Below are 57,671 nucleotides of genomic sequence, written 5' to 3'. Positions count from 1 at the left end.
GGGCACGACGATGGTGATGGCGACCCACGATCTCCGGCTCGCCTCGAAGATCGCCAATGACGTCGTCTTCTTGGAAGCGGGCAGCGTCGTCGAGACGGGCAGCGCCAGGGCGATCTTTACTGCGCCGGAACGCGAACGCACCAAGCGCTTCATCTCGACGATCAACGCCGCCGCCCATACCTACGATATCTGAGGCAATGCCGGGATGCTGCCATCCCGGCATTGCCGGAATACCGGTCAGGAGGCCGTGACGACGGCGCGCGCGGCCTTCAGCGCATTGCCCCACCAGGTGATCTGGTCAAGCAGGTTCTTGGCGGCTTCGTTGAGATGCGGGTAGTCGCCAAGGCCCTTGCCCTCCTTGAGAACGGCAAGGTATTCGCTGAATGCGATGTGGACCCCGGTCTTGACGGAAGCAGCGCTCATTTCCACGAAGATCAGCCGCAGCTGCTCGACCGCCCGTGCGCCACCGACGCCGCCGTAACCAACGAAACCGACCGGCTTCTGGATGAATTCGCCGAGATCGATCGCGTTTTTCAGAACCGCCGTCGGAGCATGGTTGTACTCGGCGACGGTGAAGATGAAGCCGTCGAATTCGCGCAGCTTCTTTTTCCAGCGCTCGGCGGATTCGCTTTCCGCCGTGGTGGCGCGCTCTTCGCCGAAGAAATGCATCGGATAGTCGAAAAGATCAAGAACCTCGACGTCCAGATCGGAACGCTGGCCGGTGAGGTCAGCGATCCACTTGGCCGGGTGCTGGGCGAAACGGCCGATACGCGTGCTGCCGACAATGACGGCAATCTTCAGCTTGCTCATGGGGATCTTTCCTGTTGAATGACGGGTTTGCTGGAACGTTACGGCCGATAGGACGCGCTACGAACGCTCCTCGCTTTCAATGGCGTATAATCCTTTAGGGTTATGCGCCCGCCATTTCTAGGAAATAAGCCCCATGCCCGGCAAGCCGGGGGCTGCAGGAAACGGTCAAAAGTTCCGCATTCCCGTCGGCCGAACGCACACAATCGGGTGATTGATCACGAATGATGCGCTGCCGGAGCGACGTCGAGCGCTCCGGCAGGCCGAATTGCTTAGCCGCCGTAGACGACGAGCAGGTCCTTGGCGTCGATCTGATCGCCCGCCTTGACCAGCACCTCGGCGATCGTGCCGTCCTTCTCGGCATGCAGCGCCGTTTCCATCTTCATCGCCTCGATCGAGACGAGCACGTCACCGGCGCTGACGGCCTGGCCTGAGGAGACGAAGACGCGCGAGATGACGCCCGGCATCGGCGCACCGACATGGACGGCATTGCCGGGTTCGGCCTTGCGGCGGACCGCTGCTCCCGTCGCCCCATGGGCGCGGTCCGGCACCTTGATGCGGCGCGGCTGGCCGTTGAGCTCGAAGAAGATGGTGACCATGCCCTGGCTGTCGGTGGCGCTCATCGCCTGGTTGACGATGACAAGAGTTTTGCCGCGTTCGATATCGGCAAACAGCTCCTCGCCATCACCGAGGCCGTAGAAGTAGGCAGGCGTCGGCAGCACCGAGACCGGGCCGTAGGTATCGGAAGCGAGCGCGAAATCGGTGAAGACCTTCGGATACATCAGATAGGAAGCGAATTCGAAGTCGCTGACCTCCCGCTCCAGCTTCGTCTCGATGACCTTACGCTCGGCATCGAGATCGGCCTCCTTCAGCAACGAGCCGGGACGCACTGTATAGGGTTTGTCGCCCTTCAGCGCCTTCTTCTGCAGCGCCTCCGGCCATCCCGACGGCGGCTGGCCGAGATCGCCTTTCAGCATCGAGACGACCAATTCCGGGAAGGAGACCTCGCGTTCGGGGCTGACGACGTCGGCAACCGTCAGGTCCTGGGACACCATCATCAGCGCCATGTCGCCGACCACCTTGGAAGACGGCGTCACCTTGACGATATCGCCGAACATCTGGTTGGCGTCGGCATAGGCCTGCGCCACCCGGTGCCAGCGGGTCTCCAGACCGAGCGAGCGGGCCTGCTCCTTGAGGTTGGTGAACTGGCCGCCCGGCATTTCATGCAGATAGACTTCCGAGGCCGGCCCCTTCAGATCGCTTTCGAAGGCGGCATACTGGTTGCGAACGGCCTCCCAATAGAAGGAGATGCGGCGGATCCATTCCGGATCGAGGCCCGGATCGCGCTCCGACCCGCGCAGCGCCTCGACGATCGAACCGAGACAGGGCTGCGAGGTATTGCCGGAGAGCGCATCCATCGCCGCATCGACGGCATCGACGCCGGCTTCGACCGCGGCAAGCACGGTTGCCGCCGCAATCCCCGACGTATCATGCGTATGGAAATGGATCGGCAAGCCGGTCGCCTCGCGCAGCGCCTTGAACAGCACCTTCGCCGCCGCGGGCTTGAGCAGGCCGGCCATGTCCTTGAGCGCGATGATATGGGCGCCGGCCTTTTCCAGCTCGACGGCAAGGTCGGTATAATATTTCAGATCGTATTTCGGGCGCGCGGAATTGAGAATATCGCCGGTATAGCAGATCGCCGCCTCGCAGAGCTTGTTCTCCTCGGCGATGGCATCCATCGACACCCGCATGTTCTCGACCCAGTTCAGGCAGTCGAAGACGCGGAAGAGATCGATGCCGCCGCGGGCCGCCTGGCGGACGAAGTATTTGACGACATTGTCGGGGTAATTGGTGTAGCCGACGCCGTTGGCGCCGCGCAGCAGCATCTGCAAGAGCAGGTTCGGCGCGCCCTCGCGGATCAGCGCCAGCCGTTCCCACGGATCTTCGGTCAGGAAGCGCATCGAGACGTCGAAGGTGGCGCCGCCCCAGCATTCAAGCGAGAGCAGGTTCGGCAGCGCATGCGCATAGGTGCCGGCGATGCGGGCGATGTCATAGGTGCGCATGCGGGTGGCGAGCAGCGATTGGTGGCCGTCGCGCATCGTCGTGTCGGTCAGGAGCACGCGCTTCTCATTGCGCATCCATTCGCCGAACTTCTTCGGGCCGAGCGTGTCGAGCAGCTGCTTGGTGCCGTCCTTGACGCCATTGCCGTTGGCATAGGGAACGACCGGCTGGGCAGCATTTTCCAGCGGCCGCGGTCGGTCCTTGGCTTCGGGATGGCCGTTGACGGTGACGTCGGCGAGATAGGTGAGCAGCTTCGTTGCGCGGTCCTGGCGCTTGACCTGCTGGAAGAGCTCCGGCGTCGTGTCGATGAAACGGGTGGTGTAGCTGTTGTCGCGGAATTTCGGGTGGCCGATGATCGCTTCGAGGAAGGTCAGATTGGTGGCGACGCCGCGAATACGGAATTCGCGCAGCGCCCGGTCCATGCGGGAAATCGCTTCGGAGGGGTTCGGCGCCCAGGCCGTGACCTTGACGAGCAGCGGATCGTAATAGCGGGTGATGATGGCGCCCGAATAGGAGGTGCCGCCATCAAGGCGGATACCGAAGCCGGAGGCCGAGCGATAGGCGGTGATGCGGCCATAATCCGGAATGAAGTTGTGCTCCGGATCTTCGGTGGTGATACGGCACTGCAGCGCATGGCCGTTGAGACGGATGTCGGCCTGAGCGGGAACGCCGGATTCCGGCGTACCGATCGCGGCGCCGTCAAGGATGTGGATCTGCGCCTTGACGATGTCGATGCCGGTGACGACTTCGGTCACCGTATGTTCGACCTGGATGCGCGGATTGACCTCGATGAAGTAGAATTTGCCGGTATCGGCATCCATCAGATATTCGACGGTACCGGCACCGACATAATTGGTCGCCGCGGCGATCTTCAGCGAATAGGCGGCAAGTTCCTGGCGCTGCGCCTCGGATAGATAAGGGGCCGGCGCCCGCTCGACAACCTTCTGGTTGCGGCGCTGGATGGAGCAGTCGCGCTCGAACAGATGCACGACATTGCCGTGCGTATCGCCGAGAACCTGGCTTTCGACATGGCGGGCGCGCTCGACGAGCTTTTCCAGATAGACCTCGTCCTTGCCGAAGGCGGCCATCGCCTCGCGCTTGGCCTCGGTCACCTCGCGGGCAAGATCCTTCGGGTCGCGGATGGCGCGCATGCCGCGCCCGCCGCCGCCCCAAGAGGCCTTCAGCATCACGGGATAACCGATCTCTTTCGCCATCTTCGCCACCACGGCCATATCGTCGGGCAACGGCTCGGTCGCCGGCACGACAGGCACACCGACCGAGATCGCCAGATTGCGGGCGGCAACCTTGTTGCCCAGCTGGCGCATCGTATCGGCCCTCGGGCCGATGAAGATGATACCGGCCTTGTTGCAGGCATCGACGAATTCGGGGCTTTCCGACAGCAGGCCGTAACCCGGGTGAATGGCGTCGGCGCCCGAGAGCTTGGCGACGCGGATCACCTCGTCGATCGACAGATAGCTCTCGATCGGTCCTAGATCACGCGCCAGATGCGGGCCGCGGCCGACCTGATAGCTTTCGTCCGCTTTGAAGCGATGAAGCGCCAGCTTGTCCTCCTCAGCCCAGATCGCCACGGTTTTTATTCCAAGCTCGTTGGCCGCGCGGAACACGCGAATGGCAATTTCGGAGCGATTGGCAACGAGAATCTTGGAAATGGGCAAAACGGTCTCCTCAGACGTTCAGACGCGGGCATGCTGCACCCGCGAAGGAAATTCTTAACTTCTTGTCACAGGAAGTTCAATTTCTCTTGCGACTGCGAAATGCAATTTCTCGCCATTCTGGATGCGGATGCAGCCTCGCCGGATCGGCCCAGATCCGAATCCTGATCGAAATCAAAGAGGTAGTATGAAAATCGCTTATATTGTCAGCAGGCTGCTTTAGCTTATCAGCCGGTGACGAAAGGCAAGCGCCACCGCCTGTTGCCGGTTTTTCGCCTTCAGCTTGTTCTGCAAGCCGTTCATATACCAGTCCACGGTGTGGTTTGAGATCTTCAGCACCTTGCCGATTTCCATCGAGGTCATGCCTTCGGCGAGATAATGCAGGATCTCCATTTCACGTCGCGTCAGCGGCGTGTCGGCCGGCAGCACGGATTCCAGCGCCTGCGCCTCGTCCTTCAGTTCGAGCAATCGCCAGAAGCTCTTGCGCGCCACCGCTTCAAACAAGGCGATCTCCACCGGCGACAGCTCGACAGGTTTGCCGGCGAGACTGAGGCTGCCGAGAATGCCGTTCCGTCCGTGGACCGGAAAGATATAACCGTCTTCCAGTCCGTGACCGAAAGCATCGACCATCATCTGCTCCATGCGGCGCCGCTGCGCATCCTTGCCGAAGGCTGCCAAACTTTCCCGCCAGCGGAAAGGCCGCTGGGCATGGGCGAGATAGCGCACCATCGGATCGATCATGACATATTTTTTCGCGGAATAGATTTGCGGCCATTGTTCCGGCCAGCGATCGGCAAGCGCCGCCGCCCGAGGTTCCGGATTCCGCTGCACAGGATTTTGCGGCAAATAGCGCAGCAGGCCGTAATATTCGAAGCCGCTATCGTCGATCACCCGTTCGAGCTCGGTCACCACAGCCCGAGAGTTCGGCGATTCTTCCAGAACTATAAGCAATTGAATTAACAAATTAATATTCACAAAATGCCCCTTGCCCGGACGTGACGCCCGCATCCGAGGCCGTCGGCGGCTTTCAAATGGGTCGCGAAACGGTCGTCTCAAAAAATGCAGTCTCTAATTTAATGCTGCGCTAAAAATTTATTAAAATGCAAGCGCAAATTGTTGCGGGGATATAGCCGAGTAACAATTTCAGCGCCATAGCCTATCTCGTCGCATCCTGCGATAGTACGATGGGGTGAATCGTCGCCTGGATTGAACCCTGAATACTCCGTTAATCGCCGGTTCAGGTAGCCTTTTGTAGCATGGCATCATCCCGTTTTCGCAGATGCACAAGAGGTTCGACGTGACGCTATTCAAGGTCTATGCAAGAGCTCTGCGCTATCTTGGCGCCTACAAGCTGCGCGTATCCCTGGTCGTGGTGGCAAACATCGTTCTGGCAACGATTACCATCGCGGAGCCGATCCTGTTCGGTCGCATTATCGATGCGATTTCCGGCAAGGGTGAGGTCAAGCCCATCCTTTTCATGTGGGCGACTTTCGCCGTCTTCAACACCGTCGCCTTTGTCCTGGTCGCCCGCGAGGCCGACCGGCTGGCCCATGGCCGGCGGGCGACGCTGCTGACGGAAGCCTTCGGCCGGATCATTTCCATGCCGCTCGGCTGGCACCATCAGCGCGGTACCTCCAACGCGCTGCATACATTGCTGCGCGCCTGCGAGACGTTGTTCGGCCTCTGGCTGGAATTCATGCGCAACCACCTGTCGACGGTCATCGCGCTTGCCCTTCTGATCCCGACCGCAATGTCGATGGACCTGCGCCTTTCCGCGGTGCTCATGGTGCTCGCCGTCGCCTACTGGCTGATCGGCCGCGTCGTCATGAGCCGCACCAAGGACGGTCAGGCTTCGGTCGAAAACCACTATCACACGGTCTTCTCGCATGTCAGCGACTCGATCAGCAACGTTTCGGTCCTGCACAGCTACAACCGCATCGAGGCTGAAACCCGGGCGCTGAAATCCTTTGCCGACCGCCTGCTCGAAGCCCAGTATCCGGTGCTCGACTGGTGGGCGATCGCCAGCGCGCTGAACCGCATGGCCTCGACAATTGCGATGATGGTGGTCCTGATCATCGGCACCATGCTCGTCCAGGCCGGCCAGCTGCGCGTCGGCGACGTCATCGCCTTCATCGGCTTTGCCAACCTGCTGATCGGCCGCCTCGACCTGATGCGCCAGTTCGCCACGCAGATTTTCGAAGCCCGTTCCAAGCTCGAGGAATTCTATGTGCTCGAAGAACTCGGTGCGTGAACGCGAAGAACCGGCCGGCAATGGCGAGATCAAGGACGTCAAGGGTGCGATCGAATTCCGCGACGTCTCCTTCGGCTTCGGCAATAGCTCGCAGGGCCTGCACAATGTCTCCTTCTCGGTGAAGGCAGGCCAGACGGTTGCGATCGTCGGCCCGACCGGCGCCGGCAAGACGACGCTCGTCAATCTGCTGCAGCGCGTCTACGACGCCCAGGGCGGCCAGATCCTCGTCGACGGCACCGACATCACCAAGGTGACTCGCAAGTCGCTGCGTCGCCACATCGCTACCGTTTTCCAGGACGCAGGCCTGCTGAACCGCTCGATCAGCGAGAATATCCGCCTCGGCCGCGAAGGTGCGAGCGAAGAGGAAATGCGCCGTGCGGCCGAAGCCGCCGCCGCCGCCGACTTTATCGAGACCCGTGAGGATCGCTACGATACGCATGTCGGTGAACGCGGCAACAAGCTCTCCGGCGGCGAGCGCCAACGCATCGCGATTGCCCGCGCCATCCTCAAGGACGCGCCGATCCTGGTGCTCGACGAGGCGACCTCGGCGCTCGACGTCGAGACCGAAAACCGCGTCAAGGTCGCGATCGACAATCTGCGTGAGAATCGCACCACCTTCATCATCGCCCACCGCCTGTCGACGGTCCGCGAAGCCGATATGGTGCTCTTCCTGGATGACGGCCGCGTCGTCGAACAGGGCAGCTTCGATGAACTAAGCCACAGCAACGGCCGCTTCGCCGCCCTGCTGCGCGCCAGCGGCATCCTGACGGACGAAGAAGTCCGCAAGGCCCACGCAACCGAAGCCGCCTGATCGGTTCGGTTTTCAAGACAAAGGCCGGAAGGGTAGCTCCCTTCCGGCCTTTTTTGTTGGGCTGGGTTAGGCGCGCCTTCATATGCCACGCTTTAGGACTTTGCTTTCTCCCACTGCTGATATGGACAATAATGCATTGGCAGTTTGCCGTGTGGCTATCCCTCTGCCCTGCCGGGCATCTCCCCACAAGGCGGGAGATTGGCCAGTGGTTGACCCTCAATCCCTCTCTACTGCGGTGCGGAACATCAGTTGGTCATTGCTTGGGGAAACCATCGCGCCCAGCCGATCTCCCTCCTTGTGGGGAGATGCCCGGCAGGGCAGAGGGGGCCTACACTCCGCCGCGTCGCCATTCTAAGCCAAACCCCGATTGACCACCCTGCCGATCTTCCTACCTTCCGCCTTGTCAGCAAGCATCGGAAGGAAAGCCCATGAAGGTCTTGCGCATCGTCGCTAATATCCAGACACCCGACATCACGCCGGCCCGGCGCTTCTATCAGGATATCCTCGGTCTTGACGTCGTCATGGATCACGGCTGGATCACGACCTTCGGCGCCGCGAGACCGATGAACGTTCAGCTGAGCATCGCTACCGAGGGCGGTTCCGGAACGCCGGTGCCCGATCTATCGATCGAAGTTGATGAGCTCGATGCCGTGTTCGAGGCGATGTCGGCTGCCGGTTTTGCGATCGAGTATGGGCCGGCCGACGAACCTTGGGGCGTCAGGCGCTTTTATGTACGCGATCCCTTGGGCAAGCTGGTGAACATTCTCGTCCATAAAAATTGAGCCGGCGGCCATCGGCCACCGGCTCCTTCATCTGGCAGCCGCATCCGAGACCTATTTCCGTTCGTTGCGGCGATAGGCGTTGGCCGTTCCGCCGATACGGACGGGCACCGGGATGCTGGCGGGCTCGGTGACGAGTTTCCCCTTGACCTTGCCCTGCTGGCGCTTGCGTTCGAGATAATAGGCATAGGCGAATTGCGTCGCGACGCCCGCGATCACGAACAGCGGGCCGACCAGCGGGTCCTTGTTGGTGATATAGAGCACCACCTGGCCGATCATGGCGAGGATCGTGCCGGCGACGAAAATGTTGAGCGAATGGCGGCCGAGGATGGTCAGCGGATGATCCGCAGGGCGGCGCAGAATGCGTGAGAGCGCCGGAATGTTGATGACGAGATAGGTCAGCGCCAGCACATGCAGCAGCCGCGGCAGCGACAGGAAGGTCTTGTCGAAACCGGTGATGACAGGCGGCAGGCCAAGGGCTGCCAGCGAATTGCCGAAGGCCCAGAGATGGCCGGTCACCCAGACGAAGGATAGGGCGACGTAGCCGGCAGCGGCCGCAAACAGCAGCGGATGCCGCGGGATCGTGCCGCCCCGCTTGATATGCAGCATCGAAACGATGCCGATCGTAAACAGGAACTGCCAGGAAAGCGGATTGAGGAACCAATAGCTCTCGATCAGCATGTTGTGCGGCGCCACCTGATAAATGCCCGCAAGCAGCCAGACCGTGCCGGAAACGCCGAGCGCCAGCAACGGGCTGCGCGCATTCAAGAGCAGGATGATCGGCACCATCAGCATCAAGGCGCCGTACATCGGCAGGATATTGTTGTAGCCGATCTGATGGCCGAGCAGCAGCAGCGCCGGAATACCCTCCTTCAGGTTCATCAGCACCGCCAGAATGTTGATTTCGACCAGCAGGCCCGGCCGGTGAAACAGCCATGCGCCGCAGATGAACAGCGCCAGTGTCATGAAGGTGGTAATCATATGCGCGAGATAGAGCGTAAAGGCACGTTTTGCCGCCTTGACCGCCATCTTCAGCCGGTTGCCCGGCCGGAACCCGGAACCATAGGCAAGGCCGACGGCTATGCCCGAGATCAGCACGAAGGCCTCGGCAGCATCCGAGAAGCCGAAATTCTTCGTCGTCACATATTCGAAGATCTGTCCGGGAACATGATTGATGAAGATCATGATCAGCGCCACGCCGCGCAAGACATCGAGCCTGGTGTCACGCATCGGCGCAGTTGCGGATAGGGAACTGCGCCCGGTGACAATGGCTTCGGTCGGCGTGCTAGCCATGGGTTTCTCCTTATTATCCGATTTGCAAACGCGACGACGGCCAAAAGGGTTCCGTTTTGGCCGTCGCGAATCGCCGTGTTTTTCAGCGTGGAGAACGCTGTTATCCGAGCGGATATCCCTCTTCGGGATCGGTGACTTCGCAGCCGTTGATAGACAGAGTGTAGCCGCTGTCATTGGACGCTTTTGAGACCGAAATGCGGTATTTGTCGCCGCCCTGTTCCACCTCTGCCGCAAAACCGTCCCATTCCGACGGGAGCGACGGCCGCACGTAGAGCCGGTCGCCCTTCAGCCGGATGCCGAGGATGCCCTCGACGGCGGCGCGGTAGAGCCAGCCGGCAGAGCCGGTATACCAGGTCCAGCCGCCGCGCGATGTATAGGGCTCATGACCATAAACGTCGGCCGCCACGACATAGGGTTCGACGCGGTATTGCTCCGCCGAAGCCTTGTCGAGCGCATGGGTGATCGGGTTGAGGATCTGGAAGCAGCGCAACGCGTCGTCGCCCCGCTTCAGTTCCGCCAGCGCCATCACCACCCAGGTAGCGGCATGGGTATATTGCCCGCCATTTTCGCGCACACCCGGCGGGTAGGCCTTGATATAGCCGGGATCCCTGGCGGAGTTGACGAAAGGCGGCGTGAACAGCCGGATGATGCGGGCATCCTCGTCGACCAGCTGGTCGAGCACGGCATCCATCGCCTTTACGGCGCGGGCCGGATCCCCCTCTCCCGACAGCACGCTCCATGACTGCGCAATCGAATCGATCCGGCATTCCGGGCTTTCCCTGGAGCCGAGCAGCGCGCCGTCGTCGAACGTGCCGCGGCGATAGTAGCCGCCGTCCCAGGCCGCGGTTTCGAGCGCCTTCTTCAGCTCGGTCAGATGCGCCGACCAGCGCTCTGTGCGGGCCGTGTCGCCGCGTTCTTCGGCATAGGGAATGAAGGAGCGCAAGGCGCCTGCCAGGAACCAGCCGAGCCAGACGCTGGTGCCGCGCCCGCCGATGCCGACGCGGTTCATGCCGTCGTTCCAGTCGCCGCCAAGGAACAGCGGCAGGCTGTTTGCTCCCTTGCGGGCGATGGCGAGATCGAGCGCCAGCGCCGCGTGCTCGTAGACGCTCGCCTTATCCTCGGAAATCTCCGGCCGGTAGAAGGAGTCGTGCTGGCCTTCGAGCAGAGCCGGTCCCTCCAGGAAGGCGATCTCCTCGTCGAGCACGCTCTTATCGCCGGTAACGGTGCAATAATGATGGATCGCGTAAGCGAGCCAGACGACATCGTCCGAAATCAATGTGCGCACGCCGGCACCCGTTCCCGGCAGCCACCAATGCTGCACGTCGCCTTCGCGGAATTGGCGCGAAGCGGCATTCAGGATCTGCCCGCGGGCAAGCGAGGGTTCGTGCAGCACGAAGGCCAGCGTGTCCTGCAGCTGATCGCGGAAGCCGAAGGCGCCGCTTGCCTGGTAGAAGGCGGTGCGGGCCATGATCCGGCAGCCGAGGCTCTGATAGGGCAGCCAGGTGTTGACGAGATTGTTCATCCCGCGATCCGGCGTCGATATCTGCAGCCTGCCGGTAAAATCCCGCCAGAAGGCCCGGTTCGTCTCGACGGCATCGTCGAACGAAACTTTGCGGATATCGGCGATGATGCTGCGCGCTTCGTCCTCCGTCGGGGTATCGCCAAGGAAGAAAGTAAAGTCGCGCTCCTCGCCGGCGGCAAGCTGGACGTCGATCGCAAGGGCTGCGGCCGGATCGCCGTCGAGGTCGGCCGTGCCGGAAAGCGAGGCGGCGGAGATCACGGCCTGCGGCGCTTGGATCGTTCCCGCCTTGCCGACGAATTCGCGACGGCTTGCCGAGAAGCTCGAAAGCGCCTCGCTCGCCGCGAAGAAGGCGGTGCGGTTGGAATAATCGATGCTGTAGGGATTGCTGGCAAACAGCGCCCCGTCTCCTCGTCGTGTTTCGACAGGATGAAGGGCGCGGTGCGTGCCGCATTGCTGCCGAGGATCCACTCGACGTAACCGTAGAGACGCAGCCTGCGGCTGGTCGAACCGGTGTTGCGCAGGCGCAGGCGCTGCAGTTTCACCGGCCTTTCGCGGTCGATCGTCTGCGTCAGCTCCAGCGCGATATCGTGCTGAACGCTGGAGAAAACGGAATAGCCGAGCCCGTGGCGGGCTTCGAAACGGATGTCCGGCCGGCGGGAAAGTGCTGCGAACGGTGTCATGACCGCACCGCTGTCGAGATCGGCGAGATAGAACGCCTCGCCCGACCGGTTGATCACCGCATCGTTCGACCAGGAGGTCAGCTGATAGTCGCGCGAATTGGCGCTCCAGGTGAAGCCCGCGCCCTCGGCCGAGACGTGGAAGCCGAACCTGTCATTGGAGATAACATTGATCCAGGGCTGCGGCGTCGCGTGGCCTCCGGGCAGGCGAACGATATATTCGCGTCCGTCACGGGCAAAGCCGCCGATGCCGTTCCAGAAGTCGAGATCGCCCTCTTCCTCGATGACGACGGCGGGCACGGCGGGTGGCGGCACCGGCGCGACGCGCTTGACCGGGACCTTGTTGCGCTCGGCCCGTTCCATCTCCTGCAGCTCCTCCTTGGAGGGGGCAAACAGGGCGACGGCGCGGTTGATCTGGTCGACCACCTTGCCGTTCTTCGTATGCAGCGTGACGCGGGAAGCCGCGATCAGCGCGTGATAGGTGCTCTCCTCCATCAGGTCCTTGCGAACCGCAAAGATATGTTGGCGCAAGCCGTCGGCTTGGCCCATTCGGCGCACGTTTTCGCACATGGCGTCGAGCGCATGCTGCATGTCCTGCGCATAGGAAGAGGCGCGTTCGTTCATGATGACGAGATCGGCGGTGACGCCGCGCGAGCGCAGATATTCCTGCGCCAGCAGCGCCTCGCGGGCGATTTCGAGATCCATGTCGTCGTTGATGCGCAGCGTGAAGATCGGGAAGTCGCCGGAGATCGCCAGCGGCCACAGCGCCGATTGCGACTGCAGGCCGGCCTCGACGGTCGCTTCATCCTTGCGCAGCTGCATGTCGGGATAGACGAGGTAGCGGCCGAGATGCTGGAAGGCCGCCGCCTGCTGCGAGGTGACGCCGACGTGACGCATCTGCACCTGCGTGCGCGTCCAGGCCTGGACCAGTTCGTGGGTGAAGGCGTCGGGATGACGGTAGCGATTGACCGCCTTGTCCACTTCGTCGCGGCTCGGCGCTGCGATCGTCCAGAAGATGACACTGACTTTCTTGCCGGCCGGCACGCGGACGGTGCGGCGCAGCGACATCACCGCATCGAGCATGAAGCCGTCGCTGCCGGAAAGCGTCGCCCCCGGATCGAAGGCCGCCGCATTGGCAAGACTGCGGCCGCGGCCGATAAACTTGCGGCGGTCGGTCTCGAATTCCGTATGGCGGGTGTCGCCGGCATTGTCGACGATCAGATGGGCGATGCTGATGTTCGGCTCGTTCGGATCGCGCTTGTTGCGTTCGGCGCGGATGACGTCGCCGCGCTTGCCGATCTCGGTCTTGACGAACATGCGGGCGAACGCCGGATGCGCATTGTCGGTATCGTCGGAGGTGATCACCGGTTCGAGATAGGAGGTGACTTCGATGAAACGGTCTTCCGTACCCATGTTGAGCAGGGTGACGCGGCGGGCCTCGGCATCATGCTCGGTCGCGATGATGCATTCCACCTCGCTCGTCAGGTCGCCGACCGTCTTGGTGAACTGCGCCTTCTCGTCGGCGAATTCGACCTTGATCGCTTCGCCTTCGACACCCTTCGGCTCCGATGTCGTCGACCACCATTCGTTCGTGGCGGTATCGCGCAGGAAGATGAAGCTGCCCCAGCGGTCTTCGGTCGGATCGGCTTTCCAACGGGAAACGGAAAGGCCGTTCCAGCGGGAATAACCGGCGCCTGTCGCCGTCAACATCAGCGAATAATGGCCGTTCGACAGGAATACGAGTTCGCGGTCGCGTGACGCCGGATCGCTGATCTTCCTGATCTCCGGCCGCAGCAGATCCTCCTGGATGCTGGCCGGTGTGTCGGATTCATGCTTGCCGCTCATCACCGGAATGTCGCGCGGCGCCTTTTCCTGCAGCAGAAGCTCCGCCGCCTCGATGACCGGATCGGCGTGGAAGAGTTCGCGCAGATGGCCGTTGAAGGCGACGTTGGCGACGGCTGCGATCGACATGCCGTGATGGTGGGCATAATAATTATAGACCACGGCGCATTTCTTGCCTTCCGGCACGCGCGTCGGCGTAAAGTCGACGGCATCGTGGAAGCCGAATTTGCCGAGCGCACCGACCTTGCGCAGCCTCTGCAGATTTTCGAGCGCGCCCGGCGGGTCGTACTGGCTGGCGAGCAGCGAGGCGTAGGGCGCTATGACGGCATTGTGGCCGAGGCCACGCTTCAGGCCGAGTGTCGGGACGCCGAAATTCGTGTACTGATAGTTGAGGTTATGGTCGCGGGCATTGAAGGCCGCTTCCGAAATGCCCCACGGAATGCCGAGCTTGCGGGCGTAATTCATCTGTTCGACGACGACCAGATTGTTGGTCTGGTTGAGAATGCCTCCGCCGCGCTCCTGCATGACGAGCGGCGGCATCAGATATTCGAACATCGAGCCGGACCAGGAGACCAGCGCGCCGCGCGACCCCACAGGCACGACCTGGCGGCCGAGACGGTACCAGTGCTCCGTCGGCAGATCGCCCTTGGCGATGCCGAACAGGCTGGTCAGGCGGCATTCCGAGGCGAGAAGGTCGTAGCAAGCCTGGTCGAGTTCACCGCTTTCGACGCGGTAGCCGATCGACAACAGGCGCCGCTCCGGCCGGAACAGGAAGCCGAAATCCATTGAGAAAGCCAGATCGCGGGCCTTGTCGCGCAACGCCACCAAGCGCGGCCTCAACGCATCGACCTTGGAAAGGTCGAAAGTGCTGTCTGAAATATGCGCCTCGCAGACCTTCACCAGGGATGCCGCCCATTGGGTGACCTCTTCGCTCTGTTTCGACTTGACCTCATGGTCGAGATTGGCGGCGAGCTTCTCGATATCGCGGGCGAGAACGGCGAGGTTGATGATGCGGATCGAGGCGAATTCATGCTCGCGCTTGACGGCGGCAAGCGCGTTCTGGAAACCGACGATGCGCTCTTCCAGGCGCCGGCGCAGCGGCCGCACGGTCTTGCGGTCATCCGGCAGGTCCGCCAGCACTTCGCCGAGAATGCCGGCCGTGTCGCCGACGCCGTCGAGATTGCCCTGCATATGGGCGGAGGGCGCCTCGGCCCAGTTGCGGCAGGCCGACGAAATGGCGATCAGATGACCGGCGAGATTGCCGCTGTCGACGGCCGAGACATAACGCGGCCCGAGCGTCTGCAGCGTATCGGTGTGATACCAGTTGAACAGATGGCCGCGGAATTTCTCCATTCTGTCGATCGTCGAAATCGTCTGCTCCAGCCGATCGAGCGTCTCCTCGAAGGAGAACCAACCGAATTGCCGGCCGGAGACGACGGAGAGCAAATAGACGCCGATATTGGTTGGCGAGGTGCGCGCCGCGACGATCACATGCGGCGTTTCCTGGATATTGTCAGGCGGCAGATAGTTCTGCTCGGCGGTGGTGAAGGTCTCGAAATAACGCCAGGTGCGCCGGGCGATCTTGCGCAGTTCGCTCGACACCGAATCGGCGACCTCGAGCCGGTCCTCGGTCTCCGCCGACTGGCTGACATACCAGGCGACAACAGGCGACAGGATCCACAACAGCGCGAAGGGTATGCCGACGACGAAGGCGTTGTCGCCGGGCAGGGCGGCAAAACCAAGGGCCAGCAGCGCCAGCACCGGCGCATGCCACATCGCCTTGTAGTAGGAAATCAGCGTCCCCTGGCCGCCGGCCTGAACGCTGGCGGCGGTCCGCCATTGCAGCATCAGCTTGCGGCTGACGAACAGACGGTAGAGCGACCGGCCGATCGCATCGGCCATCATGGCGGCGGAATCGGCGATGAAGACGATCCGCAGAGCAACCTGGGCATTGGCGGCCGTGATATCGGACCAGACGGTATAGAGATGGGCGCGGGCGACGATATCGCTGGTGCGCGGAATGATACCGTTGATCAGCGACAGCGTCGGCGCGACGAAGAGGCAGAAGATCAGCAGAATCTGCCAGATAAGCGCGCCGAGCGGGCCCATAAAATACCAGCCGAGCACGGAGGCGAAGAACCAGGCGATCGGCGTCAGCGAGCGGCGCAGATTGTCGAACATCTTCCAGCGGCCGAGTGCTGTGACGCCGTATTTCGGATTGAACATATAAGGCAGCAGCTGCCAGTCGCCGCGCGCCCAGCGATGCTGGCGCGAGGTTTCGACCTCGTATCGGATCGGGAAATCCTCCACCAGTTCGAGATCGGTGACCAGCGCGCAGCGCGCCATCGAGCCTTCGAGAAGATCGTGGCTGAGCACGGAGTTTTCGTCGATCCGGCCCTTCAGCGAGGCTTCGAAGGCATCGACATGATAGAGGCCCTTGCCGGTGAAGGTGCCTTCGCCGGCGAGATCCTGATAGACGTCGGACACGGTGAAGACGTAAGGGTCGAGGCCGCGATTGATCGAAAAGACGCGCTGGAAGACCGACGCGTCCTTGCCCGTCGTCAGCGACGGGGTCACGCGCGGCTGCAGCACGCCGTAGCCGCTTTCGACACGGCCGGTTTTCGGGTTGATGACCGGGCGGTTGATCGGATGATAGAGCTTGCCGACGAGCTTGGTGACGGCATCGCGCATCAGGCGCGTATCGGCATCGAGCGTCATGACATATTGCACATTGGCCGGCACGGTGTTGGCGCCCGGCAGATAGGTCGTGTCGCGGTCGCCGCGCAGCAGCATGTTCAGCTCGTGCAGCTTGCCGCGTTTACGTTCCCAGCCCATCCACACACCTTCGGACGGATTGTACAGGCGGCGGCGATGCAGCAGATAGAAACGCGTCTTGCCATCATAGGCATAACGGGCGGAAAGATTGGCGATCTCGCGCCTGGCATAATCGAGAACCTCGAGATCGGCGGGCGTTTCCTCAGCCTCGCTGTCCGGCCAATCGCTGAGCAGCGCGAAATAGAGTTCGCCGCGCGGATTGGCGAGATAATGCACTTCGAGATTGCGCACGTGATCGTCAACGCTGTCGCGGTTCGAGATCAGGCAGGGAACGACGAGCAGTGTGCGGGCATCCTCCGGAATGCCTTCCTTGAACTCGTAGCCGACAAGGCGCGCGGGCGTCACGAAGAAGGAAAGCACGGTGTTGAAGAGGCCCGTCGCCCCCTCCGACGCGGGCAGTGAGAACATGATCAGCAGCAGGGCGATTTCGATCGGCCCCATGCCGGCATTGGCCATGAATCGGCCGACGACCGCCATGGCGATGATCGTCAAAAGCATGACGGGCACGGCAATTGCCAGCCAGTTGAACCGGCGCACCGCGCGCACGAAATGTTGGGTGACTGTCGGGCGATAGTTCGCCCGCGCCTCGAGCTTCGGCCGCTGGGCGCCGGACAGGAATCCGCCGACATTCGGTTCATGCGGCTGCGGCTCGTCGGAGGCCTTGGCGGCATCCGTCATGTCGAGCGCCAGCTGGGCAATTTCCATTTCCGTCAGCGGCGAGCGTTTGGCCAGCTTTTCGATCTGCTTGCGGTATTTATTGCGCGAGCCGGAATCGAGAATGCCGTAATCAGAATGCTCCCAGAGCAACTTGTCGACATGGCTGACCTGCTCGACCCAGACCGACCATTCGGCATCGTCGATCTCGCGAAGGCTGCGGATGATGTTGCCCATCGTCACGTTGCCGGAAGAGAGACGGCTGTGTTCGGCCGTCGTCGCCTCTTCGGTGTTGCGGCCAAGCTCTTCCAGCCGCTCGTCGAGCCAGGTGATCGCAAGGCTCGACGTCTGCGAGCCGTCACGCATGCGATAGAGGAACTGCGTCGAGAAGGTATTGTCCTCGGCAAGCGGTTCCAGCGTCTTCAGATAGGCGGCCGCCGCGGCCGGATCGGTCAGGCGCACCAATTCGTCGGCCGCCTCGTTGGCGCGGCGGCGCAGGCGGCGGCTGGCTTCGACACGGCTGGAAATGCGGCGAAGATTTTCCACGAGCACGTAACGCACAAGCGAAGGCAACGCCCACAGTTCGCCGATCCTCAGCGTCTCGCTGGCCTGAAAACCGTCGACCAGCGCCGTCAGGCTTTCCTGCGAGATCGTGCTGTGGGTGTGAGCGACATAGAGCCAGGCCAGCACGAGGGTGCGCGGCACCTCGACACCGCCAACCACCATAGTCGGCAATTCGCGATAGAAGCGGCGGGGGAAGTCGCGCCGCACCTCCTGGATCGCCTCTTCGACGATATAATGATTGTCCAGCAGCCATTCCGCCGCAGGTGTGATCGTCTCTCCTGCCTCTACGTCGGTCGCCGTAGTCCGGTAGACGCGCAGAATTTCCTTCTCGTTTTCCTTGTGACGCGCGAAGAAGTCGAAGGGAGCGAAAGCCGGCAGCCGGTCGACGCCGCCGCGGGCGACCGTATTGCCGATCGCCTTGATGTCCTCGATGGCAAGATAGGTCGAGCGGATCGAATCATTGTGATCGATCTGCTTCGTCTCGGGTTCGCGCGGAAGGCTCGGAGAAAGATTTGAAATAGACATGGGTTCGGTTCTGGATCCAAACGAAGTTATGGCTGTTTTGCTCAGCCTTTTGCACTGCTTATCATGACTGCTACATGAACGGAGCCCGTTTCTTCGAAGATCGATGAAGCCGGGATAAATGACGCTTGGGCCAAGCGATGCGAACGGGTTAAGCCCCGGTCCAGGGCGCGGCCCGACGGGTGATCAAGACCATCGATACCCTCTCCGCGAAAGCCATGTCGAAAATTGGACACTATCGGGATAATTCAAGTCAAGAGGCATGAGCGGCGCGCCCGGCGCGCTTGGGACGTGCATGAACGACACAATGCCCGCCCCGGTTCCGGTAATGCAAAAGCTCTTCGATTTTGGGAGAAGACGCGCGATCTCGGATGGCATCATCGGTTCGAAAACGCCGACATGCAGACAAAAGATCGGAAATGCGTCGCACGAGTAAGTTCGATGCGGCCGCTCGTGATGAAATGAAGACGTACAGAAGAAAAAGGGGATCGGATACCGATCAACCAGGCGAAAACCGCCGCAACGCCGGCATTCGCCGGCGTCTAACATTCGCCGATCAGCCGACGACGCCGCAAACCATGGCCACGACGAACAGGAATGCCGCGGTGAAAATGGCTCCATGGAGCATCGTTTGAAGCCTATGGCGTGTGGTCAGCGGCTTCTTGGTCTCTACGGAACCGTATTGGTTCACGTGAGCATGCGAAATACCCAGATCTGCCATATGTCGCCTCCGTTGTTTTTAAGCGGCCGGTTGTGCGGCTCGCGTTGATATTCTTATATTCTCTATCAAGTAGGTAGAGATAAATTTCCGTCCAGAGCGAACGAAAGAGAAAATTCAACCAGCCCTTTCAGCAGCCTGTCTTTTTAGCAGTCCGCATTTTAGCAGACTGTGCGCCATGCCCAGATCCACGGACGCTCGACGCTGTCCTCGGTCTGAGACGGGTTGGCGGGGATCTCGATCAGCCGACGATCCTTTTCCGCAGGAATGGAGGCCGAAACCTGTTCCCGGCGATCGGCTTTCACGGGAGGATCGAGGTAGCCCATGGTCATCCCACCGAGAAAGAACATGCCTCAACCTCCATCGATCACGAAAGCTAACAATCGTTAACAGGATCATGACAGAAGCGGGGCAGCTGTCAATAGTCTAGTTGAATGGTCGTCTTTTAGGAAAATCTTATCCTTAACGCCGCCGCTGGTCTTTTCTTTTCAACGCGCTGAAAAGATTGGCTTTCAGGCTTTGACGAACCCCTTGCTGGCGATCATCAAATTTCTCGTGTAGTCCTCACGAACCGCACCCTCCGCCAGTTCCCGGGAGCTCAGCCGCTCGACGACGGCGCCGTTGCGCATCACCGCCAGCCTTTCGCACATATGGGTGACGACGCCTAGATCATGGCTCACCATCACGAAGGTGAGCTTGCGGTCGCGCCGGATCTGCTCCAGCAGGTTCAGCACCTCGGCCTGCACCGAGGCGTCGAGCGCCGAGGTCGGCTCGTCGAGCAGCAGGATCGACGGCTCGACGATCAATGCCCGGGCGATCGCCACGCGCTGCCGCTGGCCACCCGAGAGCTGGTGCGGATAGCGGAAACGGAAACCATTGCCGAGGCCGACCTCGTCGAGGGCGCGTTCGATGCGCCTCTCGCTGTCGTCAATATCATGGATTGCCAGCGGCTCGAGCAGAAGCCGGTCGATGGTCTGGCGCGGATGCAGCGAACCATAGGGATCCTGAAAGACCATCTGCACGCGGCGATAGAAGGTTTTACTGCGCTTCGAACCCCTCAGCGCTTCGCCATCGATGCGGATCGCCCCGCTGCTGATCGGCGCAAGGCCGGCGACAGCGCGCAGCAAGGTCGATTTTCCCGAACCGGATTCACCGACGAGGCCAAAGGATTCGCCGCGTTCGACCGCAAGGCTGACATCCTTCAGCGCATGAAATTCATCGTAGACGACGCTGAGATTGTCGATCTCCAGAGCTGCGATCATGCCGCCCACTCCGGCCTGCGGTCGAGCACCGGCAGCGGATGACGGTTCGAGCCGATCTCGGGCATGCAGTTCAGCAGTCCTTGCGTATAGGGATGCTGCGCATGTTTGAGATCGGCGGCCGCGAGTCTCCTCGACGATCTTTCCGGCATACATGACGATCACCCGGTCGCAGAAGGAGGAAACCAGCCTGAGATCATGGGAAACAAAGATCAGCCCCATGCCGCGCTCCGCCACCAGCCTGTCCATGATTCTGAGCACATCGAGCTGCACCGTCACGTCCAGCGCCGAGGTCGGCTCGTCGGCAATCAGCAGTTCGGGCCCGGCAATCAGCATCATGGCGATCATCGCCCGCTGCCCCATGCCGCCCGAAACCTCGTGCGGATGCAGGTCGAAGACCCGTTTCGGGTCGCGGATCTGCACCGCTTCCAGCATGGCGAGCGCCCGCTCGCGCGCCTCCGCCTTGCCGACTTTTTCATGCGTGCGCAAGGTTTCGCAGATCTGCCGCCCGATCGACATGACCGGGTCGAGCGAATATTTCGGATCCTGCAGGATCATGGCGATGCGCTTGCCGCGCAGCCTGCGCCTTTCGCCGGTGGAGGCTTTGATGAGGTCGATGCCGTTGAAGTCTAGCCTGTCGGCGGTGACAACGCCGTGTTTCGGCGTCAGGCCCATGATCGCCCGGCCGGTCTGCGACTTGCCGGAGCCTGATTCGCCGACGATGCCGAGCCTTTCCTTGCCGAGCGTGAAGGAGACGCCGCGCACGGCCTCGATCACCCCGGTGCGCGTGGGATAGCTGACCTTGAGATTGTCGACCGTCAGAAGTGTCGTCACTGGCCGGCCTCCTTCGGATCGAGCGCGTCGCGCAGGCCGTCGCCGAGCAGATTGAAACCGAGGCTGACGATGAGGATGGCGATGCCGGGCATGGCTGCGACCCACCATTGATCGAGAATGAAACGCCGTCCCGAGGCGATCATCGCCCCCCATTCCGGCAGCGGCGGCTGCGCCCCGAGGCCAAGGAAGCCGAGACCGGCCGCCGTCAGGATGATGCCCGCCATGTCGAGCGTCACGCGCACGATCAGCGAGGAAATGCAGAGCGGCATGACATGGCGCAGGATGATGCGGAACGGCGAGGCGCCCATCAGCTTCACCGCCGAGATATAGTCGGAGCGCCGGACTGTCAGCGTCTCGGCGCGGGCGATGCGGGCATAGGGCGGCCAGGATGTGATGGCGATGGCGATGATCGCGTTCTGAATGCCAGGGCCGAGCGCGGCGACGAAGGCGAGCGCCAGCACCAGCTTCGGAAAGGCGAGAAAAATATCGGTGATGCGCATCAGCGTCGCATCGACCCAGCCTCCGGCATATCCGGAAACCGTGCCGACGATCAGGCCGATCGGCGCCGAGATAACGGCGACGAGCACGATGACGAGCAGCGTCAAACGCGATCCGTAGATCAGCCTCGAAAAGATATCGCGGCCCTGGTCGTCGGTGCCGAGCAGGTATTCAGCCGTTCCCGGCGGCAGCAGCCGTGCATTGCGCAGATCGCCGACGACGGGATCATGCGTGGCGATGAGATTGGCGAAGGCGGCGACGAAAAGCAGCGCGACGATGATCAGCAGGCCGACGACGGCAAGCCGGTTGGCCGTGAACTGCCGCCAGGTGACGTAGGCGCGGCCAAGACGCGCCTGCAGACGCGATTGCGGCCGGTCGGACAACAACCATTCGCGGCGGCTCATCGCAGGAGATGGGCTGGCGGGAGCGGTCATCGGTTTCGCGTCCTCGGGTCGAGCGTCCGGTAGAGAAGATCGGACAGAAGGTTGATGCCGATGAAAACAGTGCCGATGACGATGGTGCCGCCGAGCACGGCGTTCATATCGGCGTTCTGCAGTGAATTGGTGATGTAAAGCCCGATGCCGGGCCAGGAGAAGACGGTCTCGGTCAGCACCGATCCTTCGAGCAGGCCGGCATAGGAAAGCGCGATGACGGTGACCAGCGGCACGGCGGCATTGCGCAGCGCGTGGCCCCAGATCACCCGCGTTTCCGAAAGCCCTTTGGCGCGCGCGGCGACGATATATTCCTGGGAAAGCTCGTTCAGCATGAAGCTGCGCGTCATGCGGCTGATATAGGCGAGCGAGAAATAGCCGAGCAGCGATGCAGGCAGGATGATGTGGCGAAAGACGTCGTAGAAGACGTCCCATTGACCCTGCCAGGCACTATCTAGCAGATACAGGCCCGTGATCGGCGTGAACGTATATTCGAAAACGATGTCGATGCGGCCGGGAAATGCCACCCAGCGCAGCTGCGCATAGAAGATGACGAGCGAAATCAGCGCCAGCCAGAAGATCGGCACCGAATAACCGACGAGGCCGACGACGCGCACCACCTGGTCGGCGATGCTGCCGCGGCGCACGGCGGCGAGAACGCCGAGCGGCACGCCGACGAAAGCGCCGATCAGCGTTCCGAGCGTCGCAAGCTCGATGGTTGCCGGCAGGACGCGGCGGATATCGACCATGACGGGATTGGTCGTCAGCACCGAATTGCCGAAATCACCGGACAGGATACCTTTGATATAGATGAAGAACTGCTGATAGAGCGGCAGGTTGAAGCCCATTTCCTGGCGCACCCGCTCGACGACGTGGCTGGGCGCGCGGTCACCGAGAATGGCGAGCACGGGATCGATCGGCACGACGCGGCCGATGAAGAAGGTGACGGCCAGGAGGCCGAGATAGGTGGTGACGGCGGCAAACAGGAACCGCCCGGCAGCCTTTGTAAAGGCCCCTGCACGGCCCTTGCGGGGCCGCGCCTCCTGTGTTGTTTCGACGGTGCTCAAGCGATCGATCCTGCCGGACTATTCCTTGGCGATCGGACCGACGAAATTGGTGTCGAAGCTCGGACCCAGCTTGAAGTCCTTCAGGTTCTTGCGGTAGCCGGCCACTTCGGTCTGCTGGAAGATGAAGACGAAGGGGCTATTGGCCAGATATTTCTTCTGGATATCCTGATATATGGCGGCGCGCTTGGCGGCATCGCGTTCCAGCAGTGCGGCCTTCGCCTGTTTGTCGAGCTCCGGCGCTTCCCAGGCATTGCGCCATGCGAGCGTCTTCACCGTGCCGGCGTCGGAATTGTCGGGATTGCCGGTAAAGGTATCGGCATTGGAATTCGGGTCGAAATAATCCGAGCCCCACTGGCCGATATACATGTCGTGGGTGCGGGCGCGGTACTTGGTCAGCGTCTGCTTGCCGTCACCCGGGATGATTTCCATCTTCACGCCGGCCTGCGCCAGCGTCTGCTGCATGGATTCGGCGATCCCGGTCACCGGCTGCGTGTTGCGCACATCCATGGTGATCGAGAAACCATCGGGCACGCCGGCCTTGGCGAGCAGTTCCTTGGCCTTGGCGACATCGAGCTTGTAGGGATTTTCGTCGAGCGCGCCGAGCTGGCCCTTCGGCAGGAAGGTCTGGTGGATTTCGCCGATCCCCTTGATCAGCGTTGCGCCGATCGCATCATAGTCGACCAGGTATTTGAAGGCTTCCTGGACCTCGGGCTTCTTCAGGTTCTCGTTCTTGTTGTTGAGGCTGACATAATAGATCGTGCCCTTCGGCGCGCTCGTCGTCGCGAGATCGGCATTTTTGGAAACGGCGTCGATGTCGCCAGGCTCGAGGTTGCGGGCGATATCGATATCGCCGGCTTCGAGCGCCAAGCGCTGGGCAGCGCTTTCCTTCATATAGCGGTAGATGACGCGGTTGAGCTTTGCCTTGTCGCCGTAATAATTGTCGTTGCGTTCCAGAACGACCACTTCGTTGGCGCGCCATTCGCGCAGCTTGTAGGCCCCGGAGCCGGCATAGCCTGTTTTCAGCCATTCATTGCCGAAATCATTGTCGTATTTGTGCTCGGCATCGGGTGTCACCGCCTTCACATGCTCCATCACCAGCTTCTTGTCGACGACGGAGGCAACCGTTGCCGTCAAGCAGTTGAGCACGAAGCTCGGCGCATAGGCCTTGTCGACGGTGAAGACGAAGGTGCCGGCATCGGCCGCCTTGGCCTTTTCGGTGACGTTGTCGCCGGTCAGGCCGAACTGGGTGAGGATGAAGGCCGGGCTCTTGTCGAGCTTGACGGCGCGCTCGAACGACCACGCGACGTCCTCGGCGGTGATCGGGTTGCCGGAAGCGAATTTCATGCCGGATTTAAGCTTGAACGTATAGGTCAGACCGTCATCGGAAACGCTCCAGCTCTCGGCCAGATCACCCTTCACCTTGGACGTGTCCTCCATGTCGAGACGGACGAGCAGGCTGTAGCTGTTGCTGGTGACTTCGGCGGTCGAAAGCTCGAACGCCTCGCCGGGATCCATCGTGATGATGTCGTCGATGGCAAAGCCCTCGACCAGCGTATCCTTGGGTGTCTCGGCGAAGGCGGCGGGTGCTGTCATCATCAGCAGCGAAAGAGCAGCCCCCGTGGAAAGCATGCGGAAATTGCGGCTAAGCTTGGTCATCATCATGGTCAGTTCCCCCTGTTTTGATTGATTACGAAGCGTTTTGTCGGTCCTGCCTCATTAAAACTATTGCCCATTCCTGGCGCGTCCAGAGGTGCGCAACGCTTTAGGCGTCGTCCTCCCGCCAGGCTTGTGCGAGGATGCGAAGCCAATTTTCACGGGCAAGTTTCGTGAGATCGGCCTCACCATAACCAACCTCCCTGAGAGCGGCAATCAGCTTCTGATTGCCGCTGGCATCGCCGATTTCCTCAGGAATTGTGGCCCCGTCGAAGTCCGATCCGAGGCCCACGCAATCGATGCCGATGCGGTTCACCAGATAGTCGATATGGCGGACCATGTCGGCAAGCGGTGTATCGCTATCCGAGCGGCCGTCGGGACGCAGCATGGCGGTGGCATAATTGATGCCGACGAGCCCGCGGCTTTCGCGGATCGCATCGAGCTGCCTGTCGGTCAGATTGCGCGCGACCGGCGTCAATGCGTGGGCATTGGAATGGCTGGAGACCAGCGGCTGGTCTGTCGTCTTCGCCACGTCCCAAAAGCCCTTTTCGGTGATATGGGCCAGGTCGACCACGATGCCGAGACGATTGCATTCCCTGACCAGCGCGAAGCCGGCATCGGTAAGACCGGGCGCCGTGTCCGGCGACATCGGGAAGGCGAAGGGCACGCCGTAACCGAAGACATTGTGCCGGCTCCAGACCGGCCCGAGCGACCGCAGCCCGGCTGCGTAGAACACCTCGAGCGCCGCAAGATCGGCGCCGATAGCCTCGCAGCCCTCCATATGCAGGACGGCGGCAAAAATATTGTCGGCCATGGCGCCGCGGATATCTTTTACCGTCCGGCAGAGCCGCCAGGCGCCGGCCTGGTCGAGCCGCAGCGCGATCGCGGCCATTTCAGTGGCAATGGCAAGGGAAGGGAGCGGATCGAGAGGGGCCGCCATCGGCGTGATATAACGGCCTTCGGCATCCGGATCGGCAAAGACCAGATCGCCGGAGGGAATATAGATGGCGCAAAGACCGCCTGAAAGGCCACCCTCCCTGGCCCGGCGCGCATCGATATGCCCGACCGTCGTGCCCTCTGCAAATTCCGCGATCGGATCGCTGCCGTCTTTTGAATGTGTCCAGAGTCGAAGGAGAACGTCGTTGTGGCCGTCAAATACGAATTGCATCTGTCTTCCTGCGCTGCCCGAGCGGGAAGACCAGAATAGAAAAGCTGACGGAATTCGCCACCTCTTTTTTATAAATCCGTTCTCGCGCTCTAAAAACGGAACGGGGGCCGAAGCCCCCGCGAAAACAATTCGGATCGCACTATCTGAGATCAGTGCTTGCGGCGCTTCTTTTGGCGGTAGACGTCGATGACCACAGCCGCGACGATGATCAGACCTTTGACGATCTCCTGGTAATAGGCGTCGATCCTAAGGAAGGTGAAACCTGATGTCATGACCCCGAGGATGATGGTGCCGATGACGGTGCCGGTGATGCGCCCGACGCCGCCGGTGAGCGAAGTGCCGCCGATGACGGTCGCGGCGATCGCATCGAGTTCATATCCGACGCCCATGCTGGCCTGCGCGGTTTCGGCGCGTGCCGCCGTGACGATGCCGGCCAAGCCGGCCAGCAATCCGGCGATCACATAGACCTTGACGAGATGCGCCTCGATGTTGATGCCGGAAACGCGTGCCGCCTGCGGGTTGGCGCCGATGGCATAGGTGAACTTGCCGTAACGGGTGTAGCGCAGCGCGATGTGAAAGATCAGCGCAACGACCAGGAAGACGACGACCGGCCACGCCTTGGTGCCGATGAAGTGAAACTGCTCGGTGATCCCGGAAACCGGCTGTCCCTTCGTATACCACTTCGCGACACCGCGGGCCGAAACGAACATGCCGAGCGTTGCAATGAACGGTGGGATTTTCGTGTAGGCGATGAGCGCGCCGTTGGCGAGACCGGCGGCCGCCCCGATCAGCAGCCCGATCATGATCGGCACGAAAGCCGGCAGGTCGGTCAGCGACGGAAAGACCGCCCGTCCCCAGGTCGACGATTGGGCGAAGCTCGTGGCGATCATCGCCGTCATGCCGACGACCGAGCCGGATGACAGGTCGATACCGCCGGTGATGATGACCTGGGTGACGCCGACGGCGATGATGCCGATGACGGAGACCTGCAGGATCATGATCGTCAGGCGCTGCGAATTCATCAGGAAGCTTTGGCCGATGAACATCCAGCCGAGCGCTTCATAGATGAGCGCGATGCCGACGAGCACGAGGAAAATGCTGAGCTCGGTCGGCAAACGCCGCCGCCGTTGCCGGGTTGCGAGCGGAGCCGCGCCCTCTGCTGCCTTGGTACTCATGTCAAACCTCCCTTGGGCGATGACGGACGGCGCATCACTGCGCAGCCAGCTCCATCACCTTGATCTGCGTTGCTTCATCGCGATTGAGGAAACCGGTCACGCGTCCCTCATGCATGACCATGATGCGGTCGCTCATCCCGAGAACCTCGGGCATCTCGGATGAGATCATGATGACCGCCACGCCGTTTCGCGCCATTTCGGTCACCAGCCGGTGGATTTCCGCCTTGGCCCCGACATCGATGCCGCGCGTCGGCTCGTCGAGGATGAGGATCCGCGGATTGGTGAGCAGCCAGCGCCCGATCAGCACCTTCTGCTGATTGCCGCCCGAAAGATTCTCCACCCGCTCGTAGAGATTGGGGTTTTCACCCGCAGCTTTTTTGCCATGTCTTCGCAGGTCGCCTCGATGGCACCCTGCTGCACGAAGCCGCCCTTGACGTATCTGTCCTGCAGCACGGCGATCTGCATGTTCTCGAGAATATCGAGGATCAGCAGACAGCCGGTATCCTTGCGGTCCTCGGTCAGGAACGCCATCTGGTGGCGGATGGCCTCGGTCGGCGAGGAAATCGTCACCGGCTTGCCGTAGAGCTCGATCGAGCCGGAGCTTGCCGGCGTCACGCCAAACAGCGTTTCGGCGACATTCGACCGCCCGGAACCGACCAGGCCGGCCACGCCGAGGATCTCGCCCGCCCGCACCTCGAAGGAGACGTTCTTGAAGACACCGTTGAGGCAAAGATCCTTGACCGAGAGCATGACCTCGCCGATCGGCACCTCTTCCTTGGGGAACATCTGGGTGATCTCGCGCCCGACCATCATGCGGATGATGTCGTCGCGGGTCACATCGGTGGAGGCATGCGTGCCGATATAACGGCCGTCACGAAAGACGGAGAACTCGTCGGCGATCTCGAAAAGCTCGTTCATCTTGTGGGTGATGTAGACGATGCCGATGCCCTGCGCCCTGAGGTCGCGGATAATGCGAAAGAGGTGCTCGACCTCGCGCTCGGTCAGCGCCGAAGTCGGCTCGTCCATGATCAGCACGTCGGAATTATAGGAAACCGCCTTGGCGATCTCGACCATCTGCCGGTTGGCGACCGACAGGTACCGGACCTCGATATCGGGATCGATGTCGATATTCAGCCGGGCAAACAGCTCTTCGGTCATGCGATGCATCACGCCGTGATCGACGAAGCCGAAGCGGTTCTTCGGTTCGCGGCGGATCCAGATATTTTCGGCAACCGTCATGAACGGCATCAGGTTCAGTTCCTGATGGATCATGGCAATGCCGTTCTCCAGCGCGTCGAGCGGAGATTTCAGCTGGATCTCGATGCCTTTCAGGCGGATGTCACCTTTATCGGGTATGTAGATGCCGGCGAGGATCTTCATCAGCGTCGATTTGCCGGCGCCGTTTTCGCCCATCAGCGCATGCACGGAGGCGCGCTTCAGCCGGAACTGCACGTCGTCGAGGGCGACGACACCGGGAAATTCCTTGCGAACGCCCTCGGCGCTCAACAGATATTCCGCATTCGGGACTGCGCCGCTCGCGCGCACGGCGGCCATGGTTGTCGGGCTGACGGCCATATCATCTCCTCCGGACAGGCGAAAAGGATGCGGGCAAAGCCCGCATCCGGTTTGGCGTTCGCCTCAGTTCTTGGTGACGAAGTCCTTGACGTTTTCAGGCGTGACGAGCTGGAAGGGAATATAAACCTTCTTCTCGGTCTTTTCGCCCTTGGCGAGCTTGAGCGCCGTGTCGAGCGAACCCTTGCCCTGGCCGGCGGCATCCTGGAACACCGTGACGTCGAGATCGCCTGCCTGCATGGCGGCAAGCGCGTCCTGCGTGGCGTCGACACCACCGACGACGACCTTGGTCATGTCCTTGCCGGCTGCCTTCAGCGCCTGGATGGCGCCGATCGCCATTTCGTCGTTGTTGGAGATAACCGCGTCGAATTCGATGCCGCTGGAGAGCCAGTTGGTCATCAGGTCGGCGCCTTGGGTACGATCCCAGTTGGCCGTCTGCTCTTCGACGATCTCCAGGCCCTTGCATTCATCGGTCTTGATGACGTCATGGACGTCCTGGGTGCGCATGCGCGCAGCCTGGTTGGAAAGCTCGCCCATGATGACGACGGCCTTGCCCTTGCCGCCGAGAATGCGGCAGATTTCCTTGGTTTCCAGCGTACCGGATTCCTGCTCGTTGGAGGCGACGAAGGCCTGTTTGTCCGGCAACGTGTCGACATTGACCGGCTGGCGGTTGACGTAAACCAGCGGAATGCCGGCATCGGCGGCGAGCTTCGACATTGCCGTGGTCGCGTCGGTATCGACCGGGTTGACGATGATGGCATCGACCTTGGAGGCGATGAAATTCTGGATCTGGCTCTGCTGCTTGGAAACGTCGTTCTGCGCGTCTTCGACCTGCAGGGTTACGCCGCTCAGCGTCTTGGCATAATCGGTCATGCCGTTTCGCAGCACGGTCAGAAAGTTGTCGTCGAATTTCGCCATCGAAACGCCGACGGTTTCTGCGTGAGCGGCCGTCGACATGACGAGCGCCATCGCAGTGCCCAGGATAAACTTTTTCATTTTACTTCCTCCACAAACGGTGCCCGGCTGCACCCTCCTCACGCCGGAGCCCCAGGCATTTGCCCTGGAGCCGCGATTTCCTGCCGCCTCTCCTGCGGCGCTCCGTGCAAAACGGAACAAACAAACCGTAAAATTTGCTCTTCGGAATATTCATTCCATTTTCTGGGAACGGCGTCAAGCCTCTTTCGCGGCGACGAGATCGGGAAGAAGACGCAAGGCCGCGCACGTCGCGATCACCGCCTGCATTGCCTCTGTTGTGAAAGACCAAGACCGCCTCCATCTATGGAGATCGAAGGCGGGACCGCGGCCGCAGGCGTCTTCGATTTCTCGACGCGGCCAGTCATTTAAAGATTTTGGAGACAGGACAGATGTCCATTTCGATCTATCGCCTCACCGTTCCGATGTTCCAGCGCGGCCTCGCCAGCCTGAAAACCTATCTCGACAAGGCGGAAGCCTATGCGAAGGAAAAGAACATCGATCCCGCCGTCTTGGTCGCCGCGCGTCTCGCGCCCGACATGCTGCCGCTCTCCGGCCAGTATCAGCGCGCCAGCGACAGCGCCAAATTCACCCTCTCTAGGCTGACCGCCACCGACGCCCCGAAATTCGAGGACAATGAGAAGACGTTCGACGAACTGCGCGAGCGTCTGGCCAAGACCGAAGCCTATCTCGCCGGCTTCTCTGAGGAAGCGCTGGAGGGCACGGAAGCGCGGGAAATCACCCTGCCGGGCAAGAGCGGCATCGTGCTTCCGGGCGTCGACTATGTCACCGCCTTCGCCCTACCAAACTTCTATTTCCACGTCACTACCGCCCACGCCATCCTGCGCAACCAGGGTGCGCCGATCGGCAAGCGCGATTATCTCGGGTAAAAGGCATCAGGGCCGGCGCGTCACCGGCCCTTTTTCCGTCAGCTCGGTATAGGCGAGCGTCTGATCGAGGTGCCGCGCCCTCAGCGACAGCAGCTTTTCGGCATAGTCGAGCCGGATCGCCGCATAGGCGGGATCGGCCGCGACATTCTTAAGCTCCATCGGATCGTCGCCGAGATAGAAGAGCAACGGCGGCAAGGCGGAAAAATGCACATATTTGAACCGCGCGTCGCGGATCACCGCGAGATTGCACTCGTTCGACCTGAGCCCGAAATACCGCTCCGTCTCGCCGCCGGCGATATCGCGGAAATCGAATTCCCAGAATGCCGCATCCCGCCAGCCGTCCGCGCTACCGCCCTCGACGAAAGGCATGAGCGATCGGCCGTCGAGCCCGTTCTGCGCCTCGATGCCTAGCCTTTGACAGAGGGTCGGAAAAACATCCGCAGCGCTGGTGAAATCGTCGACGACCCCGGCCGCCGCCCCGCTTGCGGGATCGCGAATGACAAGCGGAATATGGTAGCTGCCGTCGAAGAAGCCGCCCTTCCCCAGCGACCAGTGGTCGCCCGCCATCTCGGCGTGGTCCGAGGTGAAGACGATAAGCGTATCGTCCCAAGCGCCGGCATCCTGCAGCGCCTGCCAGATCCGGCCGAGCTGCGCATCGACCTCTGCTATCATGCCGTAATAGATCGCCCGGATCGCCGCGAAATCCTCGCCGTTCCAATCGCTGAGCGGCCCCTTCGCGCCGTGGATGAAACTGCCCTTGCCGGTGCGCGGCATCGCATAGGCGAGATAGGGATGACGCGCCTCTTCCGCTTGGGCGTTTGCCGCTCGCGCAAAAGCCGGCCCCTCGCCCGGCGTGAACATCCGGTTGAATGGCTCCGGCACCGAAAAGGGCGGATGCGGGCGCAGGAAAGAGACATGCGCAAACCACGGCCTGTCCTGCTCACCCAGCCAGCGGATGAACTCGCCGGCGAGGAACGCCGTCTGGGTCTCGTCGCTGGAATAGGCCGGCGCCGCATCGGAAATGTCGCCGGCTGCAGCGCCGACGGGAATATGGATGTCGCGGCTGACGGCGTCCCGATGACCGCGGGATCGGAGCCAGGAGAGCCACTGCCTTTCATGCTCCGGCAGAAGCTGGCGTGAAGTAAAGCCTGGCAACACGCCTTCATAACTCGTCAGATGCGCATCATTGGCATCCATGCCACGCGGATCGGGCGCCGTGTCCGTATAGCCGAACAGCGTCGGGTCGTATCCCGCCCGCCGGGCGGCCAGCGCCAGATTGTCGAAGCGGGCATCAAGCGGCGAACCATTGCGGCAGACGCGATGGTTCATCTGGTAGAGGCCGGTATAGAGTGTGGCCCGCGCCGGCGAGCAGGGCGCCGCCCCTGCATAGTGCCGCCGGAACAGCGTGCCCTGGCGCGCCAGCGCATCGACATTGGGCGTTTTCACGCAAGGATGACCGACGACCGACAGGCAATCGCCACGCCACTGGTCCGCCGTGATCAGCAGGATGTTCGGCCTAGCGCCCTTCTCAATTCCGGGCTCAATGCTGGTTGGTTTTGGCATGCCAGTTCCAGGCGGAACGGATGATCTGATTGAGATCATACTGCGGCACCCAGCCGAGCACGTCGCGCGCCTTGTCGTTATTGGCGACCAGCGTATGCGAATCGCCTTCGCGTCGGCCGATATATTCGACCGGGAAAGGCCGGTTCGACACATCCTCGATCGCGCCGAGCAATTCCCTGACCGTGGTGCCGGTGCCGGTGCCGAGGTTGAGCGCGACGGACTCTCCGCCCTTCAGCAGATATTCGACGGCGCGCACATGCGCATCGGCAAGATCCAGCACATGGATATAGTCGCGCACGCAGGTGCCGTCGCGCGTCTCATAATCGCTGCCGAACACCTTGAAGCCTTGGCGGCGGCCGAGTGCCGCGTCGATCGCCAGCGGGATCGCATGCGTCTCCGGCTGGTGCCATTCGCCGATCCGGCCTTCGAAATCAGCGCCGGCGGCATTGAAATAGCGCAGCACCACCGAGCGCAGGCTCTTGTACTGGTCGTAATCGGCAAGCGCCTGTTCGACGATATATTTCGTCCGCCCGTAGGGATTGATCGGCACCTGCCGATGCGTCTCGTCGAGCGGCACGCTCTGCGGCAGGCCGTAGGTGGCGCAGGTGGAGGAGAAGACGAAGGCATTGATGCCGGCCGCCTGCGCCGCCGAAAGCAGCGTCAACGTGCCGATCACATTGTTCTCGTAGAAGGAAACCGGATCCTTGACCGATTCGCCGACCTCGATCAGTGCTGCAAAATGCAGGATCGCTGCCGGCTTGTGCTTGGCGAGCACCTCGTCCAGCCGGGGGCGATCGCGAATATCGCCTTCCTCGGCCGGCCCCCATTTGACGAACTCGCGATGGCCGTTGGAAAAATTATCGAAGACGACAGGCTTGTAGCCCTTGTTCGCCAAGTCGAGACACGTATGCGAGCCGATATAACCGGCGCCGCCGACGACAAGAACCGTTTCACCTGCCATGCACCACCCTTATTATTAGCGAGAGATGAAAGAAACCTAGACGAGATACACGTCAATAAAAAGAAGGAATTACGATCGGCGTGAACGGACAATACGTCAAATGCCGAACTGCCCCGGCCCTATATGATTTGGCCCGAACCGCCAACCTTCGCGAATTATTCGCGTGATTTGCATAGCCGCCCCCTCTAAGGGGCGTTCACCACCATGATGCAACGGACCGCGGCAATCGGACAGGGGAGCGCGCGAATGAGGAAGGCATTGGTCGTTTGGGGCGGCTGGCAGGGCCATGAGCCGGAGCAATGCGCTCATATCGTCGCCGATCTCTTACGCGAGGACGATTTTACGGTCGAGGTCACCGGCGATCTCGGCATATTCGGATCGCCGACGCTCGCCAAAGCCGATCTGCTGGTGCCGATCATCACCGGCGAAACGCTGGAAAAACCCCACGCTAGCGCCTTGGTCGAAGCCGTGCGCGGCGGGCTGGGGCTTGCCGGCCATCACGGCGCGCTCGCCACCTCCTTCAAGGAAAGCGCGCCTTTCCGCTATGTCTCCGGCGTCACCTGGGTCGCTCATCCCGGCAACATCATCGACTTCCGCGTCGCCGTTACCCGCCAGGACGATCCGGTCATGGACGGCATTCCCGATTTCGACTACCGGTCGGAGCAATATTATCTGCATTATGATCCGACAGTCGAAATCCTGGCGACCACCACCTTCACCGGCGCCTATGATCCGGCAGCCCGCAATGTCGTGATGCCGGTCGCCTTCAAGCGCCATTTCGGTGCCGGCCGCATCTTCTATTCCGCCCTCGGCCATGTCGCAGCCGAATTCGACCATCCCTACATGCCCCTCATCCTGCGGCGTGGCCTGAGCTGGGCCGCACGCCAGTAGCGTCAGGGCGAGCCGCACGCCGGCGAATGCCGACCGGCGGCGACAGCCGGACGACGTCGGCCGCTAAAGAATAAGCATTGCAAGCTGGTGGGCCGCCGCGGCTGATCGGCCGGCACGGGCGACTGCTTGCCGATCACCCGCCCGCGCCATAATTTGCCCGGATGCAGGATCGCTTCTCTTTCTTCCCCGCAACCACCGACCGCCTGGCCGATATCGAAGCGGTCTTCGACGATTGCGCCGACGGCCGGAATTGTCGCTGCGCTTACTGGTATCGTCCGAATGCCGACTACAAGGCAGGATGGGGCGAGGGAAATCGCACCTGGTTCCGAAGCCTCGTCGCCGAACGGCGCCCGCCCGGTATTCTCGGTTATCACGAGAATGAACCGGCCGGATGGTGCGGTGTCGCGCCACGCGCCGTATTCGATCGGCTGCGCCGCTCAAAACCCTTTGCGCCGGTGGATGACAAGCCGGTTTGGTCGATCAATTGCTTCATCGCCCGCAAGCCGTTCCGGCGGCAGGGTCTGTCGCGATTGTTATTGAAACACGCCGTCGAATTCGCAAGCGCGAACGGCGCCGAATGTCTCGAAGCCTACCCTGTCGATCAGGCAGCCCGTGCTTCGAACGGAGCCGAGCTCTATCCGGGAACGCTGTCGATGTTTCTGGATGCCGGTTTCGTCGAGGTGGCAAGACGCCTGCCGGCAAGGCCGATCGTCCGCCTGGAATGCCGCTGAATATTTCGGCAACCCAAGGATTGAAAAATACGGCCTAGCGAGCCGCCTTCATCTGCCGGTCGTTCTGAACGGCGGGCGCCGACTCGTCATAGATCCGCATCAGCCGCCCGGCTGCCTTCAGCTTCTCGATGAGATCGTTTCCATCAGGCGAGGCCTTCGTCAGCTCCAGTTGCTCGAACTCCCTCAGCGCCTGCGCCCAATGGCTTTCCCCACGCCCATCCGGCCTGCCTTCCGATTCCCATAGTGAATAAGCGCGCTGGCTGACCCAGGCGTCTTTATTATGACTCATAATCAACCCCAGCGAGAAATTGGAAGCAATATTCGACAGGCAACAAGGTGCCAAAACCGGCTTTAGGAGTCGTTACGAGGCAGCGTTAGTTTTTAGCTAATAGCGAGGCACAGAGGATTATCCCTGTGCACATTCCCGGACCTTGGCCTCGCACCGCCTGCAGGGTAGGGTCATCGCAGAAACGATAGCGATGACCGATGGCAGCCAAGACAACACTCAATGCGAAGAATCTTGAATCCCTTGGTGCGCATCGCCTTGCCGAGCTGCTGGTCGAGATCAGCATGGGCAGTGCTGCCCACAAGCGACGGCTTCGAATGGAGCTTGCCGGCAATTACGGCAGCGCCGAGGTCGCGCGTGAGGTACGAAAGCGGCTTGCCAGCATCGCCCGCGCTCGCACCCTCATCAACTGGCGCAAAGTGAAGGCGCTGAAGACCGACCTGGAAACGCAGCGCAAGACGATCACAGAGACGGTTGCCGCAGATGATCCCCAGGAGGCCTTCGAACTGATATGGCAGTTCCTCGCCCTGGCGAATTCGATCTTTGAGAGATCCAACGAGAGCAGCGGTTCTGTCATCCAAAGTTTTCATCAGGCTTGCGAGGATGCTGCCGCAATCGCCGCGTCCGCCAAGATTGACTCCAATGTCCTGGCCGAGAAGGTGTTCAAAGCCGTGCAAGACGATGGTTACGGCCAGTACGACAACCTGATTGCGGCGATGGCGCCAGCTCTCGGCAAGGATGGTCTCGATTGCTTGAAGACCCTCTTCGTCCAATGGTCCAAGGAGCCGAAAGACAAGCCGGCGGAAGACGAGCGCGAGATCATCGGCTGGGGCAGCGCGGGCCCCCTTTACGAAGATGAGATCGGCGGCACGCAGCGAGATCTAACGGTGCGCATAGCCTTGCAGGAAATTGCCGACGCCCAGGGCGATGTTGATGCCTACATTGGCCAACACCCCGAGGACGCGCGCAAGGCGCCGATGATAGCTGCCGACATCGCCAATCGTCTGCTCTCGGCCGGTCGGGCGAAGGAAGCGCTTGAGACGTTGGATGAGGCCGACAGGAGAGGCTGGGCCGACATGCCATTCGAATGGCAGCGCGCGCGCGTTGAGACGCTCGAGGCCCTGGGGCGTGCAGCGGAGGCACAGACCTATAGATGGACATGTTTCGAGCAGTCGCTGCATAGCGAGCACCTCAAGGCTTTCCTCAGGCGGCTGCCTGATTTCGACGATCTTGAGGCCGAGGAGAAGGCATTTGTCCATGCCCGGGCTTTTCCTGACGTCCACCAGGCACTTGCGTTTTTTCTCAATTGGCCGACGCCTGCCGAGGCGGCAAAACTTGTAGTGAGCAGAAAGGCGGAACTGGATGGCAATCTCTATGAGCTCGATGACGCTGGCGGCCGAAGCTCTGGCGGAGAAACATCCGCTCGCGGCAACCATTGTCTTGCGCTCCATTATCGATTTCGCGCTCGATAGCGGCCGGTCCGGCCGCTATAAGCATGCGGCGAGGCATCTGGCGGACTGTGCATCCTTTGCGCCTCATATCGATGATTTCGGCAACACCAGATCCCATGACCTCTATGTCGCGGAACTCAAACGTCGGCACGGCAAGAAGCATGGCTTCTGGAGCCTGGTGACCTAAGTTGCTCCGGATACTTTACCTCAGAGAGGAATTCCATGACGACCACTTCCTGGCACGCCGATCCGCTGACTTGGGCACTGGATCCCGCATCTTCGAAGCCTTTCTGGAGCCGACTTGCCCTTACTCGGTCAGAGCGTTCAATAAGTTCGAAGAACTGCTGAGCCAGGCGGGCGAAGACAGGATCACCGTGAAGATCCGCCTGCAGTCGCAGCCCTGGCATATGTATTCGGGTGTCCTCGTCCGCTGCATCATCGCAGCCTCAACGTTGGAAGGTGGCAAGCAGACAGCAAAGAAGGTGATGGCCGCCATCGCGGCTCACCGGGAGGAATTCGAATTCGAGCGCCATGCCGGCGGCCCGAATATGGATGTGACGCCGAACCAGATCATCGAGCGCCTGGAACGCTACAGCGGCGTCAAGCTGAAAGAAGCCTTCGCAATCCCGGATCTCGACCGGGAGATCAAGTGGCACTGCAAATATGCCCGGCAAAACGGCATCCACGTCTCGCCGACCTTCATGATCGATGGGCTGGTGCAGGCAGATATGAGCAGCGGTGATGAGGTTGGCACCTGGGTGAAGAAGGTGCTGGGTACCTGACGAGATACCGCACCAAGAGCCACCCCGTATATTTGTCTCCTGCCTGTTTCGCTCAATGCATATCGGGCAGAATCAGCGCAAGCAAAGCGCGATGTTTGATTCGGGAGCGGCTCTCGTGCGGCCTTGGAATGCATGCGATTCTGAGCGCCGGTCACGGCAATCTCCCGGTAATCTCAAAACGTTAATAATCCCGGGAAATTCATGGCGGAGAGGGTGGGATTTGAACCCACGATACCCTTGCAGGTATGCCGCATTTCGAGTGCGGTGCATTCGACCACTCTGCCACCTCTCCGCGGTCAGGTCGGCGCTTGTTCGGCGCGGGCGTTCTCATAACGAGCCTGTGACGGGTTGGCAAGCCGAAAAGTCGAAGCATTCCATCCTTTTGCCTTGACACTTTTTTGTCACTCGCGTATCTCGGCTGCGCAATAGGTTCGGAGTAATCCGTGCCTTGCCAGTCCCGCGCTCGCGTGGGGCGTTTCACCGGCAGGAAGAGCTCGAGGCCAGCCCTCTGAAATCCCTGCTTAACTTCGACTGATAAAAAGACGGCCACCCTGCTGATCAGCGGGGAGAGCTGGAACGAACATGAAAGGATAAAAAATGTTCGCAGTCATCAAGACCGGCGGTAAACAGTACCGTGTGGCAGCCAACGACGTGCTGACCATCGAAAAGCTGGAAGCCACCGCTGGCGACTCCATTGAATTCACCGAAGTGCTCGTGATCGGCGAAGGCGCCGACGCTGCGATCGGTGCGCCCTTCGTCACCGGCGCCTCTGTCAAGGCAGAAGTCGTCGAACAGAACCGCGGCAAGAAGGTCATTGCCTTCAAGAAGCGCCGCCGTCAGAATTCGAAGCGTTCGCGCGGCCATCGTCAGCATCACACGGTCGTCCGTATCACGGACATCGTGGCTGCCAAGTAAGATCAACGGGACAAGGTTTAAAGGAGAACTCCAATGGCACACAAAAAAGCTGGCGGTTCCTCGCGCAACGGTCGCGATTCCGAATCCAAGCGCCTTGGCGTGAAGAAGTTCGGCGGCGAAGCCGTCATCGCAGGCAACATCCTCGTGCGTCAGCGCGGGACGCAGTGGCATCCGGGTTCCAACGTCGGCCTCGGCAAGGATCACACGATTTTTGCGCTTACCGCCGGCAATGTGAACTACCGAACCAAGGCCAACGGTCGCGTCTACGTGTCTGTCATGCCGAAAGCGGAAGCAGCGGAATAAGCCGGTAGCGCTCTAAAACAGCCGGCGTCTCATCGACCCGGCTGGCCGTACCAGGTTCAGTCCAGAAAACAGGGGAGATGGGGCGCCATCTCCCCTTTTCTTTGTCCAAACAGGAGGACTGAACATGCAAGGCGAATTGTTAAGGGTTGACCAATCTCGGTCGCCCCGGGAAGGCCAGGTGGCTTCCGAAGAACGGCTGAGGCCGGAGCGGTTAAGGACCGATTGCCCTGTCTTGTTATCGGAAAGGCTCGTCATGCGCGCGCCCCACGAAGAAGACATCGACGCCCTTGCCCATCTCGCCAATAACGCCAAAGTCGCCACCATGGTATCGCGTATGCCGCACCCTTATACCGCCGATGATGCTGCCGACTTCGTGCGTCGCACGAAAAATGGCGAGATTGGCAAGTGCGTCTATGCAATCACCAAAGCCGAAAACGGCGCCTTTATCGGCTGCTGCGGTGTCGAGCCGCATGCCGACGGCAGGACCGTCGAGATCGGCTACTGGCTGGGCGAGCCCTATTGGAACAAGGGTTATACCACCGAGGCCTGCCATGCCCTGGTCGATATGGTGTTCAGAACACGCCAGGATATCGACCAGATCGACGCCCGCTGCCGGGTGATGAACGTCGCCTCGCGCCGCGTCATCCAGAAGTGCGGCTTCCAGTTCCAGGGATCGGGGCTTGCCGCTTCGCTGGCGCTCGGCAGCAACGTGCCGGTGGAATGGTACAGGCTCGACCGCAAGACCTGGATGTCGCTCCGAAGCTGGGGGAACATCGCATGAGCACGACCGCGCTGCAAAGGCCGGAGACAAAGCCGATGATGCCAGGCCCCGCGCCTGTCATCTCGACCGCCCGGCTGACGCTCCGCCCCCACAGGCTGAGCGATGCGCCAGCGATTGCGGAATCGCTTTCCGATTTCGCCGTCACGCGCATGCTGTCCCGCGTGCCCGCGCCGTTCGACCGGCAGGATGCACTGGACTGGCTGGTTCCGGTCACCTCGGGCGCCTTGCCGGACTGGCCGTTGGCGATCACCGGCAAGGACGATGTCCATATCGGCAACGTCTCGATCGAGCTGCGCCACGGCCGCTGGCACCTCGGCTATTGGCTGAACCGCTATTACTGGCGGCGCGGCTATATGAGCGAGGCGGTGGCTGGGATTATCGAGCGCTTTTCGCGCCGCATGCCGGAGACGCCGATCCATTCCGGCGTCTTCGCCGACAACCCGGCTTCGCTGCGGCTGCAGGAGAAGCTCGGTTTCCGCATGACCGGTTGCGGCGAAATCTATTGTTTCGCCCGCAACACCATGGTCTCGCACATCGAAACCGTGCTGCAGCCGGGCATGCTGCAGCCGCGCAAGGTGGCGTAATCACAAAGGAGATGCCGCCGCCCGCGGCGGCGTCTCCGTCAATTGCCGATCTCGACCCATAGGGGAAAATGATCAGAGCCGACGGATTGCGTATCGATCCGGGCGGATTTCAACCGGCCCTCGAGGCCGCAACTGACGAAGCAATAATCGAGATGCATGCGTTCGCCGTGATCGTCGGGATTCATCCAGCTGTAGCTCTCCGGGCGGTAAGCTTTGAGCGCCGCAAAGGCGTCGACCGGCGTGCCGATCCTGGAGATGCGGCCGTAATATCCGCCGCCGGCGCCGGCAAGTGCGCAATATTCCGGCGATTCCGGCTCCATGTTGAAATCGCCCATGACGACGTAATCCTCCGGCAGCGGCGGCTCCGGCAGATCGAATTCGCTACCCCCCGTCAGCGACCCGCCCTCCTGGACGAAAGCGTTGATATGCGCGTTCAGAAATTGCAGCTGGCGAATGCGCTCGTCGGGAGAGACATGGTCGAGATGAACGGAATAGGCGCGGATCGCCCCGCCCGGTACCGCGATCACCGCCTCGGTCGCGCCGCGCTGCAGGTTGATCTTGCCGATCGTGCGGCTGCGCGGCAAAAGCAGCGTCCGGGTCGAAAGGATCGGCCAGCGCGACAGCACCATATTGCCGAACTGGAAGCGGGTGCCCCGCACCGGCTGACGACCACCGCTATCCGCCTCGACATGGATGTCGCAGGCCGGCCCATACACCCAGAAATAGTCGGGAAAGCAGGCTGCAAAGTCGGCCGCCATGTCGGCAAAACCGTTGCGCGAGAAGCCGCGGGTCACCTCCTGCAGTGCGATGACATCGGCGCCCTCAAGGCTCCGGGCAATGCGCGCGAGATCGTATCTGCCGTCAAGACCGAAGCCGTACTGTATGTTATAGCTCGCAAAATTCACGATAATCTTTGACCTCCGTCGGAACCGCCTATATCGAATGGGCCAAGACGGGCCGTCCAACTGCCACCGGATACTGGAAGTAAAATGAAATTTCTCGACGAAGCAAAGGTCTATATCCGATCCGGAGACGGCGGCGGGGGCAGCGTTTCCTTCCGGCGCGAGAAATTCATCGAGTTCGGCGGCCCCGACGGCGGCGATGGCGGTCGTGGCGGCGATGTCTGGGTCGAGACCGTCAACGGCCTCAACACGCTGATCGATTTCCGTTTTCAGCAGCATTTCAAGGCGACGATCGGCACCCATGGCATGGGCAGGAACCGCACCGGCGCCAATGGCAGCGACGTGACGCTCAAGGTTCCCGTCGGAACCCAGATCTTCGAGGAAGACCGGGAAACGCTGATCTGCGATCTCACCGTCGAAGGTCAGCGTTACTGCCTCGCCCATGGCGGCAATGGCGGCTTCGGCAACGCTCATTTCAAGACCTCGACCAACCAAGCGCCGGATTGGGCCAATCCCGGCCTGCCCGGCGAGGAAAAGACCATCTGGCTGCGGCTGAAGCTGATTGCCGATGCCGGCCTCGTCGGCATGCCCAATGCCGGTAAGTCGACCTTCCTGGCATCAGTCACCCGCGCCCGGCCGAAGATCGCCAATTATCCCTTCACCACGATGCACCCCAATCTCGGCGTCGCCACCATCGACGAGCGGGAATTCATCCTGGCCGACATTCCGGGCCTGATCGAAGGCGCCCATGAGGGCGTCGGCATCGGCGACCGTTTCCTCGGCCATGTCGAGCGCACCCGCGTGCTGCTCCATCTCGTCTCCGCCCAGGAGGAAAAGGTCGGCAAGGCCTATAAGACGGTGAAGCACGAGCTCGAAGCCTATGGCAACGATCTGACGGACAAGCCCGAGATCGTGGCGCTGTCGCAGATCGACGTGCTCGACGAAGCCGAACTGAAGAAAAAGACGAAGGAATTGGCCAAGGCCTGCGGCAAGACGCCGTTCCAGATTTCGGCCGTCACCGGCAAGGGCATGACCGAGGTGCTGCGTGCGCTGCGCGACATCATCGTCGAAGAAAATGCCGAGGAAAAGCCGGCCAAGGTGCCGAAGCTGCGCCATCGCGACATTGCTGTCGCCGATGAGGCTGAGGACCTTGGCGAGGATGGGGCCGATGACCAGCCGTAAGCCGCTCGGCCGCTACCGCCGCATCGTCATCAAGATCGGCTCGGCCCTGCTGGTCGATCGCAAGGCCGGGCTGAAAAAGGCCTGGCTTGACGCCATGTGCGCCGACATTGCGGGGCTGAAGGCCAAGGGCATCGACGTGCTCGTCGTATCCTCCGGCGCCATCGCGCTCGGCCGCTCGGTGCTCGACCTGCCGTCCGGCGCGCTGAAACTGGAGGAAAGCCAGGCGGCGGCGGCCGTCGGCCAGATCGCGCTGGCCCGCGCCTGGTCGGAAAGCCTGTCGCACGGCGAGATCGTCGCCGGCCAAATCCTGCTGACGCTCGGGGATACCGAGGAGCGCCGCCGTTATCTCAATGCGCGCGCCACCATCAATCAGCTTTTGAAAATCGGCGCCGTGCCGATCATCAACGAGAACGATACGGTCGCCACCAGCGAAATCCGCTATGGCGACAACGACCGCCTGGCTGCCCGCGTCGCGACGATGACCGGCGCCGATCTGCTCGTCCTTTTGTCCGATATCGACGGCCTCTACACCGCGCCGCCGCATCTCGACCCGAACGCGACGTTTCTGGAGACGATTTCCGAAATCACCCCGGAGATCGAGGCGATGGCCGGCGGCGCGGCTTCCGAGCTTTCGCGCGGCGGCATGCGCACCAAGATCGATGCCGGCAAGATCGCCACGACATCGGGCTGCGCCATGATCATCGCCTCCGGCAAGACTGAAAGCCCACTGTCGGCGATCGAAAACGGCGCCCGTTCTTCCTGGTTCGCGCCGTCGGGCACGCCGGTCACCGCCCGCAAGACCTGGATCGCCGGACAGTTGCAGCCGGCCGGCGAACTGCGTGTCGATGACGGCGCCGTCACCGCCCTCGGCGCCGGCAAGAGCCTGCTTCCGGCCGGTGTGCGCGGCGTTTCCGGCCTGTTCAGCCGCGGCGATACGGTGGCGATCGTCGGCCCTGAAGGTCGTGAGATCGCCCGCGGGCTTGTCAGCTACGATGCCGAGGATGCCCGCCGGATTGCCGGCCGCAAGTCGGCGGAGATCGAGGCCATTCTCGGTTATCCCGGCCGTGCCGCCATGGTCCATCGCGACGACATGGTGATGACCGCGCAGATCAGACAGAAATCGGAAAGGCAGAAGAAGGACGCGGCCCATGCTTGATACCGTTGCGCTAAGCCCTGACATTGACGCGCTGATGAACGACATCGGCCGCAAGGCAAAGGCTGCCGCGCGACCGCTGAGCTTTGCGTCCACCGAGGTCAAGAACAGGGCGCTGAACGCCATGGCCGATGCGATCCTGGCCAACAAGGCGGAGATCCTTGCCGAGAATGCCAAGGATTTGAAAGACACCGAAGGCAGCGAGATGCTCGCCTCCTTCGTCGACCGGCTGACGCTGAACGACAAACGCGTTGCCGAGATGGCCGAGGGAATCCGCGCCATTGCCGCCCTTGCCGACCCGGTCGGCGAAGTCATCGCCGCCTGGGACCGGCCGAACGGGTTGAAGATCGAGCGCGTCCGTACGCCGCTCGGCGTCATCGGCGTCATTTTCGAAAGCCGGCCGAACGTCACCGCCGATGCCGGCGCCCTCTGCCTCAAGGCGGGCAATGCCGTGATCCTGCGCTGCGGTTCGGATTCGCGCCGTTCATCGCAGGCGATCCATGCCTGCCTGGTCAAGGGTCTGAAGGCGGCGGGACTTCCAGAGCATGCTATTCAGCTCGTGCCCGTCACCGACCGCGCGGCCGTCGGCGCCATGCTGCGCGGCTTGGACGGAGCGATCGACGTCATCGTGCCGCGCGGCGGCAAGAGCCTTGTCGCCCGCGTGCAGAGCGAGGCCCGCGTGCCGGTTTTCGCCCATCTCGAGGGCCTCTGCCATATCTATGTCGATGGCTCGGCCGATATCGAGATGGCCAAGCAGATCGTCGTCAATGCCAAAATGCGCCGCACCGGTATCTGCGGCGCGGCTGAAACCCTGCTTGTCGATGGCGCCGCGATCGGCACGCATCTGACGCCGCTGCTCGAGGTGCTCACCGCGGCCGGCTGCGAGGTCCGCGCTTCGCCGACGGTGCTGAAGGTCGCCCCCGGCCTGAAGCCTGCGACCGAGGAGGACTGGTCGACCGAATATCTCGACGCGATCATCTCGGTCGCCGTCGTCGACGGCATATCCGGCGCGATCGCCCATATCCAGAACTACTCCTCGAATCATACCGAGGCTGTGATCGCCGAGGACCCCGATGTCGTGGCGCGGTTCTTCACCGAAGTCGATTCGGCGATCCTGCTGCACAATGCCTCGACGCAATTTGCCGATGGCGGCGAGTTCGGCATGGGCGCGGAGATCGGCATTGCTACCGGCAAGATGCATGCCCGCGGCCCGGTCGGCGTCGAGCAGCTGACGTCGTTCAAATATCGGGTGCACGGCGCCGGACAGACGCGGACCTGACGTGACGACGGAGAGTCTGGACCGGCATTATCTCCGCATGCCGCACAGCGAGCGCGGCATGGTCGTCGGTCTGTTCGGCGGTTCGTTCAACCCGCCGCACCAGGGCCACGCGCTGGTCGCCGAGATTGCCATCAAGCGGCTCGGCCTCGACCAGCTCTGGTGGATGGTCACCCCCGGCAATCCGCTGAAGAGCCGCAACCACCTGGCACCGCTTGCCGAGCGCATTGCCGAAAGCGAGCGTGTCGCCGCCGATCCGCGCGTTAAGGTCACCGCCTTCGAACAGGCGCTCGGCGTCAGCTACACCGCCAATACGCTCGCCCGCGTCAAGGCCCGCAATCCGCATGTGCATTTCATCTGGATCATGGGCGCCGACGGCCTGCAGACCTTCCACAAATGGCAGAAGTGGCAGGAAATCGTCCGCACCTTCCCAATCGCGGTGATCGACCGGCCGGGCGCCACGCTCTCCTATCTCTCCTCGAAAATGACGAGGACCTTCGATTTCGCCCGCGTCGACGAGGACGACGCGCGTATTCTCTGGAAGAAACCCGCGCCGGCCTGGACCTTCATCCACGGCCCGCGCTCCGGGCTGAGTTCGACAGCAATCCGCAACGGCGCGCTGCCGGGCAGTTCCGAATAGGCTGATTTTCAAGGAAATCCTAGAAACGAGAAAGCCCGACGGGGAGGATCCGTCGGGCTTATAAACTCGATCGACAACTGGGAGGAGGAGTGTTGTCGACCCTATCGAACGGCTATGGGAGGAGGAGAAAGCCGTTTCGATGACTATGTTTTATCATATTCCGCAGGAAGGTGAATATCGATTTGTGCAATGCAGCAATGCGAGCGATGCAATCCTATCGAGGACGAACTGGGGAATGCTGCCGTTTTTATCGGCAGGCCAGACACCCTTTGCCCGGCTGGGCCCATAGCATCTCGTCTGGTATCCCCGTGCCAGTTACGCGCCCGCATATGGTTTTTCTCCGAAACCCCGGCGCTTCCTGATTCCGTGAATGGCGGGTGCCCAGCCGATACGGTTATATTTTGTTGGATATATCCCTGGCCAAGTCATGAGCATCGTTATATTCGTCGCAATATTTCGATCCCTGGGGAGTAAATCATGCAGAACCGCCGGCAATGGATGAAACTGGCAACCACCGCAATCACCGCTATCTGGCTTGGAGCAGCCGCGCTTCCGACGCCGGCCGCAGCCGCCGACAAGCTCACCGTCTTTGCGGCGGCGAGCCTCAAGGATGCGCTCGATGCCGCCAATGCCGCCTGGGCCAAGGAAAGCGGCAAGGAAGCCGTCACCTCCTATGCGGCAAGCGGGGCACTGGCCAAGCAGATCGAAAACGCGGCACCCGCCGATGTCTTCATCTCGGCCGACCTTGCCTGGATGGACTACCTCGCCGAGAAGAACCTCATCAAGGCCGATACCCGTTCGAATCTGCTTGGAAACCGGATGGTGCTCGTTGCCGAGAAGGCCAAGGCAAAACCGGTCGAGATCAAGCCGGGCTTCGATCTCGCAGCGCTTCTGGGTGATGGCAAACTGGCGATGGGTGAGCCGAAATCGGTCCCGGCCGGCAAATACGCCATGGCCGCCCTCGACAAACTCGGCGTCTGGAAATCCGTGGAAAGCAGGGTCGCCGGCGCCGAAAGCGTCCGCGCCGCCCTCGCCCTCGTCTCCCGCGGCGAAGCGCCCTACGGCATCGTCTATCAAACGGATGCCGCCGCGGATAAGGGTGTCGCCGTCGTCGGCACCTTCCCGGCCGATTCCCATCCGCCGATCATTTACCCGGTCGCCATTCTTGCCGAGAGCAAAAACCCGGATGCCGCAGCCTATCTCGACTTCCTGAAATCCGACAAAGCCGCCGCCTTCTTCACGGCGCAGGGTTTTACCATCCTTAGTGATTGAAGCGGCCAAATGATTGCGGAATCAACAGTGACAGCTTAGCGTGAAGGCTCACTTAGGCGAGCCTCCTGTCCGGTTCGAGCCAATGGCTGCCCTTCACCCTAACCCTCTCCCCGCTCGCGGGGAGAGGGGACGTGCCCTGCGAAAGGTTGGCGAGGGACGGAGAGGTCGCGGCATATCCCCTTCGCCCCGTTTGGGGAGAAGGTGGCGGCAGCCGGATGACGGGCAGACACCGAGTGATACCGAATTTCCGGGGGAGATAGCTGCATTTGGACATCTTCGGCCTGAGCAACGAGGAATGGACGGCGATCCTGCTCAGCCTGCGCGTCTCTTTTGTCGCCATGCTGGCGAGCCTGCCCTTCGGCATTCTCGTCGCTCTGCTGCTTGCCCGCGGCCGCTTCTGGGGCAAGTCGGTGCTGAACGGCATCGTGCACCTGCCGTTGATCCTGCCCCCGTCGTCACCGGCTTCCTTCTTCTCATCCTGTTCGGTCGCCGCGGTCCGGTCGGCAGCCTGCTCGACCAGTATTTCGGCATTGTCCTTTCCTTCCGCTGGACGGGCGCGGCACTCGCCTGCGCCGTCATGGCCTTTCCGCTGATGGTGCGCAGCATCCGCCTGTCGATCGAGGCTGTTGACCGTAAGCTGGAAGAGGCGGCAGGAACCCTTGGCGCCGGTCCCGCCTGGGTGTTTTTGACGATCACCCTGCCGCTGACGCTGCCCGGCATCATCACCGGCATGATCCTTTCCTTCGCCAAGGCGATGGGTGAATTCGGCGCGACGATCACCTTCGTCTCCAACATTCCCGGCGAAACCCAGACGCTGTCGGCAGCGATCTACACGTTTACCCAGGTGCCGGGCGGCGATGCTGGCGCACTGCGGCTGACAGCCGTCGCCATCGTCATTTCCATGGCCGCGCTGCTCGCCTCCGAATTCCTCGCCCGCCTCGCCGGCCAAAGGATCGATCCCGAATGACGCTGATCGTCGCGGCAAAACAGAGGCTCGGCGGCTTTTTGCTCGACGCCGCCTTCACCTCCGAGCGTGGCGTCACCGCACTATTCGGCCGCTCCGGCTCCGGCAAGACCTCGATGATCCGCATCATCGCCGGCCTCGCCCGCCCCGACGAAGGCCGCGTTATCCTTGACGGCGAGGCCCTGACCGAAACCGCAACCGGCACTTTCGTCCCAAAACATCGCCGCCGCTTCGGTTATGTCTTCCAGGAGGCGCGGCTTTTCCCGCATCTCAGCGTCCGCGCCAATCTTTCCTACGGCCGCTGGTTCACGGCGAAGACCGTAGGCGGGGAAAACTTCGATCGCATCGTCGACCTGCTCGGCATCGAGCCGCTGCTGGAGCGCAGCCCGGCAAAACTTTCCGGCGGCGAGAAGCAGCGTGTCGCCATCGGCCGCGCCCTTCTCTTTGCGCCCCGCCTGCTGCTGATGGACGAGCCGCTGGCGGCCCTCGACGAGGCGCGCAAGGCCGAGATCCTGCCCTATCTGGAGCGATTGCGCGATCAGACCGAAATTCCGATCATCTATGTCAGCCATTCGATCGCGGAGGTGGCGCGGCTGGCAAACCAGGTAATCGTCCTCAGCGACGGCAAGGTGGAGGCGACCGGCCCGGCCGTCGACATCTTGAGCCGTCCCTCTGCGGCGGCCGACCGGAAAGAGGCGGGCGCGCTGCTCGAAGGCATCGTCGAAAGCTTCGATGCCCATCACCGCCTGTCGACCGTCGCGCTGAAATCCTCGCAGCTGCATATTCCGGGCGCAGCGCTTGCGCCAGGCCGACCGGTGCGCATCCGAATTCCATCGCGCGACGTCATGCTGGCGACCGTCAGGCCCGAGGGCCTCAGCGCGTTGAACATTCTCGAAGGCAGGATCGAAGCCATATCTTCGGACGAGGACGGAACCGTCGAAATCCGGATCGACTGCGGCGGCGACGCCATTCTTTCGCGCATTACCGCATTGTCCTGCGAGCGCCTCGATCTTCGCCCCGGCAAGACCGTCTTCGCCGTCATCAAGACGGTTGCTTTGGAGGCCTGATCCGTTCTCTACAGACCGCGTTTTGCTTCGAGCCAGGCGAGATCTTCGGCGAGGCTCTCGCGCATCGTCTTTTCCATCCGGCGAAAACGCTCGAGCAATTCTTCCCGAACGGCGTCAGCGCCGCGCCGCCGCCCTTCTGACCGCCGCGCTGCGGCTCCACCACCTGTTCAGAGAACATTTGGTTCATCTCGCTGACCAGCAGCCATGCGCGCCGATAGGACATGTCCATCGCCCGGCCCGCCGCCGAGATCGATCCGGTCGCGCGTATGTGCTCCAGGAGCTCCATCTTGCCGTGGCCGAGCCGATCCTCATCCGGGAAGCTGATTCGCAGGACGGGCACGAGTGTTTTTGCGGCTGGATCGGTCATCGAATCGTGAAATCGTGAAATTTGGCGCACTTTACGCGGCGGTACGGAAACTGTACACCGCCTGCACCAGCAGCCCGCGCGGCAATATTCTTCAATTCGGACGCCAGATCGGATTTTCGGCCGTTCTGTATCTTAGCACGTCTTGAAACATTAATGGTTTGATGCCTATCTTAACCATGATCCGGTCTCGATCGGATCTCGTGTTGTGCATGGTTTGTCATTCCAGGAAAGGGAAAGCACTGACAACAGTACACGCCAAGGGAAAAACGTTCGCCGTTATCCCGAAGAGTGCGGAACGTGGCGCCGATGCCGCCGCCCGTGCCCTAGAAACCGTCCTCGCCAGCCTCGAGGACTCCAAAGCTGAAGATATCGTCACCATCGACATTGCCGGAAAATCGGCGCTCGGAGACTACATGATCGTCGTCTCCGGCCGATCGAACAGGCACGTCATGGCGATCTCGGATCACCTGCTCACCGACCTGAAGGACGACGGCCTCGGCACGGCCCGCGTCGAAGGCCAGGAAGGCGGCGATTGGGTGCTGATCGACACCGGTGACATTATCGTGCATGTGTTCCGTCCTGAAATCCGCGAGTTCTACAACATCGAAAAGATGTGGGCGGCTCCGGATATGGATGAAGAAACGCGGCACTGACAGGCAGGCCGGCATTCTGTCCGGCGCCTGAACGTGGCATTGGCTGGCCGGGCAATATGAAAACCGGCCGGCGGCGCCTTGTGCGCCCGATGTGCCGCATCAGCGGGAGCGGATGAATGCGAATTGGTCTTTTTGCGGTGGGACGGCTGAAATCCGGCCCCGAAAAGGATCTTGCGGCCCGTTATTTCGACCGTTTCGCCAAGGCCGGCCCTGCCGTCGGCCTCGAACTTACCCGTGTTGCGGAAGTGGCCGAAAGCCGCGCCTCCAATGCGGAAACCCGCAAGCGCGAGGAAGCGGCACTGCTTCTGAAATCGCTTGCCGATGGCAGCATCCTCATTCTTCTCGACGAACGCGGCAAGGCGCTCGACAGCGAAGCCTTCGCGGGCCTGCTCGGCGCCTATCGCGACCAGGGCAAACGCGACCTGACGATCGCCATCGGCGGCGCTGACGGCCTCGATCCCTCCCTCTACGACCGTGCCGACGCCACGCTTTGTCTGGGCAAGATGACATGGCCGCATCAGCTCGTGCGCACGCTGATCGCCGAACAGCTCTATCGCGCCGTGACCATCCTGTCCGGCCACCCCTATCACCGCGTCTGATGCTCCAGCGTTCGGCAATTCGCATTGTCACGCAGCCGTGTTCCGCCTGCCGGCCGTTGGCCGTCAAACTTTCTGGCAAAGCGCGCCAAATCAGCTTAGTCTCCGCGCGATTTGAGAAAGTGCCCTAACACGCATGACGAGAGAAGCAACCAGGCGACACCGCATGATCCTGCCGGCTATCGCGGCCGGTGTCGGTGTAGCGGTGGTTGCCGTGTCGGCAAATCCCTTCATCGTCCGGGCGCAGGATGCCGCACCTGAAGCGGCGCAATCTGCGCCGCAGCCGGCAGCCGAGCCGCCGCCGCCCGACCCGGCCGCCGAGCTGGCCGCCAAACGGGACAAGACCCGTGCCGAACTGGAAATCCTGTCGAAAACGATCAGTCTTTCCAGCGACAAGGTGAGCGCGCTTCAACAGAGTATCGCCGATCTGGACAAGAGCACGCAAAGCATCCGCCAAGCGCTGATCGAGTCCGCCGCCCGCCGCAAGGCGCTCGACAAGCAGATCCTTGCAAGCGAGAAGAAGCTTGCCGATCTCGGCGTCAAGGAGGATGGCATCCGCCGGTCCCTGCACGAGCGCCGCGGCCTTCTGGCCGAGGTGCTGGCAGCGCTCCAGCGCATGGGCCGCAACCCGCCGCCCGCTTTGCTCGTCACCCCCGATGACGCGCTCGCCTCGGTGCGCAGCGCCATCCTGCTCGGCGCCGTCGTGCCCGGCATCCGCAAGGAGACCGACAAGCTTGCCGCAGACCTGGCAAGCCTTGCCGCCTTGCAGACAGCAAGCGCTGCCGAAAAGGCCGGCCTGACCGCGACGATGACCGATGGTATCGAGGAAGAGCGGCGCATGGACCTGCTGCTTGCCGAAAACGACAAGCTCAGCCGCAGCAATGCCGCCGAACTCGAGGCCGAGAAGAAACGCTCAGAGGAACTGGCGGGCAAGGCGACCAACCTTGAAGGCCTCGTCGCCTCGGTGGAATCCGAGATCGCTTCGGTGCGCGATGCGGCTGCGGCCGCCCGCCAGGCGGAGGAGAATCGCAAGCTGATGACCGACGAGCAGCGCGCCCAGGCCAAGGCATTGGCCGACAGCGGCGTGCCCGATAAAAACCGCATTGCGCCCGCATATCGCTTCGGAGAATTGAAGGCGAAATTGGAGGTGCCCGTTGCGGGCGATATCCTGCGCCAGTTCGGCGATGCCGACGGCACCGGACACGAGGCAATGGGAATGACGGTCGCCACCAATCCGGAAACGGTGGTGACGGCGCCTGCCGATGGCCTGGTGGTTTTCGCCGGCGCCTTCCGCAGTTACGGCCAGATGATCATCCTCGACACCGGCGATGGCTACCACTTGGTTCTCTCGGGAATGGAGACGATCAATACCCGTCAGGGAAAATTCGTTTTCGCCGGCGAGCCGCTCGCCGTGATGGGCGCGAAAAGAGTGGCAAGCGCAACTGCATTGGCGCTGGAAACGGACCGGCCAACGCTTTACATTGAATTTCGAAAGGACGGTAAACCGGTCGATTCCCGACCGTGGTGGACCGCCAAAGACACTGGAAAGGCACGCAATGATTCGTAGGGCTTCTCTTGTTCTGGTCGGCGCATTGATGGGTGCGACCGCCATGAGCGTCATTTACTCGGCGGGTGTGCCGGCAGAAGCGGCCGGATCGTCCACGTACAAGGAACTCTCGGTGTTCGGCGATGTCTTCGAGCGTGTGCGCGCCCAGTACGTGACGCCGCCGGCCGAAGACAAGCTGATCGAGAACGCCATCAACGGCATGCTTTCCTCTTTGGATCCGCATTCGAGCTACATGAATGCGAAGGACGCCGAGGATATGCGCACCCAGACCAAGGGTGAGTTCGGCGGCCTCGGCATCGAAGTCACGATGGAAGACGAACTCGTCAAGGTCATCACCCCGATCGACGATACGCCCGCCGCCAAGGCCGGTGTTCTCGCCGGTGATTACATTTCCGAGATCGACGGCCAGTCCGTGCGCGGCCTGAAGCTCGAGGACGCGGTCGAGAAGATGCGCGGTGCCGTCAACACGCCGATCAAGCTGACGCTGATCCGCAAGGGCGCCGACAAGCCGATCGAGCTGACGATCGTCCGTGACGTCGTCGCCGTCCAGGCCGTCAAGTCGCGTGTCGAGGACGATGTCGGCTATCTCCGCATCATCTCCTTCACCGAGAAGACCTATCCCGACATGGAAAAGGCGATCAAGAAGATCAAGGACACCGTTCCGGCCGATAAGCTGAAGGGTTATGTCCTCGACCTGCGCCTCAATCCGGGCGGTCTGCTCGATCAGGCGATCAACGTCTCCGACGCCCTCTTGCAGCGCGGCGAAGTCGTCTCGACCCGCGGCCGCAATCCCGATGAAACCCGCCGCTTCAATGCCGGTCCTGGCGACCTGACCGATGGCAAGCCGGTTATCGTGCTGATCAACGGCGGTTCGGCTTCCGCATCGGAAATCGTCGCCGGCGCCCTTCAGGATCTGCGCCGCGCCACCGTTCTCGGCACGCGCTCCTTCGGCAAGGGCTCCGTCCAGACGATCATTCCGCTCGGCGAAAACGGCGCGCTGCGCCTGACCACGGCGCTCTACTACACGCCGTCGGGCCGCTCGATCCAAGGCACCGGCATCACCCCCGACATCAAGGTCGAAGAGCCGCTGCCCGAGGAACTGCAGGGCAAGATGGTGACCGAAGGCGAATCCAGCCTGCGCGGCCATATCAAGGGCCAGAGCGAGACCGACGAAGGTTCGGGCTCCGTTGCCTATGTGCCGCCGGATCCGAAGGACGACGTCCAGCTGAACTACGCGCTCGATCTGCTGCGTGGCAAGAAGACCGATCCGGCCTTCCCGCCGAACCCTGATAAGGCGGTCGTCGCCAAGTAATCATCACCTCAAGGCCGGGCACCGCCCGGCCTTGACCCTTTCTGCTGTTTCCCGGTTTTGGAGCGGGTGAAAAATTGGGAACGGACCTGCATGCGCCTTTGGGCCGCAACCGCAAAGCCGGCCGCCGGCGCCCGGGTGTTCTGCGCCTCGGCCGCATCGCCGCCAGTCTTTGTCTTTTCGCGATAGGCGGCTTTTCCCTCTATACGGCGTTTCGCGGCGATGGGCTCGAACGCACCAAACCACCGGCGGCCGGAGAGGCCGCAACGCCACCCTCCAATACCGCTCAGCCACCGGCGACGACCACCAACCAGGCGGCGGACGGCATGCCGCGCGCCGAACCGCGCTCGGGCGCCAATGTCGAACAGATGGTCACAGGCGACGGCTCCGTCGTCACCAAATACAGCCCCCGCCCGCGCGACGGCAGCGGGCCGGTGCTGGTGGATGCCATGCAGATCGGCCAGGATCCGCGCATGGCGGCCCAGCCGAATGAAGCACTGCTCGAAGACACCCCTTTCGGCAGGCTGCCGATCGTCGGTCCCGATGGCCGACGGCCGATGGACCAATATGCCCGTCCCTCGTCCGGCGCGCGTGGCGTCCGCATCGCCATCGTCGTCAGTGGCCTCGGGCTCAGCCAGACCGGGACGCAGCGCGCCATCGCCGAATTGCCTGAGGAAATCACCTTCGCCTTTGCCGCAAGCGGCAACAGCCTGCAGCGCTGGATGCAGGAAGCCCGCCGCGGCGGCCACGAGATTCTTCTGCAGGTGCCGCTCGAGCCCTTTGATTACCCGGCGAATGATCCCGGCCCGGAAACGCTGCTGACCACGAAACCCGTGGCCCGCAATATCGAGAACCTGCACAAGGCGATGGGCGAGATCACGAATTACACCGGCGTCATGAATTATCTCGGCGGTCGTTTCCTGTCCGATTCCACCGCCATGGAACCTGTCATGCGTGATATCGGCAAACGCGGGCTGCTGTTCCTCGACGACGGCACCTCGGCGCAGTCGAAGACGGCTGATGTCGCCAAGGGAACGGAACTGCCCTATGCCTTCGCCGACCTGCAGCTCGACGGCCAGCTCGATATCAACGCCGTCCTGAAGAAGCTTGACGAGCTCGAGCGCATCGCGCGCAAGAATGGCCAGGCGATCGGCGTCGCCTCGGCTTTCGATGAAAGCGTCGACGCCATCGCCAAATGGAGCGAGGAGGCTGCGATACGCGGCATCGAGATCGTCGGCGTCGCCGCCCTTTCCAACGACCCCCGGAACCCTTGAGATCAGTCTCTTAAGCGAATCCCTGAACGGAGAAGAAGATGAGCCAGGCGACCGTGAAAGCCGAGGACCTGCCCTACCGCCCCTGCGTCGGCGTGATGATCCTGAACCGCGACGGCCTCGTCTGGGCCGGGCGGCGCATTCCCGACGGCAATTCGGAATATGACGGCTCGCCGCAGCTCTGGCAGATGCCCCAGGGCGGCATCGACAAGGGCGAGGATCCGTTGGACGCCGCCTATCGCGAGCTCTACGAGGAGACCGGCATCAAGACGGTGACCCTGCTTGCCGAAGCGGGCGACTGGATCAACTATGATCTGCCGCCGGCATTGATCGGTATCGGATTGAAGGGAAAATTCCGCGGCCAGACGCAGCGCTGGTTCGCCTTCCGCTTCGACGGCGACGACAGCGAGATCGCCATTAATCCGCCGCCCGGCGGCCACGAGCCGGAATTCGATGCGTGGGAATGGAAGCCGATGCAGGAACTGCCCAGCCTGATCGTCGCTTTCAAGCGGGGCGTGTACGATCAGGTCATCGCCGAATTCCAGCATCTGGCGACACTGCAATCGGAAGACTGATCATGCCGGGGTGACGCCACCGTTTGCGCTCGGCAAGCGGCAGGAGTTCCGGCCGCCCAAAGGCGGCCGGCATCTCGTGGTAGCTTATTCTGCCTCGTTGGCGGAATCCGCGTTCAGCTGGCCGTATTTGCTCTCGCCGATTTTCCCGAGTAGATCGAGCTGCGTTTCGAGGAAGTCGATATGGCCTTCCTCATCCATCAGCAGTTCTTCGAAGAGCTTCATGGAAACGTAGTCGCCAGCTTCGTGACAGATATCGCGCGACTTCTTGTAGGCTGCGCGGGCGTCGTATTCGCCGGCAAGATCGGCCTCCAGCACTTCCTTGACGTTCTGGCCGATGCGCAGAGGTGCAAGGGTCTGCAGATTAGGATGGCCTTCGAGGAAAATGATGCGCGCAACAAGCCGGTCGGCATGATGCATCTCTTCGATCGATTCGGCGCGCTCCTTCTTGGCGAGCTTGGTGTAACCCCAATCCTCAAGAAGACGATAATGAACCCAATATTGATTAACCGCCCCGAGCTCGAGGAACAACGCCTCGTTAAGCCGCTCGATGACTTTTTTGTCGCCTTTCAATGTCCGCTCTCCTGTTTTCCTCATGGAATTGTTTCAAGCGGGACATGAAATCAAATATTTCCGTCTCCGTCGAGTGGCGACGGGCGTGATACTCCTCCGTCGTCTGGATAATGATGTCGACGACGTTGGGGAAACAGCCGCAGCAACGGCCGCGTTTTTCCATAGCGTGATAGACCTTCGCCGGCACGATAAGCTGCCAACAGTCTTCATCGAGAAGGTTGGTGATAACCTCCCGGATTTCCTTGTCGGTTATATAATTGCAGCTGCAGACAAGCACGTCTTCATTCCAAACATGACACTGACTATCGTGTTTTCTGCTAAAGAAGATGGTGGCTGTCAAGAAAAAATTCGAGCCCCGCTTCATCGGACACGGTGTCGGAATGACAAGCCAATGCATGTCGCCCGAGATTATGCAGTGCTTCCAGGGTGATGGCGCCATGAGGCAAGTGAAGGGGACCGACGACCCCGATCGGTGCTCACGCATTTTAATGGAAGTTGCGTCCGCGCGGCATCACCTCGGCGGTTTCCGCTGCGCCGGAATTGCGGCCTGTGGCCACCATCCGTTTTTCCAGCTCCGCTCTCTCCTGCGCCTGCGCAAGCTTTCTCTGCCGCTGATCGACACCTGGATTCAGCACTTCGTCTGCCCGCTCACAGACGCCGAAACGCCGAGCCTCGCGTTGCAGAATGCCGAGCGCCGGCGTCATGTCCTCGATATGCTCGACGACGGTATGGATCACGCCGCTCTGGCTTTGCAGCCTACCGCGGATTTTCACCAGCCGGGCGCCCATCACGACCGAGCGGTATGTGTCGAAGATTTTCGGCCAGACGATCGCATTGGCGACGCCGGTCTCATCCTCGAGCGTCATGAAGATCACGCCTTTGGCCGATCCCGGCCGCTGGCGCACCAGCACGAGGCCGGCGATAGTCACCCTTCTGCCGTTGGGGACCTTCAACAGATCGACATTGCGCGTCACATCCGCATGCCGCAATTCCTCGCGCAGGAAGGAGACCGGGTGCGCCTTCAGTGACAGCGAGAGATAACGATAGTCCTCGATGACCTGCTCTCCCGGCAGCATTTCCGGCAGCTTCGTTGCCGGTTCGGCCTGGAGATCGACATGACGGGCCTGTTCGAAAAGCGGCAGCTCCTCGGCCGCGCTCTTCACATCCAACGCCCGCACCGCCCAGAGCGCGTCGCGTCGTGATAGCCTCAGGGATTGGAACGCATCCGCATCCGCCAGTCGCTCGATGACGGATTTCGGCAGGCCGGACCGCAGCCAGAGATCCCGAACGGAACTGTAGCCTTTGCCTCGATTTTTGACGAGCAGCTCCATCTCTTTATCCGAGACACCCTTGATCTGCCGGAAGCCGAGCCGCACCGCGTGCCGGGCCCTGATGATCCCGCGCATCTCACGGTGGCGGAAATCGACGGCACTCGGATCGAAAGCGGCCTCTTCCAGACCGCAATCCCAGTCGGATTCGTTGATGTCGACCGGCAGGATTTTAACCCCGTGCTCGCGTGCATCCCGCACCAGCTGCGCCGGCGCATAAAACCCCATTGGCTGGGAATTCAGCATCGCCGCGCAGAAGACGTCGGGATAATAGGCCTTGAGCCATGAGGAGGCATAGACGAGCAGCGCAAAGGAGGCGGCATGGCTTTCCGGAAAACCATATTCACCAAAGCCTTTGATCTGGTTGAAACACTGCTGGGCGAATTCCTGAGCATAGCCCTTTGAGGTCATTCCCTCGATGAACCGCGTCTTGAAATTGCCGATCGTGCCGGTTCTCTTGAATGTCGCCATCGCTCTGCGAAGCTTGTCGGCCTCTGCCGGTTTGAAGCCTGCAGCAGTAATCGCGATCTGCATCGCCTGTTCCTGAAACAGCGGCACGCCGAGAGTTCTTTCGAGAACCGCTTCCAGCTCCTTGCTTGGATATTCGATCGGGATATTCTTGGCCCGCTGCTCTCGGCGCTTCAGATAGGGATGCACCATATCGCCCTGGATCGGTCCAGGCCGGACAATGGCCACCTCGATGACGAGGTCGTAGAACAGCTTCGGCTTGAGGCGCGGCAGCATGCTCATCTGCGCCCGGCTCTCGATCTGGAAGACGCCAAGCGTATCGGCCCGGCCCATCATCTCGTAAACCGGCCTGCCTTCGTCCCCATGTTCCCTGTTGCCGAGATCTGCCAGCGTCTTCTTCACACCGTAATGCCGTTCGAGCAGCGAAAAACCCTTCCGCAGGCAGGTCAGCATGCCGAGCGCCAGCACATCCACCTTGAGGATCTTGACGTTGTCGAGATCGTCCTTGTCCCATTCGATCATGTACCGATCCGGCATCGCCGTCTTCATGATCGGCACGACCTCGTCGAGCCGATCCCGCGTGATGACGAAACCGCCGACATGCTGGGTGAGATGGCGGGGGAAGCCGAGAAGCTCGGAGGCATATTTCAGCACGTTCCTGGTGACCGGATCCTTGATGTCGAGACCGGCCGCCTTTGCATCCCGCTCGGAAAGATTGTCCTCCGACCAGCCCCA

At 61.7% G+C, this 57,671-nt stretch carries 41 protein-coding genes, 1 tRNA gene and 8 pseudogenes (2 of these 50 only partly in view); 25 read left to right on the top strand and 25 right to left on the bottom strand.

The features are described from left to right. Positions 1-193: the end of an amino acid ABC transporter ATP-binding protein gene (locus tag MF410_RS19910; protein ID WP_097625024.1), read on the top strand. Its footprint begins 572 nt before the window's first position; the window shows 193 of its 765 coding nt (coding positions 573-765); the start codon falls outside the window, past its left edge; its stop codon occupies positions 191-193. A 44-nt stretch (positions 194-237) separates the two neighbouring features. On the opposite strand, the gene MF410_RS19905 is transcribed toward MF410_RS19910, so the two are convergent. From MF410_RS19905 to MF410_RS19895, 3 genes are all read right to left on the bottom strand, one after another. Beyond that, entirely contained in the window at positions 238-810 is a 573-nt protein-coding gene (locus tag MF410_RS19905; RefSeq protein ID WP_097625025.1) for an NAD(P)H-dependent oxidoreductase, read from the bottom strand. Between the two features lie 269 nt (positions 811-1,079). Further along, entirely contained in the window at positions 1,080-4,544 is a 3,465-nt protein-coding gene (gene pyc, locus MF410_RS19900) for a pyruvate carboxylase (protein WP_239619993.1), read from the bottom strand. 216 nt (positions 4,545-4,760) lie between these two features. Next, positions 4,761-5,516 (bottom strand): LuxR family transcriptional regulator, encoded by a 756-nt coding sequence (locus MF410_RS19895; RefSeq protein WP_097625148.1) that lies wholly within the window; start codon positions 5,514-5,516, stop codon positions 4,761-4,763. 322 nt (positions 5,517-5,838) lie between these two features. On the opposite strand from MF410_RS19895, the pseudogene MF410_RS19890 reads away from it, so the two are divergent. Together MF410_RS19890 and MF410_RS19885 are read left to right on the top strand one after the other, a co-directional pair. Beyond that, a pseudogene (locus tag MF410_RS19890) lies at positions 5,839-7,603 on the top strand (glucan ABC transporter ATP-binding protein/ permease). Between the two features lie 428 nt (positions 7,604-8,031). Further along, on the top strand, positions 8,032-8,385 hold the full coding sequence (locus MF410_RS19885) for a VOC family protein (RefSeq protein ID WP_097625027.1): 354 nt from the start codon (positions 8,032-8,034) through the stop codon (positions 8,383-8,385). Positions 8,386-8,436: 51 nt separating this feature from the next. On the opposite strand, the gene opgC is transcribed toward MF410_RS19885, so the two are convergent. From opgC to MF410_RS19820, 13 genes and pseudogenes are all read right to left on the bottom strand, one after another. Beyond that, positions 8,437-9,675 carry an OpgC domain-containing protein gene (gene opgC / locus MF410_RS19880; protein ID WP_097625028.1) on the bottom strand — a complete coding sequence of 413 codons (1,239 nt, stop codon included), beginning with the start codon at positions 9,673-9,675 and terminating at the stop codon, positions 8,437-8,439. A 100-nt stretch (positions 9,676-9,775) separates the two neighbouring features. Continuing rightward, positions 9,776-18,294, bottom strand: a pseudogene (locus tag MF410_RS19875) (glucoamylase family protein). A 553-nt stretch (positions 18,295-18,847) separates the two neighbouring features. Beyond that, positions 18,848-19,012 (bottom strand): hypothetical protein, encoded by a 165-nt coding sequence (locus MF410_RS19870; RefSeq protein ID WP_165503891.1) that lies wholly within the window; start codon positions 19,010-19,012, stop codon positions 18,848-18,850. Positions 19,013-19,170: 158 nt separating this feature from the next. Further along, positions 19,171-19,359, bottom strand: a complete 189-nt coding sequence (locus MF410_RS19865; protein ID WP_097625030.1) for a hypothetical protein — start codon at positions 19,357-19,359, stop codon at positions 19,171-19,173. Between the two features lie 162 nt (positions 19,360-19,521). Next, a complete protein-coding gene (locus tag MF410_RS19860; RefSeq protein WP_239619990.1) occupies positions 19,522-20,271 on the bottom strand; it encodes an ABC transporter ATP-binding protein in 750 nt (249 codons plus the stop codon). Beyond that, a pseudogene (locus tag MF410_RS19855) lies at positions 20,268-21,102 on the bottom strand (ABC transporter ATP-binding protein). The gene MF410_RS19860 and the pseudogene MF410_RS19855 overlap by 4 nt, the downstream one beginning before the upstream one ends. Next, positions 21,099-22,034, bottom strand: coding sequence for a nickel transporter permease (nikC, locus tag MF410_RS19850; protein WP_097625032.1), 936 nt, complete (start codon positions 22,032-22,034; stop codon positions 21,099-21,101). The pseudogene MF410_RS19855 and the gene nikC overlap by 4 nt, the downstream one beginning before the upstream one ends. Next, positions 22,031-23,098 carry an ABC transporter permease gene (locus MF410_RS19845; RefSeq protein ID WP_097625033.1) on the bottom strand — a complete coding sequence of 356 codons (1,068 nt, stop codon included), beginning with the start codon at positions 23,096-23,098 and terminating at the stop codon, positions 22,031-22,033. The genes nikC and MF410_RS19845 overlap by 4 nt, the downstream gene beginning before the upstream one ends. Positions 23,099-23,116: 18 nt before the next feature. Then, a complete protein-coding gene (locus tag MF410_RS19840; protein WP_131710927.1) occupies positions 23,117-24,760 on the bottom strand; it encodes an ABC transporter substrate-binding protein in 1,644 nt (547 codons plus the stop codon). Between the two features lie 100 nt (positions 24,761-24,860). Next, positions 24,861-25,919 (bottom strand): dipeptidase, encoded by a 1,059-nt coding sequence (locus MF410_RS19835; protein ID WP_097625035.1) that lies wholly within the window; start codon positions 25,917-25,919, stop codon positions 24,861-24,863. A gap of 149 nt (positions 25,920-26,068) precedes the next feature. After that, a complete protein-coding gene (locus tag MF410_RS19830) occupies positions 26,069-27,094 on the bottom strand; it encodes an ABC transporter permease (protein WP_049733299.1) in 1,026 nt (341 codons plus the stop codon). A 34-nt stretch (positions 27,095-27,128) separates the two neighbouring features. Then, positions 27,129-28,669: pseudogene (locus MF410_RS19825) on the bottom strand (sugar ABC transporter ATP-binding protein). Positions 28,670-28,732: 63 nt separating this feature from the next. Next, positions 28,733-29,662 carry a sugar ABC transporter substrate-binding protein gene (locus tag MF410_RS19820; protein WP_088936927.1) on the bottom strand — a complete coding sequence of 310 codons (930 nt, stop codon included), beginning with the start codon at positions 29,660-29,662 and terminating at the stop codon, positions 28,733-28,735. Positions 29,663-30,030: 368 nt separating this feature from the next. Between MF410_RS19820 and MF410_RS19815 the strand changes: the two genes are divergently transcribed. Beyond that, positions 30,031-30,528, top strand: a complete 498-nt coding sequence (locus MF410_RS19815) for a DUF1993 domain-containing protein (protein WP_097625036.1) — start codon at positions 30,031-30,033, stop codon at positions 30,526-30,528. Between the two features lie 6 nt (positions 30,529-30,534). Here the strand turns inward: MF410_RS19815 and MF410_RS19810 are convergent, their stop codons facing one another. Both MF410_RS19810 and galE read right to left on the bottom strand, forming a co-directional pair. Beyond that, positions 30,535-32,091, bottom strand: a complete 1,557-nt coding sequence (locus tag MF410_RS19810) for an alkaline phosphatase family protein (RefSeq protein ID WP_239619988.1) — start codon at positions 32,089-32,091, stop codon at positions 30,535-30,537. Then, positions 32,069-33,052, bottom strand: a complete 984-nt coding sequence (gene galE, locus MF410_RS19805) for a UDP-glucose 4-epimerase GalE (RefSeq protein ID WP_097625038.1) — start codon at positions 33,050-33,052, stop codon at positions 32,069-32,071. Before galE ends, MF410_RS19810 begins: the two co-directional genes overlap by 23 nt. Before the next feature lie 246 nt (positions 33,053-33,298). On the opposite strand from galE, the gene MF410_RS19800 reads away from it, so the two are divergent. Together MF410_RS19800 and MF410_RS19795 are read left to right on the top strand one after the other, a co-directional pair. Beyond that, complete coding sequence (locus MF410_RS19800) at positions 33,299-33,943, top strand: ThuA domain-containing protein (protein WP_097625039.1); 645 nt, start codon at positions 33,299-33,301, stop codon at positions 33,941-33,943. 161 nt (positions 33,944-34,104) lie between these two features. After that, positions 34,105-34,674: a GNAT family N-acetyltransferase gene (locus tag MF410_RS19795; protein WP_097625040.1), complete on the top strand. Its 570-nt coding sequence runs from the start codon at positions 34,105-34,107 to the stop codon at positions 34,672-34,674. A 34-nt stretch (positions 34,675-34,708) separates the two neighbouring features. On the opposite strand, the gene MF410_RS19790 is transcribed toward MF410_RS19795, so the two are convergent. Beyond that, positions 34,709-34,963, bottom strand: coding sequence for a DUF2934 domain-containing protein (locus MF410_RS19790; protein ID WP_097625041.1), 255 nt, complete (start codon positions 34,961-34,963; stop codon positions 34,709-34,711). Positions 34,964-35,160: 197 nt separating this feature from the next. Between MF410_RS19790 and MF410_RS19785 the strand changes: the two are divergent. Both MF410_RS19785 and MF410_RS19780 read left to right on the top strand, forming a co-directional pair. Beyond that, a pseudogene (locus tag MF410_RS19785) lies at positions 35,161-36,598 on the top strand (DUF6880 family protein). A gap of 35 nt (positions 36,599-36,633) precedes the next feature. Beyond that, positions 36,634-37,193 (top strand): annotated as a pseudogene (locus MF410_RS19780) (thioredoxin domain-containing protein). Between the two features lie 202 nt (positions 37,194-37,395). On the opposite strand, the gene MF410_RS19775 reads toward MF410_RS19780, so the two are convergent. After that, positions 37,396-37,485 (bottom strand) — tRNA-Ser (locus tag MF410_RS19775). A 305-nt stretch (positions 37,486-37,790) separates the two neighbouring features. Here MF410_RS19775 and rplU point away from each other — a divergent pair. From rplU to MF410_RS19755, 4 genes are all read left to right on the top strand, one after another. Continuing rightward, on the top strand, positions 37,791-38,108 hold the full coding sequence (rplU, locus tag MF410_RS19770) for a 50S ribosomal protein L21 (protein WP_003543907.1): 318 nt from the start codon (positions 37,791-37,793) through the stop codon (positions 38,106-38,108). A gap of 33 nt (positions 38,109-38,141) precedes the next feature. Next, complete coding sequence (gene rpmA / locus MF410_RS19765) at positions 38,142-38,411, top strand: 50S ribosomal protein L27 (RefSeq protein WP_003567620.1); 270 nt, start codon at positions 38,142-38,144, stop codon at positions 38,409-38,411. Positions 38,412-38,535: 124 nt separating this feature from the next. Next, positions 38,536-39,192, top strand: coding sequence for a GNAT family protein (locus MF410_RS19760; RefSeq protein ID WP_239619985.1), 657 nt, complete (start codon positions 38,536-38,538; stop codon positions 39,190-39,192). Further along, positions 39,189-39,776 (top strand): GNAT family N-acetyltransferase, encoded by a 588-nt coding sequence (locus MF410_RS19755; RefSeq protein ID WP_097625045.1) that lies wholly within the window; start codon positions 39,189-39,191, stop codon positions 39,774-39,776. The genes MF410_RS19760 and MF410_RS19755 overlap by 4 nt, the downstream gene beginning before the upstream one ends. A gap of 38 nt (positions 39,777-39,814) precedes the next feature. Here the strand turns inward: MF410_RS19755 and MF410_RS19750 are convergent, their stop codons facing one another. After that, positions 39,815-40,681: an endonuclease/exonuclease/phosphatase family protein gene (locus MF410_RS19750; RefSeq protein WP_097625046.1), complete on the bottom strand. Its 867-nt coding sequence runs from the start codon at positions 40,679-40,681 to the stop codon at positions 39,815-39,817. 84 nt (positions 40,682-40,765) lie between these two features. Here MF410_RS19750 and obgE point away from each other — a divergent pair, with 84 nt between their 5' ends. From obgE to modC, 7 genes and pseudogenes are all read left to right on the top strand, one after another. Continuing rightward, positions 40,766-41,860 carry a GTPase ObgE gene (gene obgE / locus MF410_RS19745; RefSeq protein WP_097625047.1) on the top strand — a complete coding sequence of 365 codons (1,095 nt, stop codon included), beginning with the start codon at positions 40,766-40,768 and terminating at the stop codon, positions 41,858-41,860. Beyond that, entirely contained in the window at positions 41,847-43,016 is a 1,170-nt protein-coding gene (gene proB, locus MF410_RS19740) for a glutamate 5-kinase (RefSeq protein ID WP_097625151.1), read from the top strand. Before obgE ends, proB begins: the two co-directional genes overlap by 14 nt. Next, on the top strand, positions 43,009-44,292 hold the full coding sequence (locus MF410_RS19735; protein WP_097625048.1) for a glutamate-5-semialdehyde dehydrogenase: 1,284 nt from the start codon (positions 43,009-43,011) through the stop codon (positions 44,290-44,292). The genes proB and MF410_RS19735 overlap by 8 nt, the downstream gene beginning before the upstream one ends. Positions 44,293-44,329: 37 nt before the next feature. Further along, positions 44,330-44,929, top strand: a complete 600-nt coding sequence (locus tag MF410_RS19730) for a nicotinate-nucleotide adenylyltransferase (RefSeq protein WP_239620443.1) — start codon at positions 44,330-44,332, stop codon at positions 44,927-44,929. Between the two features lie 477 nt (positions 44,930-45,406). Beyond that, positions 45,407-46,201, top strand: coding sequence for a molybdate ABC transporter substrate-binding protein (modA, locus tag MF410_RS19725; RefSeq protein WP_097625050.1), 795 nt, complete (start codon positions 45,407-45,409; stop codon positions 46,199-46,201). Between the two features lie 266 nt (positions 46,202-46,467). Next, positions 46,468-47,168, top strand: a pseudogene (modB, locus tag MF410_RS19720) (molybdate ABC transporter permease subunit). Beyond that, positions 47,165-48,232: a molybdenum ABC transporter ATP-binding protein gene (modC, locus tag MF410_RS19715; protein WP_097625052.1), complete on the top strand. Its 1,068-nt coding sequence runs from the start codon at positions 47,165-47,167 to the stop codon at positions 48,230-48,232. Before modB ends, modC begins: the two are co-directional and overlap by 4 nt. Positions 48,233-48,240: 8 nt before the next feature. Here modC and MF410_RS19710 read toward each other — a convergent pair. Continuing rightward, positions 48,241-48,599 (bottom strand): annotated as a pseudogene (locus tag MF410_RS19710) (winged helix-turn-helix domain-containing protein). 209 nt (positions 48,600-48,808) lie between these two features. Here MF410_RS19710 and rsfS point away from each other — a divergent pair. The 6 genes from rsfS (at position 48,809) to MF410_RS19680 (ending at position 54,570) form a co-directional block, all read left to right on the top strand. Beyond that, positions 48,809-49,252 carry a ribosome silencing factor gene (gene rsfS, locus MF410_RS19705; RefSeq protein ID WP_003589592.1) on the top strand — a complete coding sequence of 148 codons (444 nt, stop codon included), beginning with the start codon at positions 48,809-48,811 and terminating at the stop codon, positions 49,250-49,252. A gap of 116 nt (positions 49,253-49,368) precedes the next feature. Beyond that, positions 49,369-49,851 carry a 23S rRNA (pseudouridine(1915)-N(3))-methyltransferase RlmH gene (rlmH, locus tag MF410_RS19700; protein WP_097625054.1) on the top strand — a complete coding sequence of 161 codons (483 nt, stop codon included), beginning with the start codon at positions 49,369-49,371 and terminating at the stop codon, positions 49,849-49,851. Positions 49,852-50,014: 163 nt separating this feature from the next. Then, positions 50,015-51,415, top strand: coding sequence for a murein hydrolase activator EnvC (locus tag MF410_RS19695; protein WP_097625055.1), 1,401 nt, complete (start codon positions 50,015-50,017; stop codon positions 51,413-51,415). Further along, the gene (locus MF410_RS19690) at positions 51,405-52,727 is read left to right on the top strand and encodes a S41 family peptidase (protein WP_003543943.1); all 1,323 of its coding nucleotides are present in this window, start codon (positions 51,405-51,407) and stop codon (positions 52,725-52,727) included. Before MF410_RS19695 ends, MF410_RS19690 begins: the two co-directional genes overlap by 11 nt. Positions 52,728-52,801: 74 nt before the next feature. After that, entirely contained in the window at positions 52,802-53,998 is a 1,197-nt protein-coding gene (locus MF410_RS19685; protein WP_097625056.1) for a divergent polysaccharide deacetylase family protein, read from the top strand. Between the two features lie 38 nt (positions 53,999-54,036). Then, positions 54,037-54,570, top strand: a complete 534-nt coding sequence (locus MF410_RS19680; protein WP_097625057.1) for an RNA pyrophosphohydrolase — start codon at positions 54,037-54,039, stop codon at positions 54,568-54,570. An 84-nt stretch (positions 54,571-54,654) separates the two neighbouring features. Here the strand turns inward: MF410_RS19680 and bfr are convergent, their stop codons facing one another. The 3 genes from bfr to MF410_RS19665 form a co-directional block, all read right to left on the bottom strand. Beyond that, positions 54,655-55,140: a bacterioferritin gene (gene bfr / locus MF410_RS19675; protein WP_003589587.1), complete on the bottom strand. Its 486-nt coding sequence runs from the start codon at positions 55,138-55,140 to the stop codon at positions 54,655-54,657. Then, positions 55,106-55,504, bottom strand: coding sequence for a (2Fe-2S)-binding protein (locus tag MF410_RS19670; RefSeq protein ID WP_082366254.1), 399 nt, complete (start codon positions 55,502-55,504; stop codon positions 55,106-55,108). The genes bfr and MF410_RS19670 overlap by 35 nt, the downstream gene beginning before the upstream one ends. Positions 55,505-55,625: 121 nt before the next feature. Beyond that, positions 55,626-57,671 carry the 3' portion of an error-prone DNA polymerase gene (locus MF410_RS19665; RefSeq protein WP_097625058.1) on the bottom strand. The gene runs 1,419 nt beyond the window's last position, so only the last 2,046 of its 3,465 coding nucleotides appear in the window; the start codon falls outside the window, past its right edge; its stop codon occupies positions 55,626-55,628.

Origin of the sequence: Rhizobium sp. C104, from assembly GCF_022354505.1 — a bacterium.
Taxonomy (GTDB): domain Bacteria; phylum Pseudomonadota; class Alphaproteobacteria; order Rhizobiales; family Rhizobiaceae; genus Rhizobium; species Rhizobium redzepovicii.
Note: the sequence above shows the minus strand (reverse complement) of the source record. Positions and strands in the feature narration are given on the sequence as shown.

Bases quoted from the DNA above. Each gene is read 5' to 3' on its own strand.
- MF410_RS19760 (WP_239619985.1), top strand. From the start codon at position 38,536: ATGCAAGGCGAATTGTTAAGGGTTGACCAATCTCGGTCGCCCCGGGAA.
- MF410_RS19795 (WP_097625040.1), top strand. From the start codon at position 34,105: ATGCAGGATCGCTTCTCTTTCTTCCCCGCAACCACCGACCGCCTGGCC.
- modA (WP_097625050.1), top strand. From the start codon at position 45,407: ATGCAGAACCGCCGGCAATGGATGAAACTGGCAACCACCGCAATCACC.
- MF410_RS19730 (WP_239620443.1), top strand. From the start codon at position 44,330: ATGCCGCACAGCGAGCGCGGCATGGTCGTCGGTCTGTTCGGCGGTTCG.
- MF410_RS19840 (WP_131710927.1), bottom strand. From the start codon at position 24,760: ATGATGATGACCAAGCTTAGCCGCAATTTCCGCATGCTTTCCACGGGG.
- MF410_RS19670 (WP_082366254.1), bottom strand. From the start codon at position 55,504: ATGAAGCGGGGCTCGAATTTTTTCTTGACAGCCACCATCTTCTTTAGC.
- MF410_RS19885 (WP_097625027.1), top strand. From the start codon at position 8,032: ATGAAGGTCTTGCGCATCGTCGCTAATATCCAGACACCCGACATCACG.
- rlmH (WP_097625054.1), top strand. From the start codon at position 49,369: ATGCGAATTGGTCTTTTTGCGGTGGGACGGCTGAAATCCGGCCCCGAA.
- MF410_RS19680 (WP_097625057.1), top strand. From the start codon at position 54,037: ATGAGCCAGGCGACCGTGAAAGCCGAGGACCTGCCCTACCGCCCCTGC.
- MF410_RS19695 (WP_097625055.1), top strand. From the start codon at position 50,015: ATGATCCTGCCGGCTATCGCGGCCGGTGTCGGTGTAGCGGTGGTTGCC.
- galE (WP_097625038.1), bottom strand. From the start codon at position 33,052: ATGGCAGGTGAAACGGTTCTTGTCGTCGGCGGCGCCGGTTATATCGGC.
- MF410_RS19810 (WP_239619988.1), bottom strand. From the start codon at position 32,091: ATGCCAAAACCAACCAGCATTGAGCCCGGAATTGAGAAGGGCGCTAGG.
- modC (WP_097625052.1), top strand. From the start codon at position 47,165: ATGACGCTGATCGTCGCGGCAAAACAGAGGCTCGGCGGCTTTTTGCTC.
- MF410_RS19905 (WP_097625025.1), bottom strand. From the start codon at position 810: ATGAGCAAGCTGAAGATTGCCGTCATTGTCGGCAGCACGCGTATCGGC.
- MF410_RS19735 (WP_097625048.1), top strand. From the start codon at position 43,009: ATGCTTGATACCGTTGCGCTAAGCCCTGACATTGACGCGCTGATGAAC.
- nikC (WP_097625032.1), bottom strand. From the start codon at position 22,034: ATGACCGCTCCCGCCAGCCCATCTCCTGCGATGAGCCGCCGCGAATGG.
- MF410_RS19830 (WP_049733299.1), bottom strand. From the start codon at position 27,094: ATGAGTACCAAGGCAGCAGAGGGCGCGGCTCCGCTCGCAACCCGGCAA.
- proB (WP_097625151.1), top strand. From the start codon at position 41,847: ATGACCAGCCGTAAGCCGCTCGGCCGCTACCGCCGCATCGTCATCAAG.
- opgC (WP_097625028.1), bottom strand. From the start codon at position 9,675: ATGGCTAGCACGCCGACCGAAGCCATTGTCACCGGGCGCAGTTCCCTA.
- MF410_RS19870 (WP_165503891.1), bottom strand. From the start codon at position 19,012: ATGGCAGATCTGGGTATTTCGCATGCTCACGTGAACCAATACGGTTCC.
- obgE (WP_097625047.1), top strand. From the start codon at position 40,766: ATGAAATTTCTCGACGAAGCAAAGGTCTATATCCGATCCGGAGACGGC.
- MF410_RS19820 (WP_088936927.1), bottom strand. From the start codon at position 29,662: ATGAAAAAGTTTATCCTGGGCACTGCGATGGCGCTCGTCATGTCGACG.
- MF410_RS19690 (WP_003543943.1), top strand. From the start codon at position 51,405: ATGATTCGTAGGGCTTCTCTTGTTCTGGTCGGCGCATTGATGGGTGCG.
- MF410_RS19815 (WP_097625036.1), top strand. From the start codon at position 30,031: ATGTCCATTTCGATCTATCGCCTCACCGTTCCGATGTTCCAGCGCGGC.
- rsfS (WP_003589592.1), top strand. From the start codon at position 48,809: ATGGTTTGTCATTCCAGGAAAGGGAAAGCACTGACAACAGTACACGCC.
- MF410_RS19865 (WP_097625030.1), bottom strand. From the start codon at position 19,359: ATGTTCTTTCTCGGTGGGATGACCATGGGCTACCTCGATCCTCCCGTG.
- MF410_RS19800 (WP_097625039.1), top strand. From the start codon at position 33,299: ATGAGGAAGGCATTGGTCGTTTGGGGCGGCTGGCAGGGCCATGAGCCG.
- rpmA (WP_003567620.1), top strand. From the start codon at position 38,142: ATGGCACACAAAAAAGCTGGCGGTTCCTCGCGCAACGGTCGCGATTCC.
- MF410_RS19835 (WP_097625035.1), bottom strand. From the start codon at position 25,919: ATGCAATTCGTATTTGACGGCCACAACGACGTTCTCCTTCGACTCTGG.
- MF410_RS19755 (WP_097625045.1), top strand. From the start codon at position 39,189: ATGAGCACGACCGCGCTGCAAAGGCCGGAGACAAAGCCGATGATGCCA.
- rplU (WP_003543907.1), top strand. From the start codon at position 37,791: ATGTTCGCAGTCATCAAGACCGGCGGTAAACAGTACCGTGTGGCAGCC.
- MF410_RS19860 (WP_239619990.1), bottom strand. From the start codon at position 20,271: ATGATCGCAGCTCTGGAGATCGACAATCTCAGCGTCGTCTACGATGAA.
- MF410_RS19790 (WP_097625041.1), bottom strand. From the start codon at position 34,963: ATGAGTCATAATAAAGACGCCTGGGTCAGCCAGCGCGCTTATTCACTA.